60 protein-coding genes (2 of these 60 running past the window's edge) are annotated in these 55,612 nt (G+C 62.3%); 50 read left to right on the top strand and 10 right to left on the bottom strand.

The features are described from left to right. From ACFSCT_RS03630 to ACFSCT_RS03590, 9 genes are all read left to right on the top strand, one after another. On the top strand, positions 1-576 hold the 3' end of the coding sequence (locus tag ACFSCT_RS03630) for a strawberry notch-like NTP hydrolase domain-containing protein (protein ID WP_379140177.1). The gene continues 3,747 nt to the left of window position 1, outside the view; 576 of the gene's 4,323 nt are visible here — the last part of the coding sequence; the start codon falls outside the window, past its left edge; its stop codon occupies positions 574-576. Beyond that, positions 576-1,613, top strand: a complete 1,038-nt coding sequence (locus tag ACFSCT_RS03625) for a toprim domain-containing protein (protein ID WP_379140159.1) — start codon at positions 576-578, stop codon at positions 1,611-1,613. The genes ACFSCT_RS03630 and ACFSCT_RS03625 overlap by 1 nt, the downstream gene beginning before the upstream one ends. A gap of 307 nt (positions 1,614-1,920) precedes the next feature. Further along, complete coding sequence (locus ACFSCT_RS03620) at positions 1,921-2,847, top strand: DUF2493 domain-containing protein (RefSeq protein ID WP_379140158.1); 927 nt, start codon at positions 1,921-1,923, stop codon at positions 2,845-2,847. A 151-nt stretch (positions 2,848-2,998) separates the two neighbouring features. Further along, positions 2,999-3,409 (top strand): hypothetical protein, encoded by a 411-nt coding sequence (locus ACFSCT_RS03615; protein WP_465263170.1) that lies wholly within the window; start codon positions 2,999-3,001, stop codon positions 3,407-3,409. Between the two features lie 128 nt (positions 3,410-3,537). Then, the gene (locus tag ACFSCT_RS03610; RefSeq protein ID WP_379140157.1) at positions 3,538-3,894 is read left to right on the top strand and encodes an ArsR/SmtB family transcription factor; all 357 of its coding nucleotides are present in this window, start codon (positions 3,538-3,540) and stop codon (positions 3,892-3,894) included. Between the two features lie 55 nt (positions 3,895-3,949). Next, complete coding sequence (locus ACFSCT_RS03605; protein WP_379140155.1) at positions 3,950-4,906, top strand: arsenic resistance protein; 957 nt, start codon at positions 3,950-3,952, stop codon at positions 4,904-4,906. A 693-nt stretch (positions 4,907-5,599) separates the two neighbouring features. Continuing rightward, entirely contained in the window at positions 5,600-5,926 is a 327-nt protein-coding gene (locus ACFSCT_RS03600) for a DUF736 domain-containing protein (protein ID WP_379140154.1), read from the top strand. 278 nt (positions 5,927-6,204) lie between these two features. Beyond that, the gene (locus ACFSCT_RS03595; protein WP_140903580.1) at positions 6,205-6,420 is read left to right on the top strand and encodes a transcriptional regulator domain-containing protein; all 216 of its coding nucleotides are present in this window, start codon (positions 6,205-6,207) and stop codon (positions 6,418-6,420) included. Next, positions 6,368-7,000, top strand: a complete 633-nt coding sequence (locus ACFSCT_RS03590) for a DUF2285 domain-containing protein (RefSeq protein WP_379140153.1) — start codon at positions 6,368-6,370, stop codon at positions 6,998-7,000. The genes ACFSCT_RS03595 and ACFSCT_RS03590 overlap by 53 nt, the downstream gene beginning before the upstream one ends. 7 nt (positions 7,001-7,007) lie before the next feature. Here the strand turns inward: ACFSCT_RS03590 and ACFSCT_RS03585 are convergent, their stop codons facing one another. Continuing rightward, positions 7,008-7,304 carry a DNA -binding domain-containing protein gene (locus ACFSCT_RS03585; RefSeq protein WP_379140152.1) on the bottom strand — a complete coding sequence of 99 codons (297 nt, stop codon included), beginning with the start codon at positions 7,302-7,304 and terminating at the stop codon, positions 7,008-7,010. A 461-nt stretch (positions 7,305-7,765) separates the two neighbouring features. Between ACFSCT_RS03585 and ACFSCT_RS03580 the strand changes: the two genes are divergently transcribed. From ACFSCT_RS03580 to ACFSCT_RS03500, 17 genes are all read left to right on the top strand, one after another. Next, entirely contained in the window at positions 7,766-8,038 is a 273-nt protein-coding gene (locus ACFSCT_RS03580) for a helix-turn-helix transcriptional regulator (protein ID WP_379140150.1), read from the top strand. Beyond that, positions 8,039-9,130 carry a replication initiator protein A gene (locus ACFSCT_RS03575; protein ID WP_379140148.1) on the top strand — a complete coding sequence of 364 codons (1,092 nt, stop codon included), beginning with the start codon at positions 8,039-8,041 and terminating at the stop codon, positions 9,128-9,130. Next, on the top strand, positions 9,127-9,780 hold the full coding sequence (gene parA, locus ACFSCT_RS03570) for a ParA family partition ATPase (RefSeq protein WP_379140147.1): 654 nt from the start codon (positions 9,127-9,129) through the stop codon (positions 9,778-9,780). The genes ACFSCT_RS03575 and parA overlap by 4 nt, the downstream gene beginning before the upstream one ends. Next, positions 9,777-10,031 carry a hypothetical protein gene (locus tag ACFSCT_RS03565; protein WP_379140146.1) on the top strand — a complete coding sequence of 85 codons (255 nt, stop codon included), beginning with the start codon at positions 9,777-9,779 and terminating at the stop codon, positions 10,029-10,031. Before parA ends, ACFSCT_RS03565 begins: the two co-directional genes overlap by 4 nt. Continuing rightward, entirely contained in the window at positions 10,028-10,546 is a 519-nt protein-coding gene (locus tag ACFSCT_RS03560; RefSeq protein WP_379140145.1) for a DUF2840 domain-containing protein, read from the top strand. The genes ACFSCT_RS03565 and ACFSCT_RS03560 overlap by 4 nt, the downstream gene beginning before the upstream one ends. Further along, positions 10,543-11,088: a S26 family signal peptidase gene (locus tag ACFSCT_RS03555; protein ID WP_379140143.1), complete on the top strand. Its 546-nt coding sequence runs from the start codon at positions 10,543-10,545 to the stop codon at positions 11,086-11,088. Before ACFSCT_RS03560 ends, ACFSCT_RS03555 begins: the two co-directional genes overlap by 4 nt. 34 nt (positions 11,089-11,122) lie before the next feature. Continuing rightward, entirely contained in the window at positions 11,123-11,458 is a 336-nt protein-coding gene (locus tag ACFSCT_RS03550; RefSeq protein WP_379140142.1) for a DUF736 domain-containing protein, read from the top strand. A gap of 4 nt (positions 11,459-11,462) precedes the next feature. Further along, a complete protein-coding gene (locus ACFSCT_RS03545; RefSeq protein ID WP_379140141.1) occupies positions 11,463-12,173 on the top strand; it encodes a lytic transglycosylase domain-containing protein in 711 nt (236 codons plus the stop codon). 313 nt (positions 12,174-12,486) lie between these two features. After that, entirely contained in the window at positions 12,487-14,550 is a 2,064-nt protein-coding gene (locus tag ACFSCT_RS03540) for a relaxase/mobilization nuclease domain-containing protein (RefSeq protein WP_379140139.1), read from the top strand. A gap of 181 nt (positions 14,551-14,731) precedes the next feature. Beyond that, positions 14,732-15,394: a GNAT family N-acetyltransferase gene (locus tag ACFSCT_RS03535; RefSeq protein WP_379140138.1), complete on the top strand. Its 663-nt coding sequence runs from the start codon at positions 14,732-14,734 to the stop codon at positions 15,392-15,394. A gap of 56 nt (positions 15,395-15,450) precedes the next feature. Then, positions 15,451-16,305: a DMT family transporter gene (locus ACFSCT_RS03530; protein ID WP_379140137.1), complete on the top strand. Its 855-nt coding sequence runs from the start codon at positions 15,451-15,453 to the stop codon at positions 16,303-16,305. A 12-nt stretch (positions 16,306-16,317) separates the two neighbouring features. Beyond that, positions 16,318-17,166, top strand: coding sequence for an isocitrate lyase/PEP mutase family protein (locus ACFSCT_RS03525; protein ID WP_379140135.1), 849 nt, complete (start codon positions 16,318-16,320; stop codon positions 17,164-17,166). Next, the gene (locus ACFSCT_RS03520) at positions 17,138-17,653 is read left to right on the top strand and encodes a GNAT family N-acetyltransferase (RefSeq protein ID WP_379140134.1); all 516 of its coding nucleotides are present in this window, start codon (positions 17,138-17,140) and stop codon (positions 17,651-17,653) included. The genes ACFSCT_RS03525 and ACFSCT_RS03520 overlap by 29 nt, the downstream gene beginning before the upstream one ends. A 9-nt stretch (positions 17,654-17,662) precedes the next feature. Next, positions 17,663-17,926: a DUF1272 domain-containing protein gene (locus ACFSCT_RS03515; protein WP_271115013.1), complete on the top strand. Its 264-nt coding sequence runs from the start codon at positions 17,663-17,665 to the stop codon at positions 17,924-17,926. After that, positions 17,923-18,375: a GNAT family N-acetyltransferase gene (locus tag ACFSCT_RS03510; RefSeq protein ID WP_271115012.1), complete on the top strand. Its 453-nt coding sequence runs from the start codon at positions 17,923-17,925 to the stop codon at positions 18,373-18,375. The genes ACFSCT_RS03515 and ACFSCT_RS03510 overlap by 4 nt, the downstream gene beginning before the upstream one ends. A 62-nt stretch (positions 18,376-18,437) precedes the next feature. Continuing rightward, positions 18,438-18,875, top strand: coding sequence for a carboxymuconolactone decarboxylase family protein (locus ACFSCT_RS03505; RefSeq protein WP_271115011.1), 438 nt, complete (start codon positions 18,438-18,440; stop codon positions 18,873-18,875). A gap of 231 nt (positions 18,876-19,106) precedes the next feature. Further along, positions 19,107-19,586 (top strand): methylated-DNA--[protein]-cysteine S-methyltransferase, encoded by a 480-nt coding sequence (locus tag ACFSCT_RS03500; RefSeq protein ID WP_379140132.1) that lies wholly within the window; start codon positions 19,107-19,109, stop codon positions 19,584-19,586. 210 nt (positions 19,587-19,796) lie between these two features. On the opposite strand, the gene ACFSCT_RS03495 is transcribed toward ACFSCT_RS03500, so the two are convergent. The 3 genes from ACFSCT_RS03495 to pdxR all read right to left on the bottom strand — a co-directional run bounded on the left by ACFSCT_RS03495 (position 19,797) and on the right by pdxR (position 23,553). After that, positions 19,797-20,648, bottom strand: a complete 852-nt coding sequence (locus tag ACFSCT_RS03495; protein WP_379140130.1) for a YggS family pyridoxal phosphate-dependent enzyme — start codon at positions 20,646-20,648, stop codon at positions 19,797-19,799. Further along, positions 20,614-21,918 (bottom strand): serine hydroxymethyltransferase, encoded by a 1,305-nt coding sequence (locus ACFSCT_RS03490; RefSeq protein ID WP_379140129.1) that lies wholly within the window; start codon positions 21,916-21,918, stop codon positions 20,614-20,616. Before ACFSCT_RS03490 ends, ACFSCT_RS03495 begins: the two co-directional genes overlap by 35 nt. A gap of 171 nt (positions 21,919-22,089) precedes the next feature. After that, positions 22,090-23,553, bottom strand: coding sequence for a MocR-like pyridoxine biosynthesis transcription factor PdxR (gene pdxR, locus ACFSCT_RS03485; RefSeq protein WP_379140127.1), 1,464 nt, complete (start codon positions 23,551-23,553; stop codon positions 22,090-22,092). An 87-nt stretch (positions 23,554-23,640) separates the two neighbouring features. Here pdxR and ACFSCT_RS03480 point away from each other — a divergent pair, with 87 nt between their 5' ends. The 6 genes from ACFSCT_RS03480 to ACFSCT_RS03455 all read left to right on the top strand — a co-directional run bounded on the left by ACFSCT_RS03480 (position 23,641) and on the right by ACFSCT_RS03455 (position 30,502). Beyond that, positions 23,641-24,423 carry a sulfite exporter TauE/SafE family protein gene (locus ACFSCT_RS03480; protein ID WP_379140125.1) on the top strand — a complete coding sequence of 261 codons (783 nt, stop codon included), beginning with the start codon at positions 23,641-23,643 and terminating at the stop codon, positions 24,421-24,423. Between the two features lie 233 nt (positions 24,424-24,656). Next, positions 24,657-25,937, top strand: coding sequence for a benzoate/H(+) symporter BenE family transporter (locus ACFSCT_RS03475; protein ID WP_379140124.1), 1,281 nt, complete (start codon positions 24,657-24,659; stop codon positions 25,935-25,937). Positions 25,938-25,942: 5 nt separating this feature from the next. Beyond that, positions 25,943-26,785, top strand: coding sequence for a pyridoxal kinase (gene pdxY, locus ACFSCT_RS03470; protein ID WP_379140122.1), 843 nt, complete (start codon positions 25,943-25,945; stop codon positions 26,783-26,785). 157 nt (positions 26,786-26,942) lie between these two features. Further along, a complete protein-coding gene (locus ACFSCT_RS03465; RefSeq protein WP_379140121.1) occupies positions 26,943-27,869 on the top strand; it encodes a LysR family transcriptional regulator in 927 nt (308 codons plus the stop codon). Positions 27,870-28,023: 154 nt separating this feature from the next. Next, positions 28,024-30,009 carry a conjugal transfer protein TraG gene (locus ACFSCT_RS03460; RefSeq protein ID WP_379140119.1) on the top strand — a complete coding sequence of 662 codons (1,986 nt, stop codon included), beginning with the start codon at positions 28,024-28,026 and terminating at the stop codon, positions 30,007-30,009. A gap of 10 nt (positions 30,010-30,019) precedes the next feature. Next, complete coding sequence (locus ACFSCT_RS03455; RefSeq protein ID WP_379140117.1) at positions 30,020-30,502, top strand: ribbon-helix-helix domain-containing protein; 483 nt, start codon at positions 30,020-30,022, stop codon at positions 30,500-30,502. A gap of 10 nt (positions 30,503-30,512) precedes the next feature. On the opposite strand, the gene ACFSCT_RS03450 is transcribed toward ACFSCT_RS03455, so the two are convergent. Continuing rightward, positions 30,513-30,827: a winged helix-turn-helix transcriptional regulator gene (locus ACFSCT_RS03450; protein ID WP_379140115.1), complete on the bottom strand. Its 315-nt coding sequence runs from the start codon at positions 30,825-30,827 to the stop codon at positions 30,513-30,515. A gap of 188 nt (positions 30,828-31,015) precedes the next feature. Between ACFSCT_RS03450 and ACFSCT_RS03445 the strand changes: the two genes are divergently transcribed. From ACFSCT_RS03445 to ACFSCT_RS03385, 13 genes are all read left to right on the top strand, one after another. After that, positions 31,016-31,909 (top strand): NmrA/HSCARG family protein, encoded by an 894-nt coding sequence (locus tag ACFSCT_RS03445; protein WP_379140113.1) that lies wholly within the window; start codon positions 31,016-31,018, stop codon positions 31,907-31,909. Between the two features lie 243 nt (positions 31,910-32,152). After that, positions 32,153-33,085, top strand: a complete 933-nt coding sequence (gene trbB, locus ACFSCT_RS03440; protein ID WP_465263171.1) for a P-type conjugative transfer ATPase TrbB — start codon at positions 32,153-32,155, stop codon at positions 33,083-33,085. After that, entirely contained in the window at positions 33,082-33,414 is a 333-nt protein-coding gene (locus ACFSCT_RS03435; RefSeq protein ID WP_379140109.1) for a TrbC/VirB2 family type IV secretion system protein, read from the top strand. Before trbB ends, ACFSCT_RS03435 begins: the two co-directional genes overlap by 4 nt. After that, positions 33,414-33,695: a VirB3 family type IV secretion system protein gene (locus tag ACFSCT_RS03430; protein WP_094544663.1), complete on the top strand. Its 282-nt coding sequence runs from the start codon at positions 33,414-33,416 to the stop codon at positions 33,693-33,695. The genes ACFSCT_RS03435 and ACFSCT_RS03430 overlap by 1 nt, the downstream gene beginning before the upstream one ends. A 10-nt stretch (positions 33,696-33,705) precedes the next feature. Next, positions 33,706-36,162, top strand: a complete 2,457-nt coding sequence (gene trbE, locus ACFSCT_RS03425) for a conjugal transfer protein TrbE (protein ID WP_379140107.1) — start codon at positions 33,706-33,708, stop codon at positions 36,160-36,162. Continuing rightward, positions 36,159-36,941 carry a P-type conjugative transfer protein TrbJ gene (trbJ, locus tag ACFSCT_RS03420; protein ID WP_379140106.1) on the top strand — a complete coding sequence of 261 codons (783 nt, stop codon included), beginning with the start codon at positions 36,159-36,161 and terminating at the stop codon, positions 36,939-36,941. The genes trbE and trbJ overlap by 4 nt, the downstream gene beginning before the upstream one ends. Positions 36,942-36,961: 20 nt before the next feature. Beyond that, on the top strand, positions 36,962-37,249 hold the full coding sequence (trbK-alt, locus tag ACFSCT_RS03415; RefSeq protein WP_113667565.1) for a putative entry exclusion protein TrbK-alt: 288 nt from the start codon (positions 36,962-36,964) through the stop codon (positions 37,247-37,249). A gap of 3 nt (positions 37,250-37,252) precedes the next feature. Continuing rightward, positions 37,253-38,611, top strand: coding sequence for a P-type conjugative transfer protein TrbL (trbL, locus tag ACFSCT_RS03410; RefSeq protein ID WP_113667564.1), 1,359 nt, complete (start codon positions 37,253-37,255; stop codon positions 38,609-38,611). Then, positions 38,608-39,297 (top strand): conjugal transfer protein TrbF, encoded by a 690-nt coding sequence (gene trbF / locus ACFSCT_RS03405; protein WP_379140104.1) that lies wholly within the window; start codon positions 38,608-38,610, stop codon positions 39,295-39,297. Before trbL ends, trbF begins: the two co-directional genes overlap by 4 nt. Next, the gene (trbG, locus tag ACFSCT_RS03400) at positions 39,294-40,310 is read left to right on the top strand and encodes a P-type conjugative transfer protein TrbG (protein WP_379140103.1); all 1,017 of its coding nucleotides are present in this window, start codon (positions 39,294-39,296) and stop codon (positions 40,308-40,310) included. The genes trbF and trbG overlap by 4 nt, the downstream gene beginning before the upstream one ends. Then, complete coding sequence (locus ACFSCT_RS03395; RefSeq protein ID WP_379140102.1) at positions 40,307-41,458, top strand: TraB/TrbI/VirB10 family type IV secretion system protein; 1,152 nt, start codon at positions 40,307-40,309, stop codon at positions 41,456-41,458. Before trbG ends, ACFSCT_RS03395 begins: the two co-directional genes overlap by 4 nt. Before the next feature lie 2 nt (positions 41,459-41,460). Beyond that, complete coding sequence (locus tag ACFSCT_RS03390) at positions 41,461-41,682, top strand: DUF2274 domain-containing protein (RefSeq protein WP_379140100.1); 222 nt, start codon at positions 41,461-41,463, stop codon at positions 41,680-41,682. Positions 41,683-41,864: 182 nt separating this feature from the next. Beyond that, positions 41,865-42,548 (top strand): type I phosphoribosyltransferase, encoded by a 684-nt coding sequence (locus tag ACFSCT_RS03385; protein ID WP_379140099.1) that lies wholly within the window; start codon positions 41,865-41,867, stop codon positions 42,546-42,548. Between the two features lie 308 nt (positions 42,549-42,856). On the opposite strand, the gene ACFSCT_RS03380 is transcribed toward ACFSCT_RS03385, so the two are convergent. Next, positions 42,857-44,626: a recombinase family protein gene (locus tag ACFSCT_RS03380; RefSeq protein WP_379140097.1), complete on the bottom strand. Its 1,770-nt coding sequence runs from the start codon at positions 44,624-44,626 to the stop codon at positions 42,857-42,859. A gap of 51 nt (positions 44,627-44,677) precedes the next feature. Between ACFSCT_RS03380 and ACFSCT_RS03375 the strand changes: the two genes are divergently transcribed. Both ACFSCT_RS03375 and ACFSCT_RS03370 read left to right on the top strand, forming a co-directional pair. After that, a complete protein-coding gene (locus tag ACFSCT_RS03375) occupies positions 44,678-44,854 on the top strand; it encodes a hypothetical protein (RefSeq protein WP_161906020.1) in 177 nt (58 codons plus the stop codon). Between the two features lie 359 nt (positions 44,855-45,213). Beyond that, the gene (locus ACFSCT_RS03370; protein WP_379140095.1) at positions 45,214-46,428 is read left to right on the top strand and encodes an IS256 family transposase; all 1,215 of its coding nucleotides are present in this window, start codon (positions 45,214-45,216) and stop codon (positions 46,426-46,428) included. A 70-nt stretch (positions 46,429-46,498) separates the two neighbouring features. On the opposite strand, the gene ACFSCT_RS03365 is transcribed toward ACFSCT_RS03370, so the two are convergent. Genes ACFSCT_RS03365 through ACFSCT_RS03355 form a run of 3 tightly spaced genes read right to left on the bottom strand, consistent with a single transcriptional unit; the run spans position 46,499 to position 48,327 of the window. Beyond that, on the bottom strand, positions 46,499-47,362 hold the full coding sequence (locus ACFSCT_RS03365; RefSeq protein WP_143794790.1) for an abortive infection family protein: 864 nt from the start codon (positions 47,360-47,362) through the stop codon (positions 46,499-46,501). Beyond that, a complete protein-coding gene (locus ACFSCT_RS03360) occupies positions 47,359-47,601 on the bottom strand; it encodes a Y-family DNA polymerase (protein WP_058098288.1) in 243 nt (80 codons plus the stop codon). Before ACFSCT_RS03360 ends, ACFSCT_RS03365 begins: the two co-directional genes overlap by 4 nt. A 9-nt stretch (positions 47,602-47,610) precedes the next feature. Continuing rightward, positions 47,611-48,327, bottom strand: a complete 717-nt coding sequence (locus tag ACFSCT_RS03355; RefSeq protein WP_255471297.1) for an SOS response-associated peptidase — start codon at positions 48,325-48,327, stop codon at positions 47,611-47,613. Between the two features lie 112 nt (positions 48,328-48,439). On the opposite strand from ACFSCT_RS03355, the gene ACFSCT_RS03350 reads away from it, so the two are divergent. From ACFSCT_RS03350 to ACFSCT_RS03340, 3 genes are read left to right on the top strand one after another with little or no spacing between them, the layout of a single operon-like run. Further along, positions 48,440-49,201: an ImuA family protein gene (locus ACFSCT_RS03350; protein WP_058098286.1), complete on the top strand. Its 762-nt coding sequence runs from the start codon at positions 48,440-48,442 to the stop codon at positions 49,199-49,201. Beyond that, positions 49,116-50,639 carry a Y-family DNA polymerase gene (locus ACFSCT_RS03345; protein WP_143794789.1) on the top strand — a complete coding sequence of 508 codons (1,524 nt, stop codon included), beginning with the start codon at positions 49,116-49,118 and terminating at the stop codon, positions 50,637-50,639. The genes ACFSCT_RS03350 and ACFSCT_RS03345 overlap by 86 nt, the downstream gene beginning before the upstream one ends. Continuing rightward, entirely contained in the window at positions 50,636-53,908 is a 3,273-nt protein-coding gene (locus ACFSCT_RS03340; protein WP_310459386.1) for an error-prone DNA polymerase, read from the top strand. Before ACFSCT_RS03345 ends, ACFSCT_RS03340 begins: the two co-directional genes overlap by 4 nt. Positions 53,909-54,071: 163 nt before the next feature. On the opposite strand, the gene ACFSCT_RS03335 is transcribed toward ACFSCT_RS03340, so the two are convergent. After that, positions 54,072-55,612: the final stretch of a DEAD/DEAH box helicase gene (locus ACFSCT_RS03335; RefSeq protein ID WP_310459385.1), read on the bottom strand. It continues 1,762 nt past the right edge of the window; 1,541 of the gene's 3,303 nt are visible here — the last part of the coding sequence; the start codon falls outside the window, past its right edge; its stop codon occupies positions 54,072-54,074.

Genomic DNA, 55,612 nt, shown 5'->3' with positions numbered 1-55,612 from the left:
ATGGAGGCGATGAACATTCCGGTGCGGGCGATGGGCGAGACCCATTGGATCGAGGCCGACCATGCCGCCTTCACCGTGGCCTGGAAGGCGGAACTGGCCGAGGTGCCGGAGTTCACCGACAGCATCCTGCATATGGTGACGGGGTTGCTTTTGCCGATCTGGAAACGCCTGCCGCAGGACTCCTCCCGCGTCTATCGCCTCCAGACCGACGAGGGCGAACGCATCATCGGTCGCCGGGTATCGCCGGCATGGGCTGCCAATGCCTCGACCAGTGGCGTCACCAGCAACCTGACACCGGATGCCGCCTATGCAGCGCTGATCGAAGGTCGCACGATCCTTGATCTTGCGGAGGGGCTGCAACTGCGCCGCGTCCGGGTCATGGGCGCCAACCGGATCGAACTGACCGGCTTTACTGACGCGATGCGTGACCGGCTGCGGGCCTATGGACTCTTCAGCGAGATCATCTCGTGGAAGTTGCGCTTCTTCGTGCCGGTCGGCGCGATGGGACCGGAGATCACAGGCAAACTGCTTGACCGCTTCCCGGTTGAACGCATCGGTGAGCGGGAGGCCGCATAATGGCGCGTCTCAACGCTTCCGAACTGGCGCAGCGTCTCGGCCGACAGGCCGAGGCGGTGTGCCGTCACTATCTGTCGAATGGGCGCAAACAGGGTAACTACTGGCAGGTTGGCGATGTCCGAAACACCGCTGGCCGCTCGATGTTCGTCCGGCTGCACGACAGCGTGAAAGGCATTGCCGGTAAATGGCAGGACTCGGCCACGGGGGAATATGGCGATCTGCTGGACGTGATCCGGGACTCGCTCGGTCTGATCGACTTCGCAGACGTTGCCGAAGAAGCCCGGCGTTTCCTCAGCCTGCCGCATCCTGAACCGCAGCCGCCGTCCCGTCAGTCTCGAACGCCGGCACCATCGGGATCATCCGAGGCGGCACGCCGCCTCTGGCGCATGACGCAGCCGCTGATTGGCAGTACCGCAGAAGCGTATTTACGCGGACGCGGCATTACGGATTTACTCCAGACCGCAAATTTGCGCTTTCACCCCAACTGCTACTGGCGGCCTGAGGACGATGGCCCGACGCAAACATGGCCCGCGATGATCGCCGCCGTCACCGACCTCGATGGCAGGATCACCGGCGCACACCGCACTTGGCTGGCCCCGGACGGTTCCGGCAAGGCACTTGTCGATCCACCGAGGAAGGCAATGGGCGACCTGCTCGGACATGCGGTTCGTTTCGGTGATGCGCAGGATGTCATGGCAGCAGGGGAAGGTATCGAAACCATCCTGTCGCTGCGTCAGGCTCTGCCCATCATGCCGATGGTTTCCGCACTCTCGGCCGGACACCTCGCGGCCATCCTGTTCCCGCCGCACCTGCGAAGGCTCTATATCGTCCGCGACAACGATCCGGCAGGTGACAGCGCCCGTGATAGTTTGGTGGACCGGGCGGTTGATGCCGGGATCGAGGCCATCACGCTCTCGCCCATGATGGGGGACTTCAACGAAGATCTCGCAACTCACGGGCTGGATGCCGTTCGGGCAGAGATCCGGGTGCAAATCGCTCCCGAGGACGTCAGCCGCTTCATGGCTCCAACAGCATAGCCGGTACGGGGCCGTGATCGGGCCGTTCCGATCCTGTCATGCGCATAGGCTGCATCCTGTCATCAGCAGAGGACCGCGCCTTGGCCTTCCGAGAGGGCGATCGGCCCACAAACGCTCCGGTCAGGCAATGGCGGCGCCCGACTGATTTCCGTCGGCGGGCAAGCCCGCCTTTACAGCGCGAGACAAATCAGCCGGGCTTTGCCATCAAGGCCCTCGCCAGAGGCTCGCGCTGCCAGACCGGAGCGCCCGTGGGCTTGTCTCGCCATGAAGGCCGCGACGGTCGCGGTCCAACTGACGGAAGCATCCCATGTACGCGCACGACGATTTCGAACCCGATCACAGCACGTCCCCGACCGGCCACGCCATCGAAGAACTTGAACTCTACGGCTACCGTCCCTCCGAAGACGAGGCCGATCCCCGGATCACACCCGAAGATCACGTCATCCAGGGCGCAGTCTCCGACATCTTCGACGCCCTGATTTCCACCATGGCCGACACCAGCCTCGATTTCGACCTCGACGAGATCCTCTGGTCCACAGTCAACACCTTCCACCGCGCTGTCGAGCGGATCGAGACCAAACTCGACGATAACGAGCAGGCACAGAAGCGCCTTCAGCGCGAACAGGACGGCAGCGAGGTCAAATCCGTCCAGCTCGAAACCCTGATCGGCGCGGGCCAAAGCCTGATCGAGCGACGCGACAGCATGGAAACCTTCCGCGATACCGCCGCCGACATCTATCTGCGCACCACCGGAACGCCCTGGTCGCAACGCTCAGGCTCACGGGTCAACCATCGCCAGATGACTTCGGCCATGATCGACAGCCGCGACTTCATCGCCGCAAAACGCCGGGCCGACAACGAGGTGCTGCTGCCCGCCGGACCGAAGATCGCCTTCTCGGGCGGAGACACCACCGATCATCGGACGATCTGGTCCAAGCTCGATCAGGTCCACGCCAAGCACCCGGACATGGTGCTCATGCACGGCGGATCGCCCAAGGGTGCGGAACGCATTGCGGCCACCTGGGCCAATAACCGCAAGGTCGCACAGGTCGCCTTCAAACCCGACTGGACAAAACATGCCAAGGCAGCACCGTTCAAGCGCAACGACCAGATGCTCTCCACGATGCCGATCGGGGTCATCATCTTCCCCGGCACGGGCATTCAGGACAATCTGGCCGACAAGGCCCGCAAGATGGGCATTCCGGTCTATCGCTTCGGGACCGGCAGCGCGTGAGCGCTGCCTTTCCACGTCATCATGAGCATGACGATAGCGCCCGCCGATCATTACGTGTCGCCTGGACAGGCATATTCATGCTATATGTCGCGCTGCGCCATGGTGGTGGTGGAAGGCGCAACCGTCCAACCTTTTGCACGGAGACGCCACCATGATCGTTCTCGGAATCCTCGTTTCCATCGCAGCCATCGGCACCATGTGCTGGCTGCTGTTCAATCTCGCCGTATTCGCTCTGCCGTTCTTTATCGGTCTGAACGCAGGCACTTGGGCCTATGGCACCGGGGCTGGCTGGTTTGGCGGCATCTTCGTCGGTCTTCTCGCCGCCGGTCTGACACTGGCCGTCGGTCAGGGCCTGCTCATGCTGATCCGCCCGATCTGGGCGCGTTTGCTCATCGCTCTGGCCTTCGTCGCTCCGGCTGGGATGGCCGGATTCTATGCCACGCTTGGTATCGTCAAGCACATGATGCCGTCTGAGACATGGCAGCTCATCTTCTCGGTGATCGGGGGCGATTGCGGTGGGCGTGACGGCTTTTCTGCGCGTTGCGGGCATGGCAGCAGCTGACCGTCCTAATGAAGGTGTCGCACGCGTGTAAAAATGCCTTGGGTGGTTACTTGAGGCCATATTCGGCATTCAACTCTGCTTGCAAATGCGCCCATTCTGAACGATACAACACTAAAAGGTATGTTGTAATGAATCAGAATGAAGCCCTTCGTGGGTTTGCAGCGATTGCACAGGAAACGCGCCTAAGGATCATCCGTGCGCTGGTAACGGCCGGGGCGGATGGCCTTGCGTCGGGTGCTATTGCTGACAGTCTGGATGGTTCGCCTCAGCGGACTTCCTTCCATCTGAAGGAGTTGGAGAATGCCGGACTGATCCAAAGTCGCCGCGAAGGCAAGTCAATCATCTACAGCGCAAAGTTTTCGGCGTTGTCATCATTGGTCGCATTCCTCATGCACGACTGTTGCAACGGGCACTGCAAGCACTGTGATGACGCCATTGCGCTGTTCGCAAAATGTGAAGGACGGCCGACAGGCTCGGCCCACTGATCTTACTACCATCAAAATGCCTGTGGCCGACTTACGACCACAGCAAGGAAAGAACATGCGCGAAATTCTAGAACGGAAACAGGTGTCGATCTACTTCGCCACGGTTGCCCTTGCCGCGATCACTGGGGTTTCCGTGTCAGGCACGGGCGAACTGGAAAGCGCGATCAATCCTGCATTGGCCTTCATGTTGTTCGTCACCTTCCTGCAGGTGCCGTTGCCGGAGATTGGCCGAGGATTCCGAGAAATTCGCTTTCTAGGTGCTCTTCTGGTTAGCAACTTCATTGCCGTCCCGATCCTTGCCGTCCTGCTGTCGCAACTTGCCATAGACGATGCTCTGCTGCGTCTTGGCATCCTTATGGTGCTGCTGACGCCCTGCATTGACTACGTGATCACATTTGCCCATCTGGGGCGGGCGGATGCGCGATTATTGCTGTCATCGACTCCTATCCTGCTGCTGGTGCAGATGGCCCTGCTGCCGGTTTACCTTGGCCTGTTCCTTGGCGACGAAGCCGCCAACCTTGTGCGTGTCGGCCCGTTCGTCCATGCGTTCGTCTGGCTGATCGCTCTGCCGCTGATCTGCGCTGGCGCTGTCCAGCTTTGGGCGGCTCGTCACACAACAGGGCAGCGTGTCAGCGATGTGCTGGGGCTGCTGCCGGTTCCCGCGACTGCTATAGTCCTGTTCCTCGTCGTTGCTGCCACCGTTCCGGTTCTGGGGGCAGCCAGCCGTCACGCGCTGTCCGCTCTGCCCATCTACATCGCCTTCGCCTTCATTGCTCCATTCATCGGATGGGCAATCGCACGGGTCTTTGGCCTTCGGCCTGATGCGGGGCGGGCAGTGTCCTTCTCGACCGCAACCCGAAACTCCCTTGTTGTGTTGCCGCTGGCCCTTGCTGTTCCGGGCGCGATCCCTGTGCTTCCGGCTGTGATCGTGACGCAGACGTTGGTCGAGCTGGTGGCCGAATTGATATACATCCGCATTCTCCCTCAGCTTGGAAGGACGCAGGGGGTGTAGGTTTCAGCGGGCTGAACGGCAGCTCTGTCACAGACCAGTCATCGTCTCCCTCAAAGCCCAACTATATTCTTACCTGTACAGGCCTTGCCGCGACCGCCCAAGCGGACAGCGACTTTGTACGCACCTAAACGACAGTTACCGTTGATGGTGACCAGCAGCGAATACGGAGCATCTTTTAGCTCCGTCACGAATATGGCGGTAGATAGAGAGCAAGCATCGGATCAGCTTGAGGCACAGACGCGGCCCATAGGAGCGCAGAACTGTCAGCACCAGCATTTGTGGACTGACCAGAACCCGATTGGGGCAATGCCGGTAAAACAGGTCGAGCAGAGAGATGCGCATGGCCTGAGACGCAGGGCGACAAGCAAGGCCGGTGTTACCCGTCTGGTCATCATGATGGGCTTCAAAGTTGCCACCGTCTCCGTTCACACCCCGTGTCTCAACCGCTCCAAACGGCCTCTTCAATGGCCTGATCTGGCCGAAGAGCAGCGCGATGCGCTTCGACCGCTTTAGCGCAACAGCGTCGTCACAACTTTCTTCCCCTGACGGCAGAGCCGCCATTCCGCGCGGAACAAGAAAGTTTCTCCTGTGCTGTCCAGCCCCTTTGGGGTGCGCCAGCGTTCGTCTCCGGCCGGTCGATCGCCATAGAGGCCGCAATGGTGCGGGCTCGGAAACGGAAAACGGAGACTTAAAATGGCAACCATCGGCACCTTCAAGAAGACCGGCTCGAACGAATTCACCGGCGAAATTGTCACCCTCAGCGTCCAGGCCAAGGGCGTGCGCATCGTCCCCGACCTGCGCGCCACCGGCGAGAACGCCCCCAGCCACCGGGTCCTGGTTGGCCGCGCCGAAATCGGCGCCGCCTGGTCCAAGCGCTCCAACGAGGGCCGCGACTATCTGGGTCTCAAGCTGGATGATCCGAGCTTCAACGCCCCGATCTACGCCAACCTCTTCGATGAGGAAGAAGGCGACACCTTCTCCCTCATCTGGTCCCGCCCCAACGGTCGCCGCGGCGACTGAGGCGCGGCACAAAGGCCCCGACCGCAAGGTCGGGGCCTTTCTTATGCCCGCAGGAAAATCGTCACGCCTACCGCAACCGCCCCGATCACTGACACGAGAACGTCGCCAAGATGTCTCCCATGTGATGCACAACAGTGCTAACGAGGGATTCTTTAATGGGTTGATCGGGTTAGGCGATTTACTTATCGCACTAGCCTCTCTACCGCAAAATCATTCAATGCCGCAGCCTTTTCAGGTCGGACGTGGCCTTGTGCCGTCCGGCTTTGGGAGGACGCGCCATGCAGAGCATAGATTGGCGTACTCCGGCGGCCTATAAACGCATTAAAGACCTTCCGCCCGCCGGTTTCGCCTGGGAATATCTTCGTCGCAACGAAGACTATCGCCGTGACGTCGAGAGACTCACGCAGAGGAGAGAACCCGCGGGAGAAGAGGTTAACGCCTTTGCTTCCCGCTGGGGGGTGCGATTTCGCACACGACCCCGACGCGCAGCCTGACGGCGCACCGCCGTTCTGGTCGCCGCATTTCAATCCGCAGGCCATTATTCTGTGTCCGGTCGAGCAGAACGATCCGGATGGCGGGCGGCTTGTCGCTCTCGCACATCTCGATGGCCTGATCCTGCGCCGCGCGCCGGATGGCTGGCATGCAATCTGGCGTATCGGTGGGATGGAGCATCAATTCTGGCTGCCTCAGGGCGCGATTGATGCGGCAGCTTTCTATGCTGCAATCCTGCCCATGGACGAGTTCATGGAATTACGCGCCCATGCGGCCCGCCGACTCTGGCGGTGCCTGACCGGCCGCTCTCCGGGGCCGGATATTCGCGCCATGCCAGCGCAACTTCGCCAATGGCACCTTCTGTCGCTGCGGGCGCTGGACGCACGGCTGCATGGCGAAAGCTATCGCGCCGTTGCCGAAGTCCTGCTCGGTTTCCGTGGCAATAAGGAAGATTTCGAGACTGATCCGCGCAAGAACAAGGCACGTCGTCTTGTTGCCCACGGCATCAGGATGATGCGCGGGGGGTATCGGATGCTTCTGCATTATCCGGTCAAGCCGATTCCACGATCAAAAGGCAAATGAGGCAATCTCAACGATTCCTGTTTGCTGCAGCCTGTTCCAGTATTTGCCTGTAACCTTCCCGCGACAGCCATTGAGCGCGTTCCAGATGGCTCTGCCAGCATCGTCGGGTGCGTATCTCATCTGATGCCGGATCGCGGTGCAGAACAATTCGCGCCACTTCCTTCCAGTCGGCTTCCTCGGACTTGGCGTCCAGAAGGCGCAGATAGGTCACAAAGTGCTGCTCGTCATAGGCGGTGATGACATGGCCGGATGGAGCAAGATCATCCACATGGGGGTCAAGTTCGACGGGCGCTTTCACGGTCATTCCCCTTCTTTCAGAAGAGTTTCTGCGGTTCGCCCCCGCAATAAAACTCTCTGACTCCTGGTGATCGGGGAGTTAGTAACCGTGTTGAACGGCCCCATGGCCTTTAGCTGGAAAGCCTGTTGCATACGCCACAGGCTCCCCGACCATAGGGTCAAGGAGTGTGGTGCCGTCACGGCCGACACCAACCGTCAACAGGGGTTACTAAGCCCCGGAGCAGTGCGTCTGCTCTATCTGTGTTCATAGCCCAACTGCGCGCGGATGTCTTGAGCGAATCCGCATCGTCCTCCCTGAGTTGCTGAAATCTCACGTCTTTTCGCGTTGATATAGCCCCATTCGGGGGTGCCGTCTGCGCATAGGCGCAAATGCGGCACGCTACACGCCGCCGATCACTTCCCATGGTTCGCCATAGCGCGCCGCCGTCTCCGGCAGCCGCATCAACCTGACGAACCGGAGGTGATCTCATGGCCGAGCGCCGCAACACGGAAATGCCACCGCGCATGCTGCGCACTCAGGAAGCTGCACGTTTCCTCGGTATTTCTCTTCGCACGCTGGAAAAACACCGTACCTACGGGACCGGCCCGACCTATCGCAAAATCGGTGGCCGGGTTCTCTACACGGTCGAGGATCTTCAGGCCTGGGCCGACATCGGCGCACGCAAATCCACCAGTGACAAGGACGTGGGCACGGTCTTTCCGGCTCGCCCCCTGACGCCTGAAGAGCGGAGCAAGCTCTGAATGCGGCGCGTCGATCACCCTGACGCCCTGCGACGAGAAGGCGGTAGCGAGCGCAGCCACCTCGATCCCTTCGTGGTCGCAACCGGCGATGCCAGTCCGCGCGACCAGCGCGATCTGATGGAACGGCCATTCTTCTCGCTGGCGAAGACGCCGCGCACGAAGCCCATCCTCTACAAGACCGCCGATGTCGAGGTGCAGGTGTTCGGGATGCCCGAACATGGAATGGCGACGATCTGGGATGCCGATGTGCTGATCTGGGCTGCAAGCCAGATCGTTGCCGCCGAAAACAACGGCATCAAGACATCCCGCTTCTTCCGCTTCACGCCCTATCATCTGCTGCGCGCCATCGGACGCGACACCGGAAACCGGCAATATCTGCTGCTGAAGGCAGCGCTTGCCCGGCTGCAATCCACGGTCGTCGCCACGACGATCCGTAACGGCAAGCATTGGCGCCGCCGCCAGTTCTCCTGGATCAACGAATGGGAAGAGATGACCACGCGCGACGGTCGCGTCGAGGGTATGGAGTTCGTCCTGCCCGAGTGGTTCTACAACAGCGTCCTCGACCGTTCGCTGGTCCTGACCATCGACCCGGACTATTTCCGGCTGACCGGCGGTATCGAGCGCTGGCTCTACCGTGTCGCCCGTAAACATGCCGGACATCAGCCGCATGGCTGGCTGTTCGAGGTTGCGCACCTCTACCAGAAATCCGGCAGCATGGCCCGATCATCGGACTTTGCACTGGACTTGCGCCGCATTGCTGCCCGCCAGCCGCTGCCCGGCTACCAGCTTAAGATCCTGCGCGAGGATCGCCGCGAACTGCTGCGAATCCGCCCTGAAAATCTATCCACAGTGCCTGTGGATAACATTGTGGATGCCGTCGGTACATCAGGCGCAAAGGGTATCGGTACATCAGGCGCAGCACTATCGGCACATCAGGCGCACGAGCCCCAGTTAAGCCTCTGGAACGAAAAGAAGAATCCGACTGCTAACTTAGAATCTAACATAGAATCTAACTTTTCTTCTTGGACGCGCGCGCATGAAAGGCACGGTGCCAGTGCCACTTCCCGCCGACCTGGGCGGGGTACGCCATGATCGTCGCGCTCCTCAATCAGAAAGGCGGCGTGGGCAAGACCACGCTGGCGCTGCATCTTGCCGGAACCTGGGCTGCGCAAGGCAAGCGCGTCATCCTGATCGACGCCGACCCGCAAGGCTCCGCACTCGATTGGTCCGAGCGGCGCAGCCATGAAGGGTTGCCAAGGCTGTTCACCGTCATCGGCCTTCCCCGCGATACCCTGCATAGGGAAGCGCCGGAACTGGCGCGTGACGCCGATCATATCGTCATTGATGGTCCGCCCCGTGTCGCTGGTCTGATGCGCTCAGCGCTGCTTGCAGCCGACCTGGTGCTGATCCCGGTGCAGCCATCCCCCTTTGACGGCTGGGCATCAGCTGAGATGCTGGCGCTTCTGAACGAAGCACGCATCTATCGCCCTGAACTCGCCGCCCGTTTTCTGCTGAACCGATGCGGTGCGCGCACCGTCATCGCCCGCGAAACGGCGGCGACACTGGCGGACCATGATCCGCCCTTGCTGGCCACGACGATCGGCCAGCGTGTCGCCTTCGCCGAAGCCGCACAGACCGGACGGCTCGTCTCGGAGACTGATGGCGGCGAACGGGCCGCACAAGAGGTCACAGCGCTGGCGGCCGAAATCGATGGCCTCGGTATCGGGAGGATCGTGCCATGACACGACCGCCCGTCAAATCCGGCTTCGCATCGCGTCCAGGCAATCCCGATAGCTGGGTCAGAGCCGCCGATGCGCCGGCAACCGGCAAGACGTCGACGGAGGCGTTCACCGCCCGTCTGACCATCGACATCACTCCCGAACTGCGCGGGCGCATCAAGGTTGCCGCTTTCCGGCGTGGCGTCACCGTCGCCGTGATGCTGCGCGAGCTGCTGGTCGACGAGTTTCCACCCATCGAAGGAGATCAGCCATGACCAGCAAAACCGTACGCGCTGCGCATGAACATCTGCGGCCGGACGGGCCAGCACCGTTCACCACATTGGTCGAACTAACCTTCCAGAAGAAGAAGGTCGAGCGGTGGATACGCTTCGGCCGCAAGAGCTTTGAGCAGATCATCGACCGCCGCCGCAGTCTGATCGGTTTTGCGCCCGAAAGCATCTTCGCCTTCGTCCGTTGGGCCTCCAACGATTACGGCACCATCGTCTCGCGGCTCGACATCCTGCGCGCTGTCGGGCGTGGCGAACCGTACCAGACCGTGCCCTTCGTTCGTCCTGGCGGCGAGATACTGCTGCGTATCGATGGCTGGCGAAAAGTCCAGCGGGTGCTGTCCCTAATCGATGCGGTGGACGCGCTTGGCGTCGATCCGGCCGATGTCGCGCCGGAGCATTGGCGGCACGTCCACAACCGCTTGAGTACCGGTCAGGAGCCCAATCCCTACACCCCGGAGCGCCATGCCGCATGGGTCAGCCGCCGTAGGATCGCGCCATGAGCCGCCGTCATATCCTCGCCGCATCCATGCTGGCTTTCGGCACGCTTGTCGCCACGGCGGTTGCCGATCTGCCAACCCGGCTGATCTGGAATGCGACTGCCAGCGCGCCCATCGGCTTCTACACAGTTGCTCCCGCTGATGCGCTCGAAGTGCCCGAACTGGTCGCCATCATGCCGTCTGAGCCGCTGGAGCGGTTCATGGTCGAGCGCGGCTATATCGGACGCGGCGTGCCGTTGCTGAAGCGTGTCCTCGGCCTGCCGGGACAGCGCGTCTGCCGCAACGGTGCGACCATCACCGTCGATCATGTCGAAATGGGGGACGCGCTGGAGCGCGACCGCATGGGCCGCGATCTGCCGGTCTGGCAGGGCTGCCGCATCATCAGCGACGGTGAACTCTTCCTCATGAATTGGGACATCCGGGACAGCCTCGACGGCCGTTACTTCGGACCTGTTCCCGCCAGTTCCGTCATCGGCCGGGCGCTTCCGCTGTGGACCGATGGGGAAGGTGATGGCCGCTACGAATGGCGGGCGGCCACGCATTGAACCCACGCCAAACCTCAACGACAGGAGATTTTTCATGCCACAGATCGGATTGTTCACGCGCGATGAAACGGGCTTTTCAGGGCGCGTTCACACGCTCACGCTCTTCCGTGAGCTTACCATCCTACCAGCCGAGCATTCAGACGCCGAAAACGCGCCGGACTACCGTGTCCATCACGGTGCGGATGACGGTCCCGAGGTCGGCGCTGCATGGAAACGCACCGGCGAAAAGGCTGGTGAATATCTCTCGGTGCTGCTCGACGATCCCGCCTTGCCGCAGCCGATCCGCGCCAATCTGTTCCGCGACGACGATGCAGGCTCGTCATGGTCGCTACACTGGAGCCGCCTGCGGCCCCGCGAAGACCGGGACTGAGATCATGCGATCCCGCGCCCTTCTTCTCTTCACGGCCCTTCTGTCGGCTGGCAGCGGATTGACGCCAGCGCTTGCGCAGGTCACGCAGCAACCCGCGCCTGTCACTGCGCATCCCCATGCTGCTTTCATTGCCGAGGCGTCACAGCGTTTCGGCATTCCAGAGCACTGGATTCGGGCCGTGCTGCGTGTGGAAAGCGCGGGCGATGTGCGCGCCATCTCATCGGCGGGTGCAATGGGACTGATGCAGGTCATGCCCGATACCTGGGCGGGCCTGCGCAGCCGCCATGGCCTCGGACGCGATCCTTACGATCCGCGCGACAACATCCTCGCAGGTACGGCGTATCTGCGCGAGATGTGGGACCGGTATGGCAATGTCGCGGCCATGCTTGCCGCCTACAATGCCGGTCCCGGTCGCTATGATGAGCATCTGGCGACAGGTCGCACTTTGCCCGCAGAAACACGCGCCTATGTCGCCACGCTCGCACCTGTTCTTGGGCTTGCGACTGCGCCTGATGTGCCGACGATCGTGCCGCCGCCACCGCCAGATTGGCGCGAAGCGCCGCTTTTCGTGGGGCAATCCAGCGGCAATTCGGTTGCAGCCAATCAGCCGTCGAACGACGTCCGCGCAACCGTTCCTATGCGCATTTCCGTCGATCAGGAGCCGCAGGACGGCGGCATATTCGCGGCCCGTGCGAGCAATGGAGATGCGCCATGAGCATGGCGTCGCCACGCGCTTTCGGTCCGCTTCCGGTGTGCAGTCAGGCAAGTGATCGCCTGGCTGTATTCCCGGCAGGAAGGGCAAAAAGGGCAGGGAAGGCGGAGGGCAAGATAAAGGAAACCGGCACTACGCTGGCCGGATTTCTGAAATTGTTGTTGTCTGCACACTGGTTAGGGGAGCCGCTACCGGCACCCTGTTTTTGGACGGCGCGAGCCGCGATTTCGCGCAAAGTCTTGGCTTTGCTGGGTTTCGACCGGCACCATGGCCGCCGAACGCCCGATTTCCCCCGATTTTGGCCGGAGGCGCGTCCATGAGCGCCGACGACGAGAACCGCTTCCGGCCGAAGCCCGGCCGCATCCGCGCCGATGCCCCCAAGCTCGGCAAGGCCAAGAGCTTTCTGACGCAGGCGAAGAAGCTCGCGCGCCAGCACAGCAACAGCCCGTCGCGGTCATCCGCATCATCCTCGCCACGCTCCAGATCGTCAGCCGCCACCAAGGGCGGCAAGGCATCGCGGGCGAGCAGCGGGCCGGGCCTGAAGCGTGGACGCGGCGCGTCCTTCGTCCGCTCGCGCACCTTGTCGGGTGGATGGAAGCACAGCACGCCGGGAGTGCGCCGTGTCGTCGTGAAAACCCGCTACGTTCAGCAGGCAGGAAAGAACGGCAAGGCGGCGGCCCATCTGCGCTATATCCAGCGCGACGGAACCTCGCGCGATGGCGAGCGCGGCCAGCTCTATTCCGCCAACGAGGACCGCGCCGATGGCGACGCCTTCCTCGACCGCGGCAAGGACGATCGCCACCAGTTCCGGTTCATCGTCTCGCCGGAAGACGGCGCGGACCTGACCGACCTGACAGCACACACCCGCGACCTCATGCGCCATATCGAAATCGACCTCGGCACCAACCTCGATTGGGTCGCCGTCAATCACTACAACACCGGCCATCCCCATGTTCATGTCATCGTCCGAGGCAAGGACGACCTGGGCGAGAATCTTGTCATCAACGGCGACTATCTCGCCAATGGGATTCGCGAGCGGGCCAGCGAGTTGACCACGCTGGAGCTTGGCCCCGTCACCGAGATCGAGCAGACCTGCAAGCTGTCCGCCGAGGTAGATCAGGACCGCTTCACTCGCATCGACAGGGCGATGACCGAGGAAGCCGACGAACGCTTCATCGACCTGCGCCATGAACCCGACAATCCACGTCGCCAGTTCGACCGGACGCTGCGCCTGCGTCGTCTGGGCAAGCTGGAGCAGATGGGCCTCGCCACAGAACACGCGCCTGGCGTCTGGGAATTGAGCGAGCGGATGGAGCCGACCTTGCGCGAGCTGGGCGAGCGTGGCGACATCATCCGCAACATGCACAAGGCGCTGAAGGCCGATGGGCTAGAGCGCGATCCGATGACCTTCCAGCTTCATGATGCCGCGCCCGACGCACCCATCGTCGGCCGCGTCGTGGACAAGTATCTCACCGATGAGATGGGCGAAAACCTGACCCTTGTGGTGGACGGCATCGACGGCCGGACGCATCGCGTTCCGGGCATCGACCCGGCCCGCGTCGAGGATGCCCGGATCGGCAGCGTCATCGAGATCGGCCCGGCCGACACGGCGCAGCGGCCGTCCGACCGCGCCATTGCCGCCGTCGCCGAGAATGGGATTTATCGGCCGAGCCGTCATCTGGAGCAAGCGAAGTTCGAGGGCCGCGTTCCAGGCGGCGATTATGAGGGCTTTGTCGATGCCCATGTCCGTCGATTGGAGGCGTTTCGCCGCGCCGGGATCGTCGAGCGGATCGACGCCGATCAATGGCGCATCCCCGAGGATTTCGAGAGCCGCGCCGCCGCCTATGATGCAGGCCGGAACCGGCAGGCCAGCATCCGTGTCATTTCGACCTTCAATCTGGAAAGCCAGATCGGTTCGGATGGCGCGACCTGGCTCGACCGGAGGCTGGTGACGCCTGACGCATCGGATCTCGCTCCGGCCGGTTTCGGTCAGCAGGTGCGCGACGCCATGGACCAGCGGCGCGAGCACCATATCGAACAGGGTGACGCCACCCGAGCGCGTGATGGTCGCATCTTCTACCGGCGTAGCCTTATTGCCACGCTGCGCGAGCGCGAAGTCGCCCGTGTCGGCGCGGAGATGGCCGAGAGCAAGGCGCTGCCATTTCGGGCGGCGGCGGATGGCGAGAAGATCGGCGGCAAGTTCACCGGCACCGTCCAACTATCCAGCGGCAAATTCGCGGTGGTCGAACAGAGCCACGAGTTTACCCTTGTCCCATGGCGCCCGGTGATCGACCGCCAGCTCGGCCGCGAGGTCGCGGGCATCGTGCAGGGCGGATCGGTTTCGTGGCAGCTTGGCAAACAGCGGGGGCTATCGCTGTAGGAATCGGCGCTCCAAAGCTTGGTCGTCCTTCCAAATATGCCTGCCAATTTGCAACCAATGCCTTCCAATTGGCCTGCTCGTTGGTGCTGAAGTGGATGGGAACAACCGGCCATATTTATGCAATTGCTGACCCACAAACTCAACGACGGAATAGTTCCGTCAGATTCTGGATGGTGTCTTCGTGGAACTCAGCAATTGGAAAGGTGCTCCAAAACCGGAGCGTAGAATACTGGAGGGGGCCTACACACGGCTGGAGCCGCTCAGCGTGGATCTACACGCGCAGTCTTTGTTCGAGGCTGCATCTGCCTCGGGCGCTGAAGATCGGTTCAGGTATCTTTTTGACAAAACTCCCAACGACTTTGCTGAAATTCAGTCCTGGGCCGAGAAAGCGGAGGCCAGCATAGACCCTCTATTCTTTGCCGTCATCGACAAGGCGACCGGCAGAGCCGAAGGCCGTCAGGCTTTGATGCGCGTGGATACCGTCCACGGGGTGATCGAGATCGGCAACATCATGTGGGGACCGGCGATCACCCGGACGCGGATAGCTACGGAGGCGCTGTTTCTGTTCGCGGACTATGCCTTTGGCCTGGGATACCGCCGCTTCGAATGGAAGTGCGACAACGCCAATCTTCCCTCTAAACGCGCAGCAGAGCGCTTTGGCTTCAGCTTCGAGGGCATTTTCCGGCAGCACATGGTCGTCAAGGGCTTGAACCGCGACACCGCCTGGTTCTCGATCATTGATAGCGATTGGCCGCGCCTGCGCGCCGGTTACGAACGCTGGTTGAAGGCCGACAACTTTGACAGCTCAGGGCAGCAACTGAGTAAGCTGGCGTTCGATCAGTGAGCGTTACCAGTGCGCCCCATGGGCAAACCTCGGAGCCATTCGCGGCCAGAGCTGCTTTGCTTCTGGTCGCGTTCCTCTGGGGCGTAAATTACATTGCGACCAACTTTGGCCTGCGTGCATTTTCGCCTTGGACTTTCCGCACTCTATCCTTCGTAGCCGGCGCAGGGCTGCTAGCTATGCTTGCGCCCATGATTGGCGCGAGCTTGCGCGTGCGCAAGGTCAGCGATCGTGTGCATCTCATCGTGTCCGGGCTGTTTGCCTGTGGGGGCTTTGGTGCTCTCTCGGCCATAGCCATCCTTTACACCTCGACCGGGCGTGCCGCCATTTGTGCCTACACCATGCCGATATGGGTGGCGCTCGCCGCCCGCGTGTTCCTCAAAGAATCTCTGACGACCGCCCGCATGATCTCCCTGGCGCTTTGTGCGGGCGGGTTGCTCGTGCTGCTTTGGCCATTGGTCCAGGCCGGTGTTTCGCTCGGCGCGCTCGCCGCGATCGGATCGGCAATCTGTTGGGCAATCGGCATTGTCTATCTGAAGTGGGCGCGCGTTCCCGCACACCCGCTTGCGGTCGCGATCTATCAGCTTCTCGCTGGCGCTCTGGTTTCCATCATCGGGATGATGTTCACCGGCCTTGGTGTCGATGGCCCTGTCGGTGTGCTGCCCTGGTTCGGGCTGCTCTATGGAGTCGTGGCCGGAACCGCCGTCGCCTATCCACTCTGGTTCAAGGTGCTCGACCGGCTCCCGGCAGGCACCGCAGGTCTTGGAACGCTTCTCGTTCCGGTTTTCGGCGTGATCGCTTCGGCAATCGTTCTCGGTGAGCGTCCAACGCCGGCCGACCTCATCGGCTTTGCTCTGATCCTGATCGCCGCCGTGATCGCCTTGAGAGCGCCCGCCCAGCCCATGCAGACATAAGGAGGAAACACCATGTCGGACCAGCAACAGAAATACGAGCGCTTCAGGGCCTTGCATGAACGCGAAGAGGCCTTTGTCATTCCGAACCCCTGGGACGCTGGCTCGACACGGCTCCTGACCAGCCTCGGCTTCGAAGCGCTGGCCACCACGAGCGCGGGATATGCGTTCTCCAAGGGGCGGCGCGACTCGCTGACTGGCCTCGGCCGGGATGAGATACTGGCGAACGCCGCCGAAATCGTTGGCGCTACCCATCTGCCGGTCTCGGCTGATCTGGGCGACGGGTTCGGCGCAGACGCCGACACCTGCGCGGCCACCGTCCGCATGGCATTTCTGGCCGGACTGGTCGGCGGCTCGATCGAGGATGCGACCGGCAATTCCGATCAGCCGATCTATGAGTTCGCCCATGCTGTTGATCGTGTTCGGGCGGCCGCCGAGGCCGCGCGCAGTCTGCCCTTCGTGCTGACGGCAAGAGCCGAAAACCACCTTTATGGCCGCGACAGCCTGGACGACACGATCCAGCGGCTACAGGCGTTTTCCGAGGCTGGCGCGGACGTGCTCTACGCCCCGGGTCTGCCAGACATCGACGCGATCAGGACCGTTTGCCGCGCGGTCGACAAGCCGGTGAATGTGGTCATGGGTCTCAAGGGGCCGGTCTATTCCGTGGCCGAGCTTCAGGATGCGGGTGTTCGCCGTATCAGCGTGGGTGGCTCGATGGCGCGCGCCGCCTTCGGCGGACTAATGCGGGCTGCCGAAGAGGTGCGGAAGTCTGGCACTTTCACCTACGCGGCCGATGCGCTTCCCGGTGCGGTCATTTCCAAATTCATGACCGACGATGCAACGACTGATCGCGAGAAACGGTAAGGGGCCAGAGACTATGACGACCACCAATGCGATGAAGACGACAGACATCAATATTCGGCTTGTCTTGCCCGAAGATGCGGCCGCCTGGCGCCCGCTCTATCGCGGTTACGCGACGTTCTACAAACGCGACATCACCGACGCCATTCTGGATCAGACCTGGGCATGGTTGCATGATCCCGCGCACCCGTTGGAAGGGCTGGTCGCTGTCGCCCCTGACGGCAAGCTTGTCGGCCTTGCGCATTACCGGCCACAACCTAAACCGTTGCAGGGCAACGACGCGGGGTTTCTGGACGATCTGTTCGTTGACCCCGATCAGCGCGGTTGCGGTGTTGGACGCCAGCTCATCGAGCATCTGGCCACGATCGCCCGCGAGCGCGGCTGGCCATCGATCCGCTGGATCACAGCGACCGACAACGCGACGGCACGGCGACTTTATGATGACGTCGCCGAAGCGACCCATTGGGTCACATATGAACTGAAGCCGTGAGGAGGCACCATGCTTGAACTGCGCCCGAACTGCGAATGCTGCGACCGCGACCTACCGCCAGAGAGCGAAGATGCCCGCATCTGCACTTTTGAATGCACCTACTGCGCGACGTGCGCCGAGTCGTTTCCCGGTGGAAATTGCCTCAACTGCGGCGGCAATCTCGTCCCACGTCCGATCCGACCGTCGGCGTTGCTCCTGAAACATCCGGCGTCGACTAACCGCGTCTTGAACGCAAAATGCCGCGAAGAGAAACAAGAGGGGCCTCCGAGATGAGCGAGACGATCAGCGTCCGAGATATGCGGCCTTCCGACGAAGCTGATTGGCGCGGTCTTTGGGACGGTTATAACAGCTTTTATGAAACAAGCGTTGCCCCCGAGATTACGTCTCGAACCTGGCAACGCACGCTCGATCCCGCTTCACCTCTCCTCGGTCGCATTGCCCTGATTGGTGACACCCCTGTAGGGTTTAGCCTCAGCGTTCTGCATGAAGGAACATGGGTAGCCGGCCCGATCTGCTATCTTGAAGACCTCTTTGTCGATCCGGCAAGCCGTGGCCAAGGCATCGGCAGGACGTTGATACGGGATCTGGTCGATCGCGGCACGGCGCAGGGCTGGTCAACCCTGTATTGGCATACGCGGGAGAATAATCCCGCCCGACGCCTCTACGACGAATTCGTCGAAGCCGACGATTTCGTTCGCTATCGGATGCGGCTCCAGCACTAACTGCCCAATCGAAGCCATTCAAAAGCATAGGTTGCGGCGCCACCCACAAGAAGGACGTTACTTTGAAGCAACGACTGAACGTATCCCAGATCACACCGGACCTTTATGCTGCCGTGCTCGCGCTCGACACGAAGGTCAAACAATCCGGCATCGACCTTGATCTGCTCCACCTCATCAAGCTGAGGGCATCGCAGATCAACGGATGTGCCTATTGCGTCGATATGCACGTCAAGGAATCGCTTGCCGATGGGATACCGGCCCAAAAGCTGCATCTCGTTTCCGTCTGGCGTGAATCTCCGCTGTTCGACGATCGCGAGCGCGCCGTGCTGGAATGGACCGAAAGTCTGACGCTGATCGCGCAAACCGGCGCATCTGACAGCGCCTATGAAGCCCTGCGCGCGCACTTCTCCGAGGAACAGATCGCACAGCTCATCGTCGCGATCGGCACCATCAACATTTGGAACCGGATAGCTGTCAGTTCGCGGCTCGTTCACCGCTAAGACGAAAACACCTCACCGCACTCTCGCCCTGATGGTATCTGCCGGTTCGCCGGGCGCGCTTCCGAAGGCAGCCAGCATCCATTGACGGAACCGGGTAATCCTCAAGGCGCGGCGCTACGAGGGCCGATAGACAAGCCAATAGGCTTCGCCTTCCTGCGAGACGCCAGCAAATGGCGCGACAAGCCGGCCATCTGCACATCACCACCCAAAATAACCATCGGGAGAACGCACATGACCTATGCATTCAAGTCGGTCGCGACGCCAGTGGGCCGGCTCAAACTAGCCGCCACGGACGCTGCACTAGCCGCGATCCTTTGGGAAAACGACGATCCGAAGCGTGTGCGTCTGGCGTCCCTCGTCGAAGACGCCTTCCACCCCGTCCTTTTAGAAACCGAGCGCCAGCTCGCCGAGTATTTCGCAGGCGCGCGGAAAACGTTCGATCTGCCGCTCGAATTCTCGGGCACGTCCTTTCAAAAGCAGGTATGGTCCGAACTCCTGAAGATCCCATTCGGGCAAACCCGGACCTATAGCGAGATCGCTGTTGCTATTGGCAGGCCGAGTGCCTGTCGCGCTGTCGGCGCCGCGAACGGAAAAAACCCGATCTCGATCGTAGCTCCTTGCCATCGCGTCATCGGCAAAGGCGGCTCGCTCACCGGCTTCGCGGGCGGACTCGCAGCCAAGGAATACCTCCTCGGCATCGAGAAGATCTGATTGGGCGCGAACAACTGCGACCAGAAGAAGGGGACTCTTTTGGAACCCGATAGCGGTTCTATCACAACGTCGCTCACCCAATACCGTTCGACTCATAGGCCCCGTAGCTCTTTGACGCCGCTTGCACGCACGTCGAGCGAGATGAGAGCAGCGTTGTTGCGAACACGCCCGCAGCACGGCGGCATGTCGTCACTTTTCTGCGTCAACTGGCTAAGGGCTTTCCGGGACCAGCCCGGGCCAATAGTGCCCGTCCGGAGTGGGGCGGGCGCCAAAGATGGCTTGCCCGACCCGCACGACGTCCGCGCCTTCCTCGATGGCGATCTCAAAGTCACCGGACATGCCCATGGACAGCCGCGATAGGCCACCATGAACTGAGACGGCTCGGTCCCTCAAGCTGCGCAACAACTGGAAACAGGTTCGCACCCGTTCAGCCTCGCCGCTCAGAATGGCAAGTGTCATCAGCCCTTGCGGCTTCAGCCGGGGATAATCCGGCAACCGCTCGACGAATGCCATCAGCTCATCCGGGTGCAATCCATATTTGCTTGCCTCTCCCGAGGTGTTCACCTGAACGAAGACGTCGAGATCGCGGCCCTCGGCATCCAGGCGGCGATTCAGTTCCTCTGCCAGACGGATGCTGTCGAGTGCATGGAACTCCGAAGCGAAGCGAACCAGATATTTCACCTTGTTGGTCTGGAGATGACCGATGATGCTCCAGCGGATGTTCAGATCAGCAAGGAGCGCCTGTTTGTCTCTGGCCTCCTGCAACTTGTTTTCTCCAAAGTCGCTGATGCCCGCCGCATATGCGAGGCGCAGGATATGGGCGGGAACCGTCTTGGTGACGGGCAGCAGGCGAACATCCTCCGGCTTGCGTCCGCGGCGAAAGCTCGCGGCCTCTATACGCGCCTTGACCGCCTGAAGGTTGGCGGCGAAGGCGCTGGAGGGATCGCCACCGAAGCGGGCGATGTCCTCCATGGAAAGTTCAACACCGTGCTGCGTCATTTTAAACGTCGTCCCCGCACCGTCATCGTCAGTAGGGGAGCGGGAAGCGCGCGACCAATTCATGCACCTGTCCGCTGATACGCGCGCGGTCGGCATCGAGCGTATCGGCGCGGACCGATTGCAACGTGTCAAGCATGAGGGTTCCGATCGTCCGGTATTCGTCGGGTCCGAAGCCGCGCGAGGTTCCCGCCGCGCTGCCGACACGGACGCCGGACGTCACCATCGGCTTTTCGGGGTCGTTTGGAATGGCGTTCTTGTTGAGCGTGATGCCGACCGATTCCAGCGCCTTTTCGGCAATATTGCCCGTGACGCCAAGCGGCCGAAGATCAACGACGGCGAGATGGCAGTCTGTCCCGCCCGAGGTAATCGCCAAACCGCCATCGGAAAGAGTCTGGGCGAGTATCTGACAATTCTCGACCACGCGGCGCGCATAGATCTTGAAGTCGGGTTGCAGCGCTTCGCCGAAAGCAACGGCCTTGGCGGCGATGATGTGCATGAGCGGGCCGCCCTGTAGGCCGGGGAATGTCGCCGAATTGATCTTCTTCGCAATCTCGGCATCATTGGTCAGGACGAAGCCGCCGCGTGGCCCACGCAAGGTCTTGTGGGTCGTCGAAGTCACAACATGAGCGAACGGGAATGGCGAGGGATACGCGTCGCCTGCCACCAGCCCGGCAAAATGCGCCATATCGACCATCAGGATTGCACCCACCTCATCGGCGATTTGCCGGAAGCGTGCGAAATCAAGCGTGCGCGGATAGGCTGATCCGCCGGCGATCAAAAGCTTCGGACGGTGCGTGCGCGCAGCCTCGGCCACCTCATCCATGTCGATGACATGGCTGTCCGGGCCGACCCCGTAGCTGACGGCGTTGAACCAGCGGCCTGATATGTTCACGGATGCCCCATGGGTGAGATGCCCGCCGGCCTTCAGGTCGAGGCCGAGAATCGTGTCTCCGGGTGAAAGCAGCGCGAGGAACACCGCCTGATTGGCCTGGCTGCCGGAATGGGGTTGCACGTTGGCAAAGTCGCAGCCGAAAAGCTGCTTCACGCGCTCGATGGCGAGGTCTTCAACCACATCCACATTCGCGCAGCCCCCATAATAGCGGCGATGCGGATAGCCTTCAGCATATTTGTTGGTGAGGATCGAGCCTTGCGCCTCCAGAACAGAAGGGCTGACGAAATTCTCGGAAGCGATCAATTCGATGGAATTGAGTTGGCGGTGCCGCTCGTCGGCAATCGCCGCAAATACCGCACTATCGGCGCTTGTGAGGCTTTCTTTTCGGATGCCACCGGCGCTGTTGGACTGACTTAGGTGCTGCACGGCCATTGCTTCCATCCCTGATCTCCTTGTCGCTAGGGCGCGTTTGTGCGCTGCCGCATCGACGCGACGCGGCGGGCTGTCAGCGCAGCCCTATCAGATCAGTGGTATGTTGCGCCCATCCATTTCCTGCATATGGTGCAGGCCAATTGTGTTTGGCGATTCTTGGAGGGAGCGGGTCTAGCTCGCCTAGTTGCGGATGGTCGAACGCAACACGTCAGCCAGCTTCTTCACGGCCATCTCCAGTTCCTCGGGGGTGTAGGCGGCAAACCCCATCAAAAATCCGGCCTTGGCATTTTCGGACGCGTGCAGACCCGACAGGCCGAACAGTTCGATCCCGACGCGACGGCCCGCATCAATCGCCGCACGTTCTGATAAGTCGCATGTCAGAATGCAGGGCATCTGCAAGCCGCCCATGGGGACGCGGGCCTCGACAAATTCAGAAAGGTGCTGCTCAACGAGGTTCGTCAATGCTTCAAGGCGTTCGGCATAGATGCCTCGCATAGTGCGGACATGCGCCCCGAAATGTCCGCCATCCATGAAGCGCGCCAAGGTCAATTGCGGAATTAGAGCAGTATGACCGTCGAGCAATGTGCGCGCCACGGTCATGGGTTTGACCAGTTGCGGCGGAAGCACGACGTAACCGATCCGCAAGCTCGGGAAGAGCGACTTGGTGAAAGTGCCGATATAGATTGTCCGGTCGTGAGGATCGAGGCCCTGAACGCACGCCGTTGGCTTGCCGTTGTAATGAAACTCGCTGTCGTAATCGTCTTCGAGAAGCCAGGCCTGATGCCGTGCGGCCCATTCGATCAGCGCCAGGCGGCGATCGAGCGCCAGCTTCGCCCCGGTCGGGAACTGATGGGAAGGCGTGAGGGAAACAGCCTTTGCCCCGCGCGGATCATCCATGATCTGCTCTACAACGATTCCCTGCCGGTCCACCCGCACAGGCACGCATTCCAGGCCTGCAGCATCAAAAGCCTTTCGCGCCCCATGATAGGCTGGGTCTTCAATAAATATCCGGTCGCCAGGATCGAGCAACATGCTGGCGCAAAGCATCATGGCTTGTTGCGAACTGGTCAGCACCAGCACGCGATCCGCCGTCGCGCGAGCGCCACGTTCAAGATTCACATAGTCCGCTATAGCCCGCCTGAGTGGTTCGGCCCCCTGGGGATCGCCATGAAGCAGCGCCTTGGTTCCATAGTCTTTCAAGACCTGCCGCTCCAACCGCTCCCACAGCTGGATTGGAAATGTGCGTGTCTCGGGTATGCCGTGCGTGAACGCTCTCGGGGTCAACATGGAGCGCACGCCACCGCCGTTGAACATCGCTGCCCCGCGTTTGCTCAGGTTCGGAGCCTGATTACGCAACAAGGCATCGCGTCTCGATCGTCGCTGTCCGGGAGCGAACTCGGTCATCTCAGCGACAAAGCTGCCGCTGCCGACACGTCGCTCGATAAACCCCTCAGCGTGAAGCTGAGTGTAGGCAGATTCAATCGTGTCCCGCGACACGCCCAGAGATGCTGCAAGCGCTCGCGAGGCGGGAAGCGGTTTACCGGCGCCGAGTGCGCCATCCAGAATCAACTGTCTGATCGCACGCTGTATCCGCGCATGAAGCGGCATAGCTGCATGGGAGGGATGCGCCAGCCACGCCTTCACGGATTCCAGTTGGGAGTGCTTAAACAATTGGTCTGATTCCATCCTGAGAAGTGGCGGGTGTTGTCAGTCCATTATACTGGTAGAACAATGGTCTGCAACGAATCGTCACCGTCTTGGAAAAATATTGAAGTGTCGCTTGAAGTAATCCTTGCTCTGCTGGCCGGCGCGGCGGCAGGCGGTTTCATCAACGGGCTGGCCGGCTTTGGCACAGCACTGCTCTCCCTCGGCATCTGGCTTCAGGTTATGCCGCCGTGGCAGGCGGTTTCCATCGCTGCTGCAATGTCTGTGGTTAGCGGCGTCCAAAGCATATGGTTCACCCGTAGGGAACTCCGGGGGAACGGGAGACTCTCTCGATTTCTACTACCTGCGATCCTCGGGCTGCCGATCGGCCTGGCGGTTCTCAGTTTTATAAGCGCAGCCGTGCTGAAGCTCGTGATCGCAGGCTTCATGCTCCTGTATGGCGCATTTTTTGTCCTCCGCCGATCATTGCCTCAAATCCAGCGTCCCCTGCCTGTTGCGGACTCGCTCGTCGGATTTCTCGGAGGCATCCTTGGAGGCGCTGCCTCTCTTTCTGGAGCGCTGCCGACGATGTGGTGCGCGTTGCAACCCTGGAGCAAGGGCGAAACCAGCGCGGTTCTTCGACCCTACAACGTCGTGATCCTTGGCATCGCCACCGTCCTTTTTGCCTGGCAGGGATACTATTCGAGCGACACGCTTATAATGATAGCCGTTGCGCTTCCGGCAACTCTCATCGCATCACAGATCGGCATTGCCGTTTTCCGTCGGCTAACTGACCATCAATTTCGTTGGCTCCTCATTTGGCTGATGTTCGCTTCCGGTGCTCTGCTGACATTGCGCGAACTCACCTGATCTCTAACTCACCGTCTTCTGACCGGCATCTTCTCAGCGTCATGCGCTAAGGGCGAATAGACGCCTCCCGACCCGCGCCGGTCGCAGGGCGATGACCATCCCCGACCATCCAGTCCGCTCAGCCTGCCAAGCGACCCGCAACTCAACAGATATCGGATGAATGCCGCCAATAAGAATGGCCTGCATCACTTGAGATAAATGGCAGGGCGCATCCTGCCATTGATGGGGTAGAGGTGAGGCTGTTCTTTGCCTCAGCGCCCGATCTCAAGAAAGTCGCCCGAAACATGCAGTCGAGTTCATCATCGTCCCCCATTCAACTGAAAGACCTTACACACCCCATAGTCGCGGGCCTGATTTCCGTCATCGTCAACTATGGCGGCACGTTTATTCTGGTCTTCCAAGCGGCGCGCGTTGCTGGTCTCAGTCCTGAACTCACCGCCTCGTGGGTCTGGTCCGTCTCAATCGGTGTCGGCCTGACGGGCATCATCCTGAGCTGGCGATACCGAGAACCGATCATCACCGCCTGGTCGACACCGGCAGCCGCGTTTCTGGTCACAGCCCTTGCGACGACATCCTACCCCGAAGCGATAGGGGCTTACATCATTTCAGCGGCCGCCTTCGTGGCCTTGGGTCTCTCAGGCTATTTCGAGAAAGTCATCCGACTTATTCCTCCCGGCATCGCTTCCGGGCTTCTTGCAGGCATTCTCCTGCAATTTGGCATCGGAGCCTTCGGCGGCGCGAGTGTCGATCCGGTTCTGGTCGGCCTGCTGATCGTGACCTATGTGCTGCTCAAGCGCTTTACAGCGCGCTACGCTGTCGTGGGCATTTTGCTGATCGGTCTTGTCTTCCTGCTGGTGCAGGATCGTGTCGATCTGACCGGGCTGCAACTCAAATTCGCTGCGCCCGTGTTCACGATGCCCGAATTCTCGCTGAACGCCCTGTTGAGTGTAGCGCTGCCGCTGTTCCTCATCACGCTCACCGGTCAATACATGCCGGGGATGCTGGTGTTGCGCAACGATGGGTTCAAGACGAGCGCCAACCCCATCGTCACCGTGACGGGTCTAGGGTCGCTGCTCATGGCGCCGTTCGGCTCGCATGCTTTCAACGTCGCAGCGATCACCGCAGCGATCGTTACGGGACGAGAAGCGCACGAAGATCCGTCCAAACGCTGGATCGGCGGGATCGCGGCAGGTGTGTTCTATGTGCTCGTCGGCATATTTGGCGTGACGCTTGCAGCCGTATTCATGGCATTCCCGGCGACCTTTATTACCACACTTGCCGGCTTGGCATTGCTCGGCACCATCGGCGGAAGTCTCGCTGGAGCCATGGCCGTTCCGGCCTCCCGCGAAGCGGCACTTATTACCTTTCTCGCATCTGCCGCGAACATCACCATGCTCGGCATAGGCGGTGCATTTTGGGGGCTTGTGATCGGCCTGTTCTCATATGCCGTTCTGAATGGTCGCCTGCCAAAGCGGCGCACCGAGCTTGCCCCGAGCGAGAGCGCAGCGGAGTAATGCCAATGGCGACGTCCATTATCTCGATCCAGAGCCAGGTCGTGCATGGGCACGTCGGCAATAGCGCCGCCGTTCTGCCTATGCAGGCACGAGGACTCAATGTCGCCGCAGTGCCGACGACGTTGCTATCCAACCACCCCGGCTTCGAGACGATGCGAGGACGGGTTCTGGAATCGGAACTCGTCGGAGATCTCCTACGCGGCGTAGAAGAGCGAGGCCTAATCGAGACAAGCCGATACATCGTTTCCGGCTACCTAGGTTCGCGGGCTAATGGCGAGGTCGTCGCGGCCTTCGTCAAGCGAGCCAGGCAAATCAACCCTGACATCACCTATATTTGTGACCCGGTAATGGGAGATTCTAATCTCGGCGTATTCGTCGCCGATCAAGTCATCGAATGTCTGCTAGACCATCTCGTGCCGCTCGCAGACATCCTGACCCCTAATCAATTTGAACTCGGCCTTATTGCTCGGAACTCGTCGTCGTCATGGAGCCAATTGGAACTTGGTGCGTCGCATGTCCGCGCATATCGAAACGCCAGCCTTATTGTAACGGGCTGCGCATTCACGGACACACCAAGAAATTCACTTGAGAATGTTGTTTTCGACGGGAAACAACCGGCTCGATTAATTTCCCCTCGACTGCCAATCGTGCCCGTTGGAACAGGAGACCTTTTCACGGGTCTTCTGACGGCCAACCTGGCAAATGGTCGGCCCTTGATGGAGGCTGCGAGCGACGCCGCAAAGGTTGTGCACGACGTCCTTCAAAGCACCATCGCATCGGGTGAGCACGAAATGCAGCTCGCTCAAAACATCGGCTTGCTGGCTTCCAATGTAGTTGACGTCGCATGAGGACGTTTTTCAGCAAAACGCTGGCGCTCGACCGCCACACTAGGCTTTCTTCCCTTTCTCGGCATCGTGTTTGCGCTGAAACCGCATCTCGGCAAATCCATAACGCCGAGGTCTAGGAATGCGGCGCCAGCGACGACATCGGCCAACAGACGCCCCGTTGTCAGTTTTCGGCGTGCGCATCCCGATGATCGCGCTGATCCAGACCTTGGCCGTTGCCGAGTATCTCAGCTTCCATCGCGCCGCACAGGCGCTCGGCACCAGCCAGTCGAGCGTCAGCGCCCGCATCAAGGCGCTGGAGGCAGACCTTGGCGTTGTGCTCTTCGACCGCAACACTCGCGGCGTCCGGCTGACTAGAGCCGGACACCGTTTTGTCGATCAGGTTCGCGATGCCTTAGGCATCATCGATCACGCGATCATGACAGCCGGGATGCAGGCACGCGGCGAGGACGGCGACCTTCGCATCGGGGTTCATGCTCTAACATCGGACTCCATCCTCGATCGTCTGTTCCGCCGGTTCTACGATGAGCATCCAGGTATCCGCCTGCACATAACCGAAAGCACAGCGCGCGAGGCGCAGCTCATGTTGCGTGATGGCCGGCTAGACCTCGCCTTCATGGCCTGCACTCATGAAATCCCTGACCTCCATTCCCGCGTCATCTGGCATGACCGCCTGATGGTGGCGCTATCGGTGAGGCACCCGTTGGCAGCCCAGCAAGATGTCGAATGGCGACAACTTGCAGAGGAGACATTCCTCGTCCGCCACGGCGGCACAGGCCCCCAGGTTCAGGGCCTGATCCTACTGCGCTCAGCCGGAAAATGGCTTATGCCGCCGCTGCAACGCGTCGACATCGGGCGCACGGCACTCTTGTCAATGATTGCATCCGGGCATGGCATTTCGCTTTTTGTCGAGGAAGGGACAGCAGGCAGAGCAGCGAATGTTATCTTTCTACCGATCAGCGACGAACCTGAAACTATCGCCTTTTCCGCAGTCTGGTCGCCACAAAACCGCGATCCCTCGCTGACTAAACTGCTGGCTTTAGCGTCGAAATTGAGCAGCCCACGGTCAAAACCTGATTCGCGGTAAACCATCCCGAACAGTGCCGCAATAGTGCCGCTGCAACCCATCCTATTTGCCGCCAATAGTATCCGGCGACCCTACCGCAACACTTTTACTGTTGCTGCATCCCTAATCGCCCATTCTCTGATCGGCTCCATCAATTTTTCTGATCGGAGTCACGATGCGCGGAGGTCGAATACTTTGGGGGCAAATAGCCGTCGTCTTCACCATTGTCATGATGATGACATGGGCCGCGACGCAGTGGGTGGCGTTCCGGCTCGGCTTTCAGCCCCAGCTCGGAAACCCCTGGTTCGATCTGGCCGGTTGGCCATTCTATCATCCGCCCGCCTTCTTCTGGTGGTGGTTCTCCTTCGACGCCTATGCACCCGCGATTTTCATGGAGGGTGCGGCCATCGCCACGTCGGGCGGTATCCTCGCCATTGCCGCCGCCATCCTCATGTCGATCATCCGGGCGCGCGAAGCTCGCGGCGTCGCCACTTACGGTTCTGCACGGTGGGCCGAGGACAAGGAAATCCGCAGCGCGGGACTACTCGGCCCCGACGGCGTCCTGCTCGGCCGATACTACCGGGACTATCTGCGCCACGACGGGCCGGAGCACGTCCTATGCTTCGCCCCCACGAGGTCTGGCAAGGGCGTCGGCCTTGTCGTGCCGACGCTGCTGACCTGGCCGGGAAGCTGCATAGTCCACGACATCAAGGGTGAGAACTGGACCCTGACAGCGGGCTTCCGTTCTCGGCACGGTCGCGTGCTGCTGTTCGATCCGACCAACGCCAAGTCCTCCGCCTATAATCCGTTGCTGGAGGTGCGGCAGGGCGAGTGGGAAGTCCGCGACGTGCAGAATATCGCGGACATATTGGTCGATCCCGAAGGCAGCCTCGATAAGCGCAACCATTGGGAAAAAACCAGCCACAGCCTGCTTGTCGGGGCGATCCTGCACGTCCTCTATGCCGAGAAGGACAAAACCCTGTCCGGCGTCGCCAACTTCCTGTCCGATCCTCGTCGCCCGGTTGAAGCAACCTTGCGTGCGATGATGGACACGCCGCATCTGGGCGAAGCTGGCGTTCATCCAGTCATCGCCTCGTCGGCGCGCGAACTGCTGAACAAGAGCGAGAACGAGCGGTCGGGCGTGCTGTCCACTGCCATGTCGTTTCTCGGCCTCTATCGCGATCCGGTCGTGGCGCGCGTCACAGACCGCTGCGACTGGCGGATTGCCGATCTGGTCGGCAGCCGCCGGCCGGTCACGCTCTACCTTGTCGTCCCGCCGTCCGACATCAACCGGACCAAACCGCTGATCCGGCTCATCCTCAACCAGATCGGCCGCAGGTTGACCGAGGAACTGACCCTTTCCGGCAAGCGGCATCGCCTGCTCATGATGCTGGACGAGTTTCCTGCATTGGGCAGGTTGGATTTTTTCGAGTCCGCGCTCGCCTTTATGGCTGGCTACGGCCTCAAATCCTTCCTCATCGCCCAATCGCTCAACCAGATCGAGCGCGCCTACGGGCCGAACAACAGCATCCTCGACAACTGCCATGTGCGCGTCGCCTTTGCGACCAACGACGAGCGCACCGCCAAGCGCGTGTCGGACTCGCTCGGCACCGCGACCGAAATGCGCGATTCCACCAACTATGCCGGCCATCGCCTCGCGCCCTGGCTCGGACATCTGATGGTCTCGCGGCAGGAGACTGCGCGGCCGCTGCTGACCCCCGGTGAGATCATGCAGCTTCCGCCCGCCGACGAGATCGTCATGGTGGCGGGCACGCCGCCGATCCGGGCGAAGAAGGCCCGCTATTTCGAGGACGCGCGATTGCAGGAGCGAATCCTGCCGCCACCCGAACTGCCATCCGTTCCAGCAACGAAGCCGGCAACCGACGACTGGACGAGCCGCGTCATCGTAGCGGCGGACCAGTCTGCTGCGCCCGCCGCCAGCGACGCGGAGGGCGATCCCGACAATGCGGGTATCCGCCGCGAACCGGAATTGCACGAGCATGAGGAAATCGTCCCGCCGCCGACATCGCCAGCCCAGGAGTTCGACATTCTGGACGACGAGCCGGATGTGGACGCCGCCAAGGCCCGCGCGCTGCGGTCGCGGATGCGGATGATCGCCCGGCAGGCGTCCATGAATCCTGATGATGGCATCGAGCTTTGAGGGGGAGCCAATGACGACCCGCACCCGCATGAATGTCTATTTCGACCCGGAACTGCTCAAACAGGTCGAGGCGCTGTCGCTGCGCCGGCAGGTCTCGAAGTCCGCCATCGTCGAGGCGGCCGTCGCATCCTTCCTGTCGGGCGACACGTCGGATCGGCTGGAAGCAGCCATGTCGCGCCGCCTCGACAAGATCGGCCGACAGATTGGCACGCTGGATGAAGATCTCGCCGTGCTCGGCGAGACGCTCTCTTTGTTCGTCCATCTCTGGCTAACGATGACCCCGCCGTTGCCGGACAGTGCCAAGCAATCCGCACGGATCAAGGGCAACGAGCGGTTCGAGGGCTTCATGCAGAACCTTGGCCGCAGGCTGGCGAGTGGAGACAGGTTCCTGAAGGAACTGTCGCGCGACATCGAGCTTTCCCACGAGCCCCCGGCAGGGGTGAATGAAGATGACCAGACAGACGGCATGTCCGCTTCCGGCGGTGGGCCTTAACGAAACAGACCTACAATCTCAGTTCTTCGTAAGCGCGGCGGTGCTCTCTGATGGAATGCATGTTGTCCTGGACCCAGAAGTTAAATACCTCAAGGGCACGCAAAGCTCCGATGCCCATGTCGGTCAGTTCATATTCGACACGCGGCGGCACTTCCGGGAAATAATAGCGGGTAACCAGCCCATCGCGCTCAAGGTTGCGGAGCGTAAGTGTCAGCATGCGCTGCGTGATGCCGTCCACCTCCTTTTTGATCGCTGAGAAGCGGAGCCGATGTTCCCCCGCGAGTGAAAGCCGCCAAAGGACAGGAATGGTCCACTTGTCGCTCAACAGTGCACAGACACCGTTTGCTGGAATGGGCGTGAACCCCCGGCTGTCCCCAGACCTTTGTGGGGCGTCGGCATGTATTTGTTTATCCAAGGGTATAATCCTTGTGCCTGATGCTGAAAAATGTGCCGTCTTCCGGCAGATTTATATTGGTATATATGGATAGCCCTTGTTCCATGCGAGGGTATCCAATGAACGATGACAAAAGACCCATTTTAGTTTTCGGTGCCACCGGGCGGCAGGGGGGATCGACCGCCACAGCCTTGCTGAAGGCAGGGTGGCCCGTTCGTGCGTTTGTATTGGACGCCGCCGCGCGCGTATCCTTGACGCTCCAGAATGCAGGCGCCGAGCTCTTTCAAGGCTCTTTCGAGGATAGGGATGCCATCCGCGCGGCCATGAAGGGTGCTCATGGTGTCTTCAGCGTGCTGCCGGGCGACCTCACTGCTGACGACGAAGTCCGTCATGGAGCCGCGATTGCGGATATCGCTGCCGAAACCGGTATCGAGCACTTCGTATATTCCTCAGGCGCCAGCGCCGGGGACGCGCTGACGGGCGTGCCACGCTTCGACGCCAAGCCCCGCATCGAGGCGCATGTCCGCAACCTCCCCATCACGACCACCATCATTCGCCCCATGATCTTTATGGAGATGCTGGTGCGGCCGGGTTTTGGCCTGGATCAGAGCCGGTTGGTGTCGCTGATCCGACGGGATCACGCGATCCACCTTACCGCCGTGGATGACATCGGCAAATTTGTGGCGGCCGTGTTCGCCGACAAGACCCGTTTCGGCGGCAAGACCATGAAGATTGCCAGCGACCGGGTAACCGGCCGCGAGCTTGAGACTGCCTTCACCGAAGCTGCTGGTCGTAAGATCACCTATGATCGCTTTCCCGATGATGTTCTCGCAGCAAATGCGGACCTGGCGCATATGGCAAAGAGCCTAGAAGACGGGCCGCTTTCGGAGAGGGTCGACCTCGATGTCATGCGGGAAATCAACCCGGACCTGCTCAGTCTGCGTTCCTGGCTCGCGAGCAGCGGGCGAGCAGCATTTAAGGAAGCTTTGGGGGCGACGGACCCATCGAATTGATTCCAGCCTCACCAACCTAAGAATCTGCTGCATGCGGCGGGTAGTCTGCCACGACGCCACCCGTCCTATTTACCGCCGATAGCCGCCGATGCCCGCACGCGCGTAAATACTTGTTGAATCGGCCCAATTTCAGGCTTTCTTAATCGACCCCATTGCGGGGTCCGTCTGTAGCGCCCCGCCTGAATTGGGGCCGAGATGACGACACATCACCATAAACCGGAGGCTATTGCGCGCGGCGCTCGGATGCTGCGCACAGCGCTTGGCGCATCCATTGCGCGGTTTCTCGAAGACCCGGCTGTCATCGAGGTGATGCTGAACCCCGACGGTCGCATCTGGATCGACCGGCTGTCCGAAGGGCTGGCCGATACGGGCGAAACACTATCGCCCGCCGATGGTGAACGCATCGTGAGACTGGTCGCGCATCATGTCGGTGCGGAAGTCCATGCCCGCGCCCCCCGCGTCTCCGCAGAACTGCCGGAAACCGGCGAACGGTTCGAGGGGCTTCTGCCTCCTGTCGTCGCCGCACCCGCCTTTGCCATCCGTAAACCCGCCGTGGCGGTGTTCACGCTCGACGACTATGTGGCGGCCGGAATCATGTCCGCCGATCAGGCCGTGACTCTCCGCGAAGCCGTCGCGTCCCACGCCAACATCCTTGTCGCGGGCGGCACGTCCACCGGAAAAACGACGCTCACCAACGCGCTGCTCGCCGAGGTGGCGAAGACGCAGGATCGCGTCGTCATCATCGAGGACACACGCGAACTGCAATGCGCCGCGCCCAATCTTGTGGCCATGCGGACCAAGGATGGCGTTGCCACGCTCTCCGATCTGGTGCGCTCCAGCCTTCGCTTGCGGCCCGATCGTATTCCCATCGGCGAGGTGCGCGGGTCCGAAGCCCTCGACCTGCTCAAAGCCTGGGGAACGGGACATCCCGGCGGCATCGGCACCATCCATGCCGGCTCCGGCATCGGCGCGCTGCGCCGCCTCGAACAGCTCATTCAGGAAGCCGTCATCACGGTCCCGCGCGCGCTGATCGCCGAGACCATCGACCTTGTTGCCGTCCTGTCCGGGCGCGGTTCCGCGCGCCGGCTGGCCGAACTCGCCCGCGTCGAAGGGCTGGGATCGGACGGCGACTACGCCATCACCCCCGCAACCAGCCCAAAAGGAGACCCATCATGATCCCCACACTTTCCCGCGCCTGCCGCTTCATGGCGACATCGGCGGCAGCCGCATCCATCAGCCTGATGCTGGCGCCCGCCGCACACGCATCCGGCTCGTCGATGCCCTGGGAAGCGCCCCTGCAATCCATCCTTCAGTCGATCGAGGGGCCGGTCGCCAAGATCATCGCGGTGATCGTGATTATCGCCACCGGCCTGACGCTGGCGTTCGGCGACAGTTCCGGCGGCTTCCGTCGCTTGATCCAGATCGTGTTCGGCCTCAGCATCGCGTTTGCGGCGTCGAGCTTCTTCCTGTCGTTCTTCTCGTTCGGCGGCGGGGCGCTCATCTGATGGCGGGCGGCCTCGAACAGCTCGACGCGGTGCCGGGATTCACTGTCCCGGTTCACAGGGCGCTGACCGAGCATATCCTACTCGGCGGCGCACCGCGCTCCATCGCGATCATGAATGGAACTCTGGCTGGGGCCGTGGGCCTCGGCCTCCGCCTCTGGCTGGTCGGCCTCGCCATCTGGGCCATCGGCCACTTCGCCGCCGTCTGGGCCGCGAAGCGCGATCCGCTCTTTGTCGAAGTGGGCCGCAGGCATCTGCGCATCCCCGGCCACCTGTCTGTGTGAGGGCGCGGCCATGATGAACCTTGCCGAATATCGCCGCACCGCAAGCCGCCTCGCGGATTTCCTGCCCTGGGCAGCACTTGTCGGCTCCGGCGTCGTGCTGAACAAGGACGGCAGTTTCCAGAGGACGGCGAAATTTCGCGGTCCCGACCTGGATTCTGCCGTTGCAGCCGAGCTGGTCGCAGTCGCCGGTCGGATCAACAACGCCGTGCGCCGTCTCGGATCGGGCTGGAGCATCTTCGTCGAGGCGCAACGCTCCGAAGCCGCGACCTATCCCGCGAGCCAATTTCCCGAAGCGGCCTCCGCGCTGCTCGACGCCGAGCGCAAGGCCGGTTTCGAGGAGGCAGGCGCGCATTTCGTGTCGGGTTACTTCCTGACCTTTCTCTGGCTGCCGCCCGCCGAGGACGCCGCCCGCGCGGAAACCTGGCTCTATGAGGGCCGCGAGCAATCGGGCGTGAACCCCCACGAATTACTGCGCAGTTTCATCGACCGCACCGACCGCGTGCTGGCGCTGCTCGACGGCTTCATGCCGGAATGCCGCTGGCTCGATGACGCCGGCACGCTGACCTATCTGCATTCGACCATCTCGACCAACCGCCATCGCGTTCGCGTGCCGGAGGTGCCGATGCACCTCGACGCGCTGCTCGCCGATCAGCCGCTGACTGGCGGGCTGGAGCCGCGCCTTGGCGACCAGCATCTGCGCGTCCTGACCATCATCGGTTTCCCGACCGCGACGACGCCCGGCCTGCTCGACGAAATGAACCGGCTGCCATTCCCCTATAGGTGGAGCACCCGCGCCATCCTCATGGACAAGACGGATGCGACCCGGCTGCTGACCAAGATCAGACGGCAGTGGTTCGCCAAGCGCAAGAGCATCGCTGCGATCCTGAAGGAAGTCATGACCAACGAGGCGAGTGCCTTGGTGGATACAGATGCGGCTAACAAGGCGCTCGACGCGGACATGGCGTTGCAGGAGCTTGGCGCCGATGTCGCCGGCATGGCCTATGTCACGGCCACCATCACCGTTTGGGATGCCGACCCGCGCATTGCCGACGAAAAACTGCGCCTCGCGGAAAAAATCATTCAGGGCCGTGACTTCACCGCGATGCCCGAAACCGTCAACGCCGTCGATGCCTGGCTCGGCTCGATCCCCGGACATACCTACGCGAATGTTCGCCAGCCGCCCATCTCGACGCTCAACCTTGCCCACATGATCCCGCTATCGGCCGTGTGGGCAGGGCCGGAACGGGACGAGCATTTCAGCGCGCCCCCGCTGTTCTTCGGTAAAACCGAAGGCTCGACCCCGTTCCGGTTTTCCCTTCACGTCGGCGATGTCGGCCACACCCTTGTCGTCGGCCCAACCGGCGCGGGCAAGTCCGTGCTGCTGGCCCTGATGGCCTTGCAGTTTCGCCGTTACGCCGATGCTCAGGTCTTTGCGTTCGACTTCGGCGGCTCGATCCGGGCCGCATCGCTTGCCATGGGCGGCGATTGGCATGACCTGGGCGGCGGACTGACTGACGGCGATGAGGCGTCCGTCTCGCTCCAGCCGCTCGCCCGCATTGAAGATGCCTACGAGCGCGCCTGGGCGGCCGACTGGATCGCCGCCATCCTTGGCCGCGAGGGTGTGCCCGTAACGCCCGAGACCAAGGAATATATCTGGACGGCGCTGACCTCGCTGGCGTCCGCCCCGGTTGGAGAACGCACCATCACCGGCCTGACGGTGCTGCTCCAATCCAATGATCTGAAACAGGCATTGCGGCCTTACTGCATTGGCGGGGCTTATGGCCGGCTGCTCGACGCGGAGACCGAACAACTCGGCTCAGCCGATGTGCAGGCGTTCGAGATCGAGGGACTGGTTGGAACCGGCGCGGCTCCGGCCGTGCTCGCCTATCTGTTCCATCGCATCGGCGACCGGCTCGACGGGCGGCCGACTTTGCTCATCATCGACGAGGGCTGGCTGGCGCTGGACGATGAAGGGTTCGCCAACCAACTCCGCGAATGGCTGAAGACGCTCAGGAAGAAGAATGCCAGCGTCATCTTTGCCACACAGAGCCTGTCCGACATTGATGGCAGCAACATCGCGCCGGCCATCATCGAAAGCTGCCCGACGCGGCTGCTGCTGCCGAATGAACGCGCGATCGAGCCACAGATCACCGCGATCTATCGTCGCTTCGGCCTCAATGACCGGCAGATCGAAATCCTCGCACGGGCCACGCCCAAGCGCGATTACTACTGCCAGTCGCGGCGCGGCAACCGGCTGTTCGAGCTTGGCCTGTCCGAAGTCGGTCTCGCTCTCTGCGCTGCCTCCTCCAAATCCGACCAGACCACCATCGAACGCATCGTCGCGGAACACGGCCACGACGGCTTCCTTGCCGCCTGGTTGCGCCTGCGCGGAATCGAATGGGCTGCCGACCTGATCCCCGAACTCACCAACCTCATCCCCCAGACCGAGAAGGAGTCTCAACCATGACCATTCACCGTTCCCGCTCGCGCGCAATCTTCATGGCCGTGACCATGCTGGCAGCGCCGCTCGCGCTGTCACCCGTGCTGACCACTCCGGCCCATGCGCAATTCGGCTTCGGCCGGATTGTCTATGATCCGAGCAACTACGCGCAGAATCTGCTCACCGCAGCCCGCACGCTGGAGCAGATCAACAACCAGATCACCTCGCTTCAGAACGAAGCGCAGATGCTTATCAATCAGGCGAAGAATCTGGCCAGCCTGCCGCATTCCTCGCTTCAGGCGTTGCAGCAGAACGTCCAGCGCACGCAGCAGCTCTTGAGCCAGGCCCAGAACATCGCCTTCGACGTGCAGAAGGTCGATCAGATCTTCCAGACCCAATATGGCAATGTCTCGCTGTCCGCGACCGATGGCCAGCTCGTCGCCGACGCGCGATCCCGCTGGCAGAACACGGTCGGCGGCTTGCAGGACGCCATGCGCGTGCAGGCCGGTGTCGTCGGCAATATCGATACCAACCGCACGCAGATGTCGGAGCTGGTCGGCCAGAGCCAGAACGCGACGGGCGCATTGCAGGCCACGCAGGCCGGCAATCAGCTTCTCGCCCTCCAGTCGCAGCAGCTTTCCGACCTGATCGCGCTGATGTCTGCCAATGGCCGGTCCGAGGCGCTCATCGAGGCGGAGCGTGCCACCGCCGCCGAACAGGGCCGCGTCCAGCGCGAGCGCTTCCTGACGCCGGGATCGGGCTACCAGCCCGGCAACGCGCAGATGTTCGGCAACGGCAACAACTGACCGGACAGGAGGGGCGTGACATGGACGGCAAGATGCTGGCCCGGTTGGGCGCGATCATATTCGTCGCCATCGCCATCACCGCCACGGTGATCGAGATGACCCGCAAGGACGAGCCGTCGCGCGGCAGGCCCGCGCCGGAGCTACAGCGTCCTGCCGATCCGTTGCGTCAGAGCCTGCGCGATTGTCAGCGTCTTGGCGAGGCTGCCGCGAGCGATCCCGATTGCCTCGCCACCTGGGCCGAGAACCGCGATCGGTTTCTCGGCCGGACGCCGGTGCCCGCCGCCCCGCATCAGAATGGGGGGCAGTGAACCATGGGCGGCACCGGCGTCATCGACAATTTCCTCGGCGTATTCACGTCCTACATCGACAGCGGGTTCGGCCTCCTCGGCGGCGAGGTCGGCTTCATCGCCACCACGCTGATCGTCATCGACGTGACGCTCGCCGCGCTGTTCTGGAGCTGGGGCGCCGATGACGACATCATCGCCCGCTTGGTCAAGAAAACCCTCTTCGTCGGCGCGTTCGCCTACATCATTTCCAACTGGAACAACCTGGCGAAGATCGTCTTCGAGAGCTTCGCCGGTCTCGGCCTGAAAGCCTCCGGCACCAGCTTTTCCGCCGCCGACCTGATGCGCCCCGGCAAGGTGGCGCAGACCGGCCTCGATGCGGGCCGTCCGTTGCTCGATTCCATCTCCGACCTGATGGGCTACTGGTCGTTCTTCGAGAACTTCATCCAGATCGCCTGCCTGCTGTTCGCCTGGGCGCTGGTGCTGCTTGCCTTCTTCATTCTGGCGATCCAGCTTTTCGTGACGCTGATCGAGTTCAAGCTGACCACCTTGGCGGGGTTCGTCCTGATCCCCTTCGGCCTGTTCGGCAAGACCGCCTTCATGGCCGAGCGCGTGCTCGGCAATGTCGTCTCGTCCGGCATCAAGGTGCTGGTGCTGGCCGTCATCATCGGTATCGGCTCGACGCTGTTTTCGCAGTTCACCGCGGGCTTCGGTGGTGCCACGCCGACCATTGATGATGCGATGGCGATCGTTCTTGCCGCGCTATCGCTGCTCGGCCTCGGCATCTTTGGTCCCGGCATTGCTTCCGGCCTCGTTTCGGGCGGCCCGCAGCTTGGCGCTGGCGCTGCCGTGGGAACCGGCCTCGCCGTTGGGGGAGCAGCCCTTGCCGCAGGCGGCGCGGCCGGTCTTGCCGTCAAGGGAGGTGCTGCCGCTCTGTCGGGTGGAGCCGCCGCCGTCCGGGGTGGGGCCGCTGCCGCAGGAGGCGCAGCAGCCTCCTACAGCATGGCCTCGCTCGGCCAGTCCGGTGCGGCAGGCGTAGCATCTGGCCTCGGTGGCGTTGCCCGCGCCGCCGGCTCCGCCGCCGCATCACCGCTGAAACGCGCCGCTTCCAAAGCGTCCGAAAGCGTCAAATCCAGCTTCTCCGATGGCGCCCGCGCCGCCTTTGGCGTGACGGGCGGCTCATCCACCGCAGGCACGGTCGGAGGGGCCAGCGCATCTCCCGCAGCCGCACCTTCCCCCGCTGGCAGTCCCCCGGCCTGGGCGCAGCGGATGCAGCGATCCCAGGCCGTGAACCACGGCGCCACCATGGCCGCCCACGCCGTGCGCTCCGGCGACAGCCACGGCGGCGGCTCCTCCATCAACCTTTCCGAAAGTGACCGATCATGAGCCTCTTCAAACGACCGGCAACCCATTACGGCAAATCGCCGGAACCCGAGACGCCCTATCAGAAGGCCGCGCAGGCATGGGACGAGCGCATCGGCTCGGCCCGCGTGCAGGCAAAAAACTGGCGGCTCATGGCCTTCGGCTCGCTGATCCTGTCTGCCGGCTTCGCGTCCGCCCTCGTCTGGCAGTCAGCGCGCGGGACCGTGGTGCCGTGGGTGGTGCAGGTCGATAATCTCGGACAGGCACAGACAGTTGCGCCCGCGAACGCCGACTATCGCCCGACTGACCCGCAGATTGCGTTCCATCTCGGCCGCTTCATCGAGCAGGTGCGCGCGATCCCGGCCGATGCGATCATTGTCCGTCAGAACTGGCTCAGGGCTTATGAGTGGACCACGGATCGCGGCGCGGCGGCCCTCAATGACTATGCCCGAAGCAACGACCCGTTCACCAAGGTTGGCCGGCAACAGGTCGCCGTTGAGGTGTCCAGCGTCATCCGCGCATCGAACGACAGCTTCCGCGTCGCCTGGACCGAGAGGCACTATGAGAACGGCCAGCTTTCCACGACCGAACGCTGGACCGCGATCCTGACCATCGTGATTCAGACGCCGCGCGACGCCGAGCGCCTGCGCGCTAATCCGCTCGGCATCTACGTCAACGCAATCTCATGGTCGCGGGAGATGAGCCAATGACCCCCACGACGTTCCACACAGCCGCGTTTCCGGCTTTCCGTAAACCCGCTTTCGCGGCTTTGCTGCTGTCGGCGACCATGCTCGCTGGCTGCGCCACGAACCGCACCCCGCAGTTCAGCTATGATGCCGATGTGCCGTCGCTGCCTGTCGTGCAGGCCACCGTCACCGATGACCGGCCCCGGCCTTTGCACACGCCGCCCGCATGGACCGTCGCGCGCGGCGGAACCGCTGCCGGAACGCCGGCGGGCCGTGTCGAGAACGCCAATGCTGCCGCCCGCGTCGAGCCGCGCCGCGAGGGTTACTATAACGCCATCCAGATTTATCCGTGGAGCGAAGGCGCGCTCTATCAGGTCTATGCCGCGCCGGGACAGATCACGACCATTGCGCTCGAACCCGGCGAGAGCCTGACCGGCGCGGGACCGATTGCGGCAGGCGACACCGCGCGCTGGATCATCGGCGATACGGAGAGCGGATCGGGCACGACACGCCGCGTCCATATCCTCGTCAAGCCGACGCGGCCGGACATCGCGACAAACCTTGTCGTGACGACAGACCGGCGCACCTACATGATCGAGCTGCGCGCCCGTGAGGCCCTCTACATGCCGTCCGTCGCCTGGGCCTATCCGGCACAACCGGCAGGCCAGCGCCAGACCGTTCCGGCAGCACCGATCATCCCGGCCGAGGCGGCGCGCAACTATCGCTATGGCTTGACCGGAGACAGTCCGCCGTGGCGGCCCATTTCCGTCTTCGACGATGGCCGTCGAGTCTATGTCGTCTTTCCGCGCGGCATCGTGCAGGGCGAGATGCCGCCGATCTTCGTCATCGGCTCCGATGGCGAGACCCAGATCGTCAACAGCCGCATCCACCAGAATATCCTGATCGTGGACCGCCTGTTCGGAGCAGCCGAACTGCGCCTTGGCAGCGGTGATCGTCAGCAGACGGTCAGGATCGTCCGCATCGAGCAACGGCAGGCTGCACAGCCGGCAAAGGCGACCGGAGAATCCCCGTCATGACCGAAGACACCACCCCTGTAGAAGCCGCAGCGGACACCACCGCACCAATGCGGCTGCGTGCCGAACCGCCGCGTGTCACCCGCCTGTCGCGCAAGATGCTGGCCGGTGTCGGAGCCGTCGCGCTGTTTGGGATCGGCGGGGCGCTGATCTATGCGCTTCAGACCCGTGACATGAGCGGCGGCGGCGAAGAACTTTACTCGACCGAGAACCGCCCCACGGCGGACGGACTGTCCGGCCTGCCGCGTGACTATACCGGCCCCGTCCTGGGACCGGCCTTGCCCGGCGATCTCGGCGGCCCGATCCTCGACGCGCAGAACCGGGGCCAACCCGTCACGCCGCCCGCCATGGCGACGCCCGCTCGTGATCCTGCCGAGGAGCGCCGTCTCGCCGAGGAAGAAGCTGCGCGTCTCAGCACCGTGTTCTTCCAGTCGGGGCAGCGATCAGCGACAACACCCGGCTCCAATATACCGAGCCTTGCTGACCTTGACCTTGGCGGTCAGCCCGCAACACAGGACCGACACACGGCATTTCTCAATGGCCCGGTGGACCGTCAGACCGTCGCCATGGATCGGATCATGGCGCCAGCATCGCCCTATATCCTTCAGGCAGGGGCCGTAATCCCGGCGGCCATGATTACCGGCATCCGTTCCGATCTGCCTGGCCAGATCACCGCGCAGGTCACAGAAAATGTCTATGACAGCCCGACCGGCGCGTTGCTGTTGATCCCGCAGGGGACGCGGATCATCGGCCAATATGATGCCGGTGTGCAGTTCGGGCAGCGCCGCGTGCTACTGGTCTGGAACAGCCTGATCCTCCCCAATGGCCGCTCCATCGTGCTGGAGCGCCAGCCCGGTGCTGACGCTTCCGGCTATGCCGGTCTGGAGGATGGGGTCGATTACCACTGGTGGGATCTGATGAAAGCCGCTGGCCTGTCCACGCTGCTCGGCATCGGTACGGAGCTGGCGACCGACGACGAAGATCGCCTGATCCGCGCCATCCGCGACGGGGCGCAGGACACCATCAATCAGGCCGGGCAGCAGATCGTCCAGCGCCAGTTGCAGGTCGCGCCCACGCTGACCATTCGACCGGGCTTCCCGGTGCGGGTGATTGTGACAAGGGATCTCGTACTCGAACCATACAGGAACTGACTATGACAAAGCTGAAACTTGGGCCACTCGTTGAAGACAAACTCGTGAAAGTGACGCTGGAATTGCCCGGCTCGCTCCACCGTGATCTGATTGCCTATGCCGAGGTGTTGGCTCGCGAGAGCAGCCAGCCCGCTGCCGATCCCGTCCGGCTGATCGTGCCGATGCTGGAGCGGTTTATCGCCACCGACCGCGGCTTTGCGAAGGCACGTCGTCTGGGGGGCTAGCTGGCTTCGCCGCCCCGAAGGGCAGCATTTCTGGGTGCTTCTCGAAGCGAGGTCATATACACGAATACTTTACATACGGCAGATGCGCTGTTCTGGTTACATGAGATGAGGGCTGAGGGTTTTTGGGGATAAACGTTTACGCCAACAAGACTGTGATCATCGATCACTCCCATCAGGAACTTGTGGACACTTCGCTCGAAGGAAATCCGACAGAGGGAGCGATTTATGGGCTACGGCTTCAATACGTCTTTCGCCGAAAAACCACGAAAGGACATGACCGTGATGGCAATCCGCTGGTTTACGCGCTCAAAGAGATGAACGGCTACCGTATGCAGCCAATGTACCACCAGATGCTCTACAAGCGCGCTGATGAGATCCTTGCCGCGTTCGTCGGTGATCTGGATGTCGATGCTCTCGTGGATGTCCCGTCGAGCAAGCCCCTATGCCGATTGTTTGCAAAGCGCGTCGCAGAGGTGTCGGGTTTGCCGCTCGTAGAATCGAACTTTCTGCGCAAGCGGACCGTCGGTGAGGTTCTGGACGCCATTGACGCCAGCTTTCCGCAGTTCACGAAAGATCGTGATGAAAGAGCTTTCAAGGCCGAACTCGGCCAACTGAGAAGGGCAAAACGGGACACGGATTTCCAGATGAAGGAAGTCACAAAACCGATGCGGCGCTTCTTTCAGCCGTTTACCGTAAGCGGAGAAGTGCCCGCCCTGGAAGGGCAGCGGATTGCGCTGATCGACGACCTTGTGTCGTCGGGAACATCTATTATCTCTGTGGCGGAATGTCTGCGAGAGCAGGGTGCGATCGTAGAGCGTGGGGTCTGCCTGCTGAGCGACTTGAACGCTGTGCGACCGTCATCATGATTGACATTCGAGGCCTGTTACGCTATTTCTCCACGCATCAAGACAGACCGTGCCTATGCCTCACGGTCTCAAAACATCAAGCACGGCGACGTGCAGGTCCGAGCGGCGCCCGAGGTGGCCATCCTGTAAGGGGAAAAAGCCTCACGATCAGGCATCGGCTGATCAGGTTCAGGAAGCCGTCACGCTGCGAAGCGTGGCGGCTTTTCCTTTTTGGTCCATCTTTGTCGATGAATTCCGGGCCTCCTTGAGGCTCTTTTGGCGACAGCAGGCTTGTGCGTTGCGCCCCTGTCAGAGTCGCGCTGAGCTGATTAGACAGCAATTTGGAGCGAATGTCGGTATCGGTAGTTGCGTGCCCCCGCAACCAACGATAATTGCGAAACCTCCGCTGACACCGTCGCGGAGGTTTTTGCATTTTTACCCTCATTCCGCAGCGATCGGCTGTTGCGCCCTCCCGCAACCAACGATCCCGGCGATAGCAGGTTGTCCAAAGCCTCGGCCTCCGCAAGGAAGTCGGGGTTTTTCTTGCCCGCCGCAAACCGCAGGATCGCACCGAGGTCGCCGCGCAGGACGATGGCTAGCTCGCCATTGTCGGGAACCAGCGTCACCTGATCGACCAGCGACCGAAAGGTCTCGGCAGCGCGAGTACGACCGTCTTCATCTTGCAGATGTTCGTAGAGTTGGCCGATCCGCTGGGCATAGAGACCGGCCATGTTCGGATGCATCAGGGGAGGCGGCTCGTCGGCATTGGCGAGTTTGTCCGCCAGTTCCGCCTTGCGGGCTTCCAGCCCAGTCATCTTCTCCTTCATGGAAGGGTGATACATGCCATCGGTGATCGCATTGATGATCTGGGAAATCTGCCTGCTGATCTTGTCCAGTTCCCGTTTCCAACCCTCCAGATCGGCGCCGCGCTCGATGCGCAGCCGATTCACCTCCCTGGTGAACTCGGTACAGAACTCCTTGAACAGCGCGGGATCCATCAGATGCTTGCGTAGCCCGTTGAGGATCGAGGCTTCCAGCGCGTCGCGCCGGATGTTGAGCCGGTTGTCGCAGGTGCCCTTGTTGCGCGCCGTCGCACAGCCGAGCAGATCCTTCGAGATCATCGTATAGCCGCCACCGCAGCAGCCGCATTTGACGAGGCCGGCGAAGAGATGCTTCGGGCGACGCCGGTCGTTCAGGGGATTCGGGCTGGTCTCGACCACATCGTAGGCGAGGCGGCTCTGCCGTGCCTTGACCGCATCCCAGACATCCTGGTCGATGAGCCGCAGGTCGGGAACCTCATGGACGACCCAATTGCTTTCCGGGTTCAGGCGGGATACGCGCCGACCGGTGTCGGGGTCCTTGATATAGCGCAGCCGGTTCCAGACCAGCTTGCCGATATAGAGTTCGTTGTTCAGGATGCCGGTGCCGCGCTTCGGGTTGCCGTGGATCGTTGATGGTCCCCATTCGCTGCCCTGCGGCCCCGGTACGCCTTCGCGGTTCAGCGCCATGGCGATAGTGCGCGATGATTTCCCCTCGAGATAATCGGCAAAGATGCGGCGCACGATCCCGGCCTCAGTCTCGTTGATGGTCCGGTCGCCGCGGACGGCTTCCCCACGATCATCGAACTTCTTAACCACGTCATAGCCGTAGCAGAGACCGCCGCCGGATTTGCCATCCTCGACCCGACCGCGCAGCCCACGGCGGGTCTTGTCGGCCAGATCCTTCAGGAACAGCGCGTTCATCGTGCCCTTCAACCCGACATGCAGATGGGTGATCTCGCCCTCGGACAGGGTGAACATCTTAACATCGGCATAGGTCATGCGCTTGAAGATACCGGCGATATCCTCCTGGTCGCGTGAGAGGCGGTCCATCGCTTCGGCCATGATCATGTCGAAGCGGCCGCGCAGGGAATCGGAGATCAAGGCTTGAACACCCGGCCGCAGGATCATGCTGGCGCCGGAGATGGCGTGATCGGTGTATTCCTCGACGACGGTCCAGCCTTCCTTTTCGGCACGCAGGCGACACATGCGCAGCTGATCGGTGATCGAGGCGTCACGCTGGTTGTCGGACGAGTAGCGGGCGTAGAGCGCGACCTTCATGCGGACACCTCAGTCTGGGAGGCGGCCGCCCGCCAATCGGGCCGTCTCCTGTTGGACGAAATCGCCCGCAGCCTGCCGGGCGAGTTGCCGGACGAGATCGGCGAGGCGGGGGTCGGGGTTGCGGGTGCCAGCAACGCGCGCAACGGCTTCATCGGTGGTCTCGGTGACCAGCCGAAGCTTCGATGCGGTGGTTTGTCGTTGCCGTGCCATTCCCGTGCCGATCCCTGAAGAGCCTGCACAGAGACTACGCAGCATTTCCAATGCGTTACAGAGAAGCGCCCGGCGGCGTTCGGCGGGGAATGGAGGGCTGGGTCGGGCATTGGCGTAGTCCTGAGCAGCATGGCGTCGCAAAAATACTGGCGCGACGATGTGCGAATTTGCGGCTCGCCAGGAGATTTGAACATCTGCTCGCACAGCGCGACGTTCCAGCCATGTCCTGAGGTCAGTCTAATGCGGGCAGGGGGCAGCTGCAATACTTGGCTGGGTCGACAGTTGGACCAGGTGGCCTGACCCCGAGCAAGAAGGAGAGTGTCCGCTCTTCTGTGTATGACTGATCCGGTCCATGCTTCCTGAGAGGAGCAAGGACGATGACGATTTCCAACGAGTTGCTGGACGAGCTGCTGAAGGGCTGCAAGCGGCCCGAGGATCTGCTTGGCGATAGCGGGCTGATGAAGGAGCTGAAGGTCCGGCTGATGGAGCGGATGCTCGGGGCGGAACTGACTGCGCACCTTGGCTATGAGGTCGGTGCGGAGCCTCCAGCCGAACAGACCAACCGCCGGAACGGGGTTGCGACGAAGCGGGTGAAGGGCTCGGACGGCGAGGTGCCGCTGTCGGTGCCGCGCGACCGCGACGGCAGCTTCGAGCCCGAGCTGGTCAGGAAGGGCCAGACGCGGATCGACGGGGTGGATGACAGGATCATCGGCCTTTACGCCGCCGGTTTGTCAGTGCGCGACATCCAGGCCCATCTGGAGGATCTTTACGGCCTGCGGGTCTCTCCCGACCTGATCAGCCGCGTCACAGATGCCGTTCTGGAGGAGGTCCGGGACTGGCAGCACCGGGCGCTGGACCGGATGTATCCGATCGTGATCTTCGACGCCCTGCGGGTGAAGATCCGCGATGCCGACAGCCGGATGGTCAAGAACAAGGCGGTCTACATCGCGCTCGGCGTGACCCGGGAGGGGGAGCGCGAGGTTCTCGGGCTCTGGATCGCCGACAACGAAGGTGCCAAGTTCTGGCTGTCGGTGATGAACGAACTGCGCAACCGCGGCGTCCAGGACATCCTGATCGCGGTCGTGGACGGGCTGAAGGGCTTCCCGGAAGCCATCACCGCGGCCTTCCCCGAGACCACGGTCCAGACCTGCATCGTTCACCTGATCCGGCATTCGATGAACTACTGCAGCTGGAAGGACCGCAAGGCCGTGGCCGCCGACCTGCGCCCGATCTACGAGGCCCCGACCGCCGAGGAGGCCGCCCGCCAGCTGGACGCATTTGAGGAAAACTGGGGCGGGAAATACCCGTCCATCGGACCGGCCTGGCGCCGGGCATGGGCAGAGGTCATCCCGTTCTATGCCTTCAGTGCCGCGATCCGGAAGATCATCTACACCACGAATGCTGTGGAATCGCTAAACCGGGTGCTGCGGAAAACACTGAAGACGAAGGGTTCATTCCCCACCGAGGAGGCCGCCACGAAGCTGATCTTCCTGGCCATCCGCAATTTCGAGAAGGGCGGGCGCGCGGTCAGGGAATGGGTTGCCGCCCGAAATCAGCTGGCCATAATGTTCGCCGGGCGCTTCGACGCCTGACCGTATCTGAAAACCGCATGGGCCAGATCAGATACACAGAGTTTCAGACACTCCCGCAAGAAGGGCAATTCTAGAACGGAATCTCGTTGTCCGAAGTGGTGTTTGCTGAGTCCCGGTCGGCCTCGATCCGTTCGATGAAGGAAAGCGATGCCAATACGCAATCGACGATGAACCGCGCCTCCGAAACAGCAAGGAGGTCGTTGTCATGCGCGAAAGAGCGCTTGTTGCGCGCGTCATTGAGACCTTCAAAGAGCTTATGCTGAACGCGCAGGGTCGGTAGTGCAAATTGGCTCACTACACCTTCATCTCGCACCGCTTTGCCATATGCACCGAAAATGGCGTGTAGTGGTGTCGATGGATCACACGGCATACCTCGATCCGCTAGCAGTGCACGGAACCGCTTCACGCAGTATGTGTGTATGCGATCGAGTGCCACATCAGGCTTGTTGCCGATCAGATCCCCAGCGATCGACGCTCGTAGCTTGGGCAAAGTCGTATCGCTCGAGAAGTCCTTGAACGCCTCGTCCAGATTAAGCGATGAGGAGTTCTCCAACTCGTTGGTGAACTGTTCGAGCCACATCTTGAGTCGCGTCTCCTGATCGGAATTGTCTTCCACGAAACCGTCCAGGCTACAACGATAGTCCCATAGTGCGCGAAGGACGCGAGCAACGAGGCGTGGCTCGGCGACCTCGATAAAACCCCTCAGCGTCTTGCCCTTGCTATCGCCCTCGATCTGATAACGTTCGTCAAAAATATTGAAATCGAAGAATTCTTCAAACCATTCACCCATGGTCCGGTCAGAGAAATTCAGAACGTAGCCACCACCACTGTGAAATATCTGGTCGAAGGTGATTCTGTGCTGCGGCGTCAGCCGGCGTGTTCGACCGAGTATTTCCGGTTGCTTATTGGGATCTGGAGCGGTGCTTTGCATCATTCCTCAAGATAGTCCGAGGGGTACAGGTCGCGCAACTTCGAGAGGGCACGTACCGCCGCTTGACATCTCGAACTCGACCGAAGCTGCGCTAGGTTAGGAGCGACCGGCTTGCCCCGCAACTCCGGCTTGTCGCGCTGCTCGACCGAGGCATAGAACGCATCCATATCCACATGGATGATCTTGCCGATATTCCTGTCTGGCTCGGCGGCCTCCCCGATCTGTTCTCCCGATCCCGACATGCTTCGTCGTCAACCTGTCGGAGTTGCCGGTTTTTCGATACCTTCCAGCCGATCGGCGGGCAAAGGTCGTTGCAGGGCCTTCGCCTCGCGCCAGTCGGCCGTCAGCCAGACCTCCACCTCGTCGGAATTGGTCAGGATCACTGGCATTGCCTTGGGATGGATCGGCTTCACCACTTCGTTGGCATCAGTGGTGAGGAAAGCGAAGAGTTCATGTTCGCCCGGTCTCGGCGTGCGGTTCGATCCGCGCGTCCCTTCCCATCGGGTCCAGATCCCGGCGAAGAAGAACAGGGGCTGCGCCTGGTCGAGCGCGAACCAGTAGAGTGGTTTGCGCTTCGTCACCGGATCAGGCACCTGCCCGTATTCCGAGAACGCCGTCGCCGGGACGACGCAACGGTGCTCAACCCCGAGCCACTGTTGCCAGTGCCGTATCCAGGTCTTGCGAACATTGGTGACGCCGGTGTCAGGCGCGTCCGGGGTCTTCAGATGCTCGACCGGCGTGGGCATTCCCCATGTAAGGCGAGCAAGCTCCAGCCCGCCATCGGTTTTGCGCACGACCGGCGCGGGCCGGTCGGGATAGACGTCGAGGATCGGTTCCAGATTGCCGATACTGTCGTGGGTGAGCGCCACGAAATCCCGGATCGCCTGCTGGTTGGTGGTCAGATTGTAGAGATTGCACAAACCCGCTTCTCCGATTTTGCGGCCATCATACGCCAGAAGTTCCGGCAAGGCTTCCGATCACATCTTACGAGACTCAGATTGACTCCCGCCGCGCACTAGAACAAACAAAGAACATAACGACAGGATTTGCCCTTGAGAAGATCCGGAGCCTGCCTTCCAGATGCACGAGCTCGCCATCAGTCCAGCCATTGCGGCCCTTCGTGTGCGAATCGCGCAGCTTGAAGGTGATGGCGCTCGCGCGCGGGAAGTGCTGCCCTTCGGCGTTCCGTCTCTGGACCGCAAACTGCCCGGTGGTGGGTTGGCTCTTGGCTGTCTGCATGAGGTTGCGGGCGGCGGCAACGGCGCCGTGGACGGCGCGGCGGCGGCCTGTTTCGTGGCCGGGATCGCCGCGCGGACCCAAGGCAAGGTGCTGTGGTGCGTCGCCCAGCAGGATCTGTTCGCGCCGGGCCTGGAACAGGCCGGCCTGCCGCCCGATCGCGTCATCCATGTCGAGGCCGGCGATGACAAGTCGGTCCTGGCCTGCATGGAGGAAGGCCTGCGGCACGGTGGGCTGGGCGCGGTGGTCGCCGATATTGCCCGGCTGCCGATGACCGCCTCGCGGCGGCTGCACCTGGCCGCCAAGGAAAGCGGCACCATCGGCCTCGCCCTGCGCCGCTGGCGGCGGCAGGCCGAGGCCAGCGATTTCGGCCAGCCGACGGCGGCGATGACCCGCTGGCGGATCTCGGTGCTGCCGTCCCGGCCTTTGCCCGTGCCCGGCGTCGGTCGCGCGCGCTGGCTGATCGAACTGATCCGGGCGCGGGCGGGAGAATCCCTCGATATCGAACTGGAGGCGTGCGATGGCTCGGGTCATCTCGGTCTTCCTGCCGACATGGCCGACAGACCGGCTGCGGCGGAAGGCCGGCGACACAGCGCCGCCAGTTGAGGTGCCGCTCATCATTGCAGGACGTGATCGTAACCGCCGTATCGTGACGGCGGTCGACGCGACCGCGCAGGCGCTCGGCCTGCGGGTCGGCATGCCCGTCACCAAGGCGCAGGCGCTGGTGCCGGGACTGGTGATTGAACCCGCCGACCCAAAAGCCGATGCCGAAAGCTTGGAGCGCCTCGCGCTCTGGGTGTTGCAACGGATCGCGCCGATTGTGGCGGTCGATCCGCCGGACGGGATCGTGATCGACTCTACCGGCGCGGATCATCTGCATGGCGGCGATGCGGCGATGCTCGATGCGCTGATCGGGCGGCTCACCTTGTCGGGTGTGTCTGCACGGGCCGCCATTGCCGACACCTGGGGCGCGGCCCATGCGCTGGCGCGCTATGGGTCCAATCCGGTGCTGATCGCCATGCCGGGGGCCAGCATCGACATGCTCGCGCCGCTGCCGCTGGAGGCTCTACGGCTGTCGCCCGCGATCCCGGCTGGCCTGCGCGATCTGGGGTTTTCCCGGATCGGCGATCTGATCGGCCAGCCCCGCGCGCCCCTGACGCTGCGCTTCGGGCCGGAACTGTCCCGTCGGCTGGATCAGGCCCTGGGCAACAGCGCCGAACCCATCGAGCCGCTGCGCCCCGAGGACATGATCGAGGCGCGGCGCAGCTTTGCCGAACCCATCGCCGCCGCTGAGACCATCGCCCGCTATATTGGAAAGCTGGTCGCAACGCTCTGCGAGGCGCTGGAGACCCGCGGCCTCGGCGTGCGCCGCCTCGACCTGCTCTGCCACCGGATAGACAGCCGTGTCGAGACCGTCCGCATCGGCCTCGCGCGGCCGGTGCGCGACCCTCAGCGCCTGACCCGGCTGCTCTGCGACAAGATCGAGACCATCGACCCCGGCCTCGGCATCGAGATCATGACGCTGACGGCCACGCTGGCGGAACCCATGACCGAGCGCCAGGCCGTGAGCCACCTGATCGAGGCGCCCGAGCCTGACCTGTCAGGCCTGATCGACACGCTCGCCAACCGGGTCGGCGCCCGCGCGATTTATCGCTTCGCGCCGGTGGCCAGCGATGTGCCCGAGCGATCCGTCTGCCGCATTCCGGCCCTGGCGGAAGAGACCGGCGCGGGCTGGCCCGATCACTGGCCGCGCCCCTCGCGGCTGTTGCCCCGTCCCGAGCCGATCGAGACCATGGCGCTGCTGCCCGACCATCCGCCGAACTGGATCTCGTGGCGCGGCGTGCGGCGGCGGGTGCGCCGGGCCGATGGCCCCGAGCGGGTCTTCGGGGAATGGTGGAAGCGCGATGCCGAGCTGGTCGCGGTGCGGGATTATTTCCGCATCGAGGATGACGCTGGCGAACGCTTCTGGATCTTCCGCGCCGGTGACGGCGAGGATGTCGCCACCGGATCGCATCGCTGGTTCCTGCACGGGGTTTTCGGATGAATGCGCCCCGCTATGCCGAATTGCAGGTCACCACGCAGTTTTCCTTTCTGCGCGGGGCCTCTTCGGCCGAGGAATTGTTCGCGACGGCGGCGGCGATGGGGATCGAGGCGCTGGCGGTGGTGGATCGCAATTCGCTGGCGGGCATCGTTCGCGCCCATGAGGCGGCGAAGGCAACCGGCATCCGGCTGATCGTTGGCTGCCGCCTCGATCTCGCCTGCGGCATGTCGGTGCTGGTCTATCCGACCGACCGAGCGGCCTATGCCCGGCTCTGCCGGCTGCTGACGCTTGGCAAGGGCCGGGCCGGCAAGGGCAAGTGCCACCTGGAATGGGCCGATCTCACCGCCTATGGCGAAGGGCTGATCGCGGTGCTGGTGCCGGATGATGCCGATGAATACTGCGGGTTCCGATTGCGCCGTTTGCGCGATGCCTTCGGCGACCGGGCCTATCTGGCGCTGACCCTGCGCCGCAGGCCCAACGACCAGATGCGGCTCTGGGAGCTTTCGCAACTGGCGCAGCGGATCGGCGTGCCGACCGTCGTGACCAATGACGTGCTGTTCCACGAGCCTGGCCGGAGGATGCTGCAGGATGTGGTCACTGCGATCCGCCACAACACCACCATCGACCAGCTGGGCTTTCGCCGTGAGCGTCATGCCGACCGCTATCTCAAGCCGCCCGCCGAGATGCGCCGGCTCTTCGCCCGCTGGCCCGAGGCGCTGGCCCGCACCATCGAGATCGCCGACCGTTGCCGCTTCAGCCTGGATGAGCTGCGTTATCAATATCCGGAGGAACGCGACGATCCCGCACTGACCCCGCAGGAAACACTGGTGCGGATGACCTGGCAGGGCGCGGCCAACCGCTACCCCGAGGGCGTGCCGGATGAGGTGACGGCGGCGTTGCGCCATGAGCTGACCCTGATCGGCAAGCTCGATTACGCGCCCTATTTCCTGACCGTGAACAGTATCGTCCGCTTTGCCCGGTCGCGCGGCATTCTCTGTCAGGGGCGGGGATCGGCGGCGAACAGCGCCGTCTGCTATGTTCTCGGCATCACCGCCATCGACCCCGGCCGCAACGATCTGCTGTTCGAGCGCTTCGTCTCCGAGGAACGCCGCGAACCGCCGGATATCGACGTCGATTTCGAGCACGAACGCCGTGAGGAAGTCATCCAATGGGTCTATGAGAACTATGGCCGTGACCGGGCCGCGCTGACCGCCACCGTGACCCGCTATCGCTCCAAGGGCGCGCTGCGCGATGTCGGCAAGGCCATGGGGCTGCCCGAGGATCTGATCCAGACACTCTCCGGCCAGCTCTGGGGCTGGTCCGAGACCGGTGTCAACGATCAGCAGCTTCGTGAGTTGAACCTCAACCCGGAGGATCGGCGTTTGCGCCTGACCCTTGATCTGGCCGCCCAGCTTCGCGGGGCGCCGCGGCATTTGTCGCAACATCCCGGCGGCTTTGTCCTGACCCATGACCGGCTGGACGAGTTGGTGCCGATCGAACCCGCCGCCATGGCGGATCGCCAGATCATCGAATGGGACAAGGACGACATCGACGCCTTGCGCTTCATGAAGGTGGATGTGCTGGCGCTGGGGATGCTGACCTGCATGCGCAAGGGGCTGGATCTGATCGTGGAACACAAGGGCATCGCCCTTGATCTGGCGACGATCCCGGCCGAAGATCCGCGCACCTATGCGATGATCCGCAAGGCGGACACGCTGGGAACCTTCCAGATCGAAAGCCGGGCGCAGATGTCCATGCTGCCGCGCCTGAAGCCGCGCACCTATTACGATCTGGTGGTGCAGGTCGCCATCGTCCGGCCTGGCCCGATCCAGGGCGATATGGTCCATCCCTATCTGCGCCGCCGCGAGGGGTTGGAAGAGGTCGATTATCCGACACCCGAACTGGAGAAGGTGCTGGGCAAGACCCTCGGCGTGCCGCTGTTTCAGGAACAGGCGATGCGCGTCGCCATTGAATGCGCGGGCTTCACCCCCGGTGAGGCCGATATGCTAAGGAAGAGCATGGCCACATTCAAGCACACCGGCGGCGTCTCGAAATTCCGCGCCAAGCTGATCTCGGGCATGGTTGCCAAGGGCTATGAACAGGACTTTGCCGAACGCACCTTCCGGCAGTTGGAGGGCTTCGGCTCCTACGGCTTTCCCGAAAGCCATGCGGCAAGTTTCGCGCTGATCGCCTATGCCTCGGCCTGGCTGAAATGCTGGCATCCCGATGCCTTCTGCGCCGCGCTACTGAACAGCCAGCCGATGGGATTCTATGCCCCGGCCCAGATCGTGCGCGATGCGCGCGACCATGGCGTCGAGTTGCGCCCGATCTGCGCCAATGCCTCCCGCTGGGATTGCACGCTGGAGCCGACCGGCAACGAGGCGCGCTTTGCGGTTCGGCTTGGCCTGCGCATGGTCAAGGGGCTTGCCAATGCCCATGCGGCGGCGATTGTCGCCGCCCGTGCCGATCAGCCATTTGCCTCGGTCGAGGATCTCTGGCGGCGGGCCGGGGTTCCGGTCGCCGCATTGGTCCACATTGCCGAGGCCGACGGTTTCCGCCCGCCCTTCGGCCTCGCGCGCTGCGAAGCGCTTTGGGCGATCAAGGGGTTGCGCGACGAGGAACTGCCGCTGTTTGCGGCAGCCTCGGCACGCGAGGGCCTGACGGTTTCAGAGATATCGGAGCCGTCCATCGCCCTGCGGCCGATGGCGGCTGGCGGCGAGGTGGTCGCGGATTACAGCCATACCGGCCTGTCGCTGCGCCGCCATCCGGTTGCCTTCCTGCGCGAGGCTCTGCGCAAGCGCCGCATCGTCTCCTGCGCCGAGGCGATGTGCGCGCGCGACTGCCGCTGGCTGGAGACGGCGGGGATCGTCCTCGTCCGCCAGCGGCCTGGTTCGGCCAAGGGCGTCATGTTCATCACGATCGAGGACGAGACCGGCATCACCAATCTCGTGGTCTGGCAGAAAGTGTTCGAGTGCTATCGGCGGGCCATTCTCTCATCGAGCATGATTGCCGTCAGGGGGCGCGTTCAGCGCGAGGGCGAGGTCGTGCATCTCGTTGTCCATCGGATCGTCGATCTGTCGCGGGATTTGGCCAGCGTTGGGCAACGCGACGTGGCGGCCCTCCTGCCGGATGGCAGAGGAAGCGAACTCCACCAAGAATCTCCGACGCCTGATCTGCGCGGTCAGCCACCGAAGGGGCTGCGGGCGTGCAGTATGGCTGTGCCCGACCCGCACGTCGACGCGATCAGGGTAAAGACGCGGGATTTTCGGTAATGGTCGGAACCTTTACGACACCCAGCAACCTCGCATTGACCGCAGTTGCAGAAAACGAAATCGGCTCTTTGCGGCCGCACGACCGCACAGAGGCTAACTTCTGCTTTCCTTAGCCAGATTGATCGTACGGCAACAGGGATGCTTGAAAACTTGCCTGCTACACTCAGTCGTCGACCAGCAGCAGATACATCCGCATGCGATCCACCACCGCAGGATACTCTTCCATGTTTGAGATCTCTGGCTCACGCTCGATAGTGGCGGAATAGGCCTGATGCGTCTGAACGCGGCTCAGGAAGCCACGCTTGATATCGCTAAAGGCGAGCTTGCTCGGGGTGTCGAAGCCGCGTCTGACCCCGGCTGCAAGGCAGCCAATGACAGAGACCGGCGTAGCCGTTCCGTCGGCGACGGTAGGTATCTCGCTTGCCGTGCGCGCGGCTAGACCGGCAGCGAAGGAAAGGCTGAGCGGCACTAGCTGAGAGACTAGCTCACGGGCACGCGGGCAATTCGCTTTTTCAGCGGGGTCACCGCCGAGTTGTCTTTCGATTTCGTGCAAGGGTTCGCCGCGTAGCCAGGCCAGAATGCCGGGTTCGAGGTTTCTTACGGCGTCGGCCGTCAGCGGTCCGTCCTTCTTGTTTCCGGTAGCGCCGAGAATTGTTCTACCATCACGGATCAGAATGGCATCGCGCGCATCCTGATCCTCTGCGAGCCAGTTGATGATCCATGACGTCCAGTCCGGTATTGTCTGGGGTAGCCGTTCAATCTGATCCTCGATCCTTTGCCGCAGCGATTTGAGGATGCCGAGCGGCGCGCCGCTCTGGGTGGCAAGCTCCGCCAGGACCTGATCATCAGCCTCCTTCGCTCTCTCGCCGATAAGCTCGTTCAGTCGCGCGACTTTCGCATCGAACTCCGCCTTCTGATTGATCCTTATGGCATTGAATGCAGCCAGTGACCGCCCTATCGAAAAGCGCGTCGTTGCCTCGGTTTCTGCTCCTTCAGGCGCGACCGCAGTGGCCAGGCGGTTCAGGGCATACTCGACATCGGGATCGGCAGCAGCCGCCACATTAATGCGATCAAGAATTGTCTGCAGGGGATCGCTCAAGGAAAGGCAGCGGTCGTCCTCCGGCAGTACCGACTTCAGCTTGTTGAGCACCTCTTTCGTGAAGGGCCTACCTTGCCTGAATTGAAGCACGCCTTCAGGGATCAGGAGCACGATGCCGTTCGCGAGGTGACCGGCGCGCCCTGCACGGGCCGCAGCATTCAGTATCTCGTGCGCCTCCAGGTCTTCACGCCCTCCTTCGTCTGGGTCGCTGCGCTTGTCCCCGGCAAGAATGGCAATATGAGCCGGAAGGTTGAGACCCTGTGCCAGCGTCGGTGTAGCGACGATGACTTTTGCCCCGTCTGCACGGCGGAACAAGCGTTCTGCCAGATCGCGCTCCAGCCTGAGCATCAGCGCATTGTGGGGCACGGCGGCGGCGGGCCCGGGCAAGATCGCGTGTTCCAGCCCGCCAAGCTCGATCTCCAGCGCCTTCCATCTCTCTTCCTCATCTTGCGTTTGCTCTGGCGGGTCACCCAACAGCGCCGAGATTTCACGCGCAGTGGACGCGGCAGTATCCTTGCGGTTGACGAAGACGATGCCTTTCAGGCCGTTGCGCGCCGCAGCAGCCGCAACTTGCGCGGCGACCTTGTTTACATTCGGCGTCAGAT

It is taken from the genome of Paracoccus pacificus, from assembly GCF_042680785.1.
Lineage (GTDB): Bacteria > Pseudomonadota > Alphaproteobacteria > Rhodobacterales > Rhodobacteraceae > Paracoccus > Paracoccus pacificus.
This window is presented reverse-complemented; position numbering and strand designations above follow the sequence as displayed.

Coding starts and splice junctions, on each gene's coding strand:
- ACFSCT_RS03625 (WP_379140159.1), top strand. CDS start 576: ATGGCGCGTCTCAACGCTTCCGAACTGGCGCAGCGTCTCGGCCGACAG.
- ACFSCT_RS03620 (WP_379140158.1), top strand. CDS start 1,921: ATGTACGCGCACGACGATTTCGAACCCGATCACAGCACGTCCCCGACC.
- ACFSCT_RS03615 (WP_465263170.1), top strand. CDS start 2,999: ATGATCGTTCTCGGAATCCTCGTTTCCATCGCAGCCATCGGCACCATG.
- ACFSCT_RS03610 (WP_379140157.1), top strand. CDS start 3,538: ATGAATCAGAATGAAGCCCTTCGTGGGTTTGCAGCGATTGCACAGGAA.
- ACFSCT_RS03605 (WP_379140155.1), top strand. CDS start 3,950: ATGCGCGAAATTCTAGAACGGAAACAGGTGTCGATCTACTTCGCCACG.
- ACFSCT_RS03600 (WP_379140154.1), top strand. CDS start 5,600: ATGGCAACCATCGGCACCTTCAAGAAGACCGGCTCGAACGAATTCACC.
- ACFSCT_RS03595 (WP_140903580.1), top strand. CDS start 6,205: ATGCAGAGCATAGATTGGCGTACTCCGGCGGCCTATAAACGCATTAAA.
- ACFSCT_RS03585 (WP_379140152.1), bottom strand. CDS start 7,304: ATGACCGTGAAAGCGCCCGTCGAACTTGACCCCCATGTGGATGATCTT.
- ACFSCT_RS03580 (WP_379140150.1), top strand. CDS start 7,766: ATGGCCGAGCGCCGCAACACGGAAATGCCACCGCGCATGCTGCGCACT.
- ACFSCT_RS03575 (WP_379140148.1), top strand. CDS start 8,039: ATGCGGCGCGTCGATCACCCTGACGCCCTGCGACGAGAAGGCGGTAGC.
- parA (WP_379140147.1), top strand. CDS start 9,127: ATGATCGTCGCGCTCCTCAATCAGAAAGGCGGCGTGGGCAAGACCACG.
- ACFSCT_RS03565 (WP_379140146.1), top strand. CDS start 9,777: ATGACACGACCGCCCGTCAAATCCGGCTTCGCATCGCGTCCAGGCAAT.
- ACFSCT_RS03560 (WP_379140145.1), top strand. CDS start 10,028: ATGACCAGCAAAACCGTACGCGCTGCGCATGAACATCTGCGGCCGGAC.
- ACFSCT_RS03555 (WP_379140143.1), top strand. CDS start 10,543: ATGAGCCGCCGTCATATCCTCGCCGCATCCATGCTGGCTTTCGGCACG.
- ACFSCT_RS03550 (WP_379140142.1), top strand. CDS start 11,123: ATGCCACAGATCGGATTGTTCACGCGCGATGAAACGGGCTTTTCAGGG.
- ACFSCT_RS03545 (WP_379140141.1), top strand. CDS start 11,463: ATGCGATCCCGCGCCCTTCTTCTCTTCACGGCCCTTCTGTCGGCTGGC.
- ACFSCT_RS03540 (WP_379140139.1), top strand. CDS start 12,487: ATGAGCGCCGACGACGAGAACCGCTTCCGGCCGAAGCCCGGCCGCATC.
- ACFSCT_RS03525 (WP_379140135.1), top strand. CDS start 16,318: ATGTCGGACCAGCAACAGAAATACGAGCGCTTCAGGGCCTTGCATGAA.
- ACFSCT_RS03520 (WP_379140134.1), top strand. CDS start 17,138: ATGCAACGACTGATCGCGAGAAACGGTAAGGGGCCAGAGACTATGACG.
- ACFSCT_RS03515 (WP_271115013.1), top strand. CDS start 17,663: ATGCTTGAACTGCGCCCGAACTGCGAATGCTGCGACCGCGACCTACCG.
- ACFSCT_RS03510 (WP_271115012.1), top strand. CDS start 17,923: ATGAGCGAGACGATCAGCGTCCGAGATATGCGGCCTTCCGACGAAGCT.
- ACFSCT_RS03500 (WP_379140132.1), top strand. CDS start 19,107: ATGACCTATGCATTCAAGTCGGTCGCGACGCCAGTGGGCCGGCTCAAA.
- ACFSCT_RS03495 (WP_379140130.1), bottom strand. CDS start 20,648: ATGAATTGGTCGCGCGCTTCCCGCTCCCCTACTGACGATGACGGTGCG.
- ACFSCT_RS03490 (WP_379140129.1), bottom strand. CDS start 21,918: ATGGAAGCAATGGCCGTGCAGCACCTAAGTCAGTCCAACAGCGCCGGT.
- ACFSCT_RS03480 (WP_379140125.1), top strand. CDS start 23,641: ATGGTCTGCAACGAATCGTCACCGTCTTGGAAAAATATTGAAGTGTCG.
- pdxY (WP_379140122.1), top strand. CDS start 25,943: ATGGCGACGTCCATTATCTCGATCCAGAGCCAGGTCGTGCATGGGCAC.
- ACFSCT_RS03460 (WP_379140119.1), top strand. CDS start 28,024: ATGCGCGGAGGTCGAATACTTTGGGGGCAAATAGCCGTCGTCTTCACC.
- ACFSCT_RS03455 (WP_379140117.1), top strand. CDS start 30,020: ATGACGACCCGCACCCGCATGAATGTCTATTTCGACCCGGAACTGCTC.
- ACFSCT_RS03445 (WP_379140113.1), top strand. CDS start 31,016: ATGAACGATGACAAAAGACCCATTTTAGTTTTCGGTGCCACCGGGCGG.
- trbB (WP_465263171.1), top strand. CDS start 32,153: ATGCTGCGCACAGCGCTTGGCGCATCCATTGCGCGGTTTCTCGAAGAC.
- ACFSCT_RS03435 (WP_379140109.1), top strand. CDS start 33,082: ATGATCCCCACACTTTCCCGCGCCTGCCGCTTCATGGCGACATCGGCG.
- ACFSCT_RS03430 (WP_094544663.1), top strand. CDS start 33,414: ATGGCGGGCGGCCTCGAACAGCTCGACGCGGTGCCGGGATTCACTGTC.
- trbE (WP_379140107.1), top strand. CDS start 33,706: ATGATGAACCTTGCCGAATATCGCCGCACCGCAAGCCGCCTCGCGGAT.
- trbJ (WP_379140106.1), top strand. CDS start 36,159: ATGACCATTCACCGTTCCCGCTCGCGCGCAATCTTCATGGCCGTGACC.
- trbK-alt (WP_113667565.1), top strand. CDS start 36,962: ATGGACGGCAAGATGCTGGCCCGGTTGGGCGCGATCATATTCGTCGCC.
- trbL (WP_113667564.1), top strand. CDS start 37,253: ATGGGCGGCACCGGCGTCATCGACAATTTCCTCGGCGTATTCACGTCC.
- trbF (WP_379140104.1), top strand. CDS start 38,608: ATGAGCCTCTTCAAACGACCGGCAACCCATTACGGCAAATCGCCGGAA.
- trbG (WP_379140103.1), top strand. CDS start 39,294: ATGACCCCCACGACGTTCCACACAGCCGCGTTTCCGGCTTTCCGTAAA.
- ACFSCT_RS03395 (WP_379140102.1), top strand. CDS start 40,307: ATGACCGAAGACACCACCCCTGTAGAAGCCGCAGCGGACACCACCGCA.
- ACFSCT_RS03390 (WP_379140100.1), top strand. CDS start 41,461: ATGACAAAGCTGAAACTTGGGCCACTCGTTGAAGACAAACTCGTGAAA.
- ACFSCT_RS03380 (WP_379140097.1), bottom strand. CDS start 44,626: ATGAAGGTCGCGCTCTACGCCCGCTACTCGTCCGACAACCAGCGTGAC.
- ACFSCT_RS03370 (WP_379140095.1), top strand. CDS start 45,214: ATGACGATTTCCAACGAGTTGCTGGACGAGCTGCTGAAGGGCTGCAAG.
- ACFSCT_RS03365 (WP_143794790.1), bottom strand. CDS start 47,362: ATGATGCAAAGCACCGCTCCAGATCCCAATAAGCAACCGGAAATACTC.
- ACFSCT_RS03360 (WP_058098288.1), bottom strand. CDS start 47,601: ATGTCGGGATCGGGAGAACAGATCGGGGAGGCCGCCGAGCCAGACAGG.
- ACFSCT_RS03350 (WP_058098286.1), top strand. CDS start 48,440: ATGCACGAGCTCGCCATCAGTCCAGCCATTGCGGCCCTTCGTGTGCGA.
- ACFSCT_RS03345 (WP_143794789.1), top strand. CDS start 49,116: ATGGCTCGGGTCATCTCGGTCTTCCTGCCGACATGGCCGACAGACCGG.
- ACFSCT_RS03340 (WP_310459386.1), top strand. CDS start 50,636: ATGAATGCGCCCCGCTATGCCGAATTGCAGGTCACCACGCAGTTTTCC.